This is a genomic window from Enterobacter cloacae complex sp. P42RS, from assembly GCF_014930595.1.
Classification (GTDB): Bacteria; Pseudomonadota; Gammaproteobacteria; order Enterobacterales; family Enterobacteriaceae; genus Enterobacter; species Enterobacter bugandensis.
The window spans coordinates 1-56,598 of the sequence record NZ_JADBRK010000009.1; the positions used below are offsets into that span (position 1 = coordinate 1).

A 56,598-nucleotide genomic window follows, 5' to 3' on the forward strand; every position below is an offset into this window, starting at 1 on the left:
TTCTTATGCCTCAGTTGTAAGTGTCTACCATGTCCCCGAACAAGTGTTCACTATGTCCCCGGACCGTACACCCACAGGGAGAGGGGGAAGTCACTGTCTGTATCAGAATCTTGTGTTTACGCTCATGTACCAGGTGCGACCCGGTTCATTATACGTATACGCACCCGCACCGTACATATACGCGCCGGTTGTCGCGTTCCCCGTGGTCTGGGCATTACCCGCGCGCCACTGGCGCTTGTCGAAGACGTTGTCCACGCCGCCGGTCAGGCTGACGTTTTTCGTCACGTCCCAGGTGGCGCTCAGGCCAACGATGCTGTACGGGCTGACTTCGTCTTTTTCAGACCCGGTCACCGGCTGGCCTTTGTAGTTGTACTTCTTCGGCTGCTGCTTGCCGTACCAGGTGAAGGTCGACTGCAATGACACATCCTGGTGCACCTGCCAGCTCAGGGTTGAGTTCAGCGTGTACTCAGGAATGATCGACAGACGGTCGCCGGTCTCCTTGTTCTTGCTTTGCAGCATATAAGTGATGTTGTTGGTCCAGTTGATGGTGTCGCTGACCGGCACGTTCAGGGAGCCTTCCAGTCCTTCCACCACCGCCTTCGGCACGTTTTCCCACTGGTAGATATCGGTGGTGACTTTGCCGGTGGAGGTCTGGCCAATCGGCGCGTAGCCCGCTTCAATCTTGTTGCGGTAGTCGTTGCGGAACCAGGTCACGCCCGCCAGCCAGCCGTCGCGTTTCCACTCGAGGCCAATCTCTTTGTTGATGCTGGTTTCCGCTTTCAGATCGTCGTTACCCATCATGTAGCAGCCCACGCCGTCGGAACTGGCGTAGCAGCCCTGGCCTTTACTGTACAACAGGTAGTTCGGGTTAGTCTGGTACAGGCTTGGCGCTTTGTAGGCACGCGCGATGCCCATCTTCAGGGTGAAGTCACCCCCCAGACCCTGCGACAGGTTCAGGGACGGGCTCCAGTTATTGCCCACGATGGTGTGGTGATCGAAGCGCAGGGCAGGGGTCAGCATGGTGCTGTCGGTCAGCTCCATGTTGTTCTCAGCAAACAGGGAGAAGATCTCCGCTGACGTGTACGGGCTACGGTCTTCGCTCATGCCCGGGATGGTGCCACCCTGTTGGGTTTGCGAGAAGGAGGTCGAATCCTTCATCCGCTGCTGGTTCCACTCGGTGCCGAGCGTCAGGTTCTGGTTCACAATGAAATCAATCGGCAGGTTGATTTCGCTGTGCAGCATCACGTCGGCCAGATCGGTGTCGGTGAATTTATTGCTGTTGAACAGGCCTTCCGTACCGCCCGCCAGCCCTTCGCCCAGGCGGGAGTTGCGGGTGTGTTCGTACTGCGCCCAGTTGCTGGTGGTAATGCCGTTGTCCCAGCCGCCGTTCCAGGTCACGGCGAAGTTCTGGCGATAAATACGGTTCGTCTCTTTGCCGTAGTTCTTCTTCACCAGCGCGTTGTCGTTGTTGGTGTTTTGCGTGTCACCCGCATAGAGGTTGTTCTGGCGGCTGTAGCCCGCTTCAAACTCCAGCGACTGCATCGGCGCGAAGTCCCAGCGCACCACGCCGTTGATGTCTTTGTTCTCTACACCCTCGCGGCCCGCGGGCAGGGTGTTGGCGTAGGCTCCGGTACGCTCAGACTGGTGGCCCTGGTTGATGTCCCACGCGTCGGCCTGAGTCTTATCCAGGTTACCAAACATGCGGAAGCTGAAGTCGCCGCCCAGCGGGCCGCTCAGGCTGAAGTTGGTGCGTTTGGTGGAACCTTCATCCTTGTGTTCAGGCGCATTCAGGTAGGTGTTCCAGGAACCGTGCCACTGGTCGTCGAATTTTTTGGTGATGATGTTCACCACGCCGCCCGCCGCGCCGTTACCGTAGCGTGCGGCGGCCGGGCCTCGAATGACCTCGATGCGCTCGATCATCTCCGGCGGTACCCAGCCGGTATCGCCGCGGGTATCACGCTCGCCGCGCCAGCCCAGGCGGATGGAGTTGCGGCTGGTGACGGGTTTGCCGTCGATCAGGATCAGGGTGTTTTCCGGGCCCATGCCGCGAATGTCGATCTGACGGTTGTTCCCGCGCTGGCCGCTGGTGGAATTCCCGGTCAGGTTAACGCCCGGCATGGTGCGGATGATTTCCGCCACGTCCCGCGCGGGCGGGTTTTTGCGGATCTCATCGGCGGTGATGGTCGACACGCCTGGCGCCTGCAAATTCTGCTCGGCGGCGGTGATCACCATGGTGTCTTCGTGCTGCGCAGAGGCGGCGTTGTCGTCTGCCATGGCGGGCAGCGCGACGCCATAAATCCCTAAATTGACCAGCAAGGCCAGAGAGTGAATCTTCTTATTCATTGTACGTCCCGCTTTTATGGTTATTTATGAATGCGCTTCCCACAGCGCGGGCAATACGCTATTGCAAATGCAAATAGTTATCAATAATATTATCAATAAAATTTGCTCTGAAACAAAAAATTTTGCTAAACATGGGGTTATAAGGGTGACGGCGTTAACAACCGGAAGTGAAGCGTGGTGGCAGTCGAAAAACGGGCCGGAATGGCAACGTCATGAGGAAAACTATCGCGTCACATTCTGGTGGCGGGACCCGGCAGGAACCCAGCAGACCTCAACGGTTAAACGCGTCTGGCTCTACGTTACCGGCGTGACCGACCACCATCAGAATGCCCGCCCGCAATCGCTTGAACGTATCCCCGATACCGACGTCTGGCAGTGGCAGGGGGAGTTCACCCCCGAATGGCGCGGCAGCTACTGTTTTATCCCCTCCGATAACGAAAACGATTTTGCCGATGCAGTATTTGAAAGCGAGCAGCCGGACCGCATGGCGCTGCGCGAAGGCTGGCGCAAGTTGCTGCCGCACGCAATTTCAGACCCGCTGAATCCGCAGAGCTGGCGCGGCGGGCGCGGGCACGCCGTCTCGGCGCTGGAGATGCCGGAGGCGCCCGTACAGCCGGGCTGGAACCATCCTGATACGCCTTACAAAAAGCCCGTCTGCATTACGTGGGACAGCGCGCGCCTGAAGAACCGTCGCCGCGTGTGGATTTTTACCACCGGGGATGAAAGCCCCGAGCGCCCGCTGGCGGTGCTGCTTGACGGGCAGTTTTGGGCCGAAAGCATGCCGGTCTGGCCTGCGCTGGCGTCGCTCACCGCCGAGCGCAACCTGCCACCTGCGGTCTACGTCTTAATCGATGTTATTAATATGGAGCACCGTAACCGCGAGCTGCCGTGCAATCCCGACTTCTGGCTGGCGGTGCAGGAAGAACTTCTCCCCCTTGTCCAACAACGCGCGCCGTTTAGCGACCGCGCCGACCGTACGGTGGTCGCAGGGCAAAGCTTTGGCGGTCTCTCTTCCCTTTATGCCGCACTGCACTGGCCGCAGCGTTTTGGCTGCGTGCTCAGCCAGTCCGGCTCCTACTGGTGGCCGCACCGCGGCGGGCAGCAGGACGGGCTGTTAATCGAACAACTTAAAACCGGCGAAATATCCCCTCGTGGGCTACGCATCCTTCTTGAAGCCGGGCGCAACGAGCCGCTTATCTTGCGCGCAAACCAGGCGATCCTCGCCGAACTACACACTCAGCAACCGGTTATCTGGCGTCAGGTTGACGGCGGACACGATGCGCTTTGCTGGCGCGGTGGGCTGACGCAGGGGCTGATGACCCTCTGGCAGCCGCTCATTCAATAACGGAGTCTGTATGGAATTCAGCAATCCTTTCGATAATCCGCAGGGACAGTTCGCCATTTTGCAAAACGACCAGGGGCAGTACAGCCTGTGGCCGCAGCAGTGCGAGTTGCCCGCGGGCTGGCGCGTGGTCTGCGAGCCGCACTCTCAGGAGGCGTGCCAGCAGTGGCTGGCGCAACGCTGGCAGACGCTTGAGCCGTCCTCTTTTACGGGGGAGCACGCATGAACCGTCTTCCTCTCGTCGCCGCCCAACCGGGTATCTGGATGGCAGAGCAGCTTTCCTCGCTGCCAAACGCCTGGAGCGTGGCCCACTACACCGAGCTGAAAGGGAATATCGACGCGCCGTTGTTGGCTAAAGCCATCGCTGAGGGCATGATGCAGGCCGATACCCTGCGCACGCGTTTCGCTGAAGATAACGGCGAGGTCTGGCAGTGGGTCGATGAGACCCTGATCCTGCCGGAGCCGTCCATCGTTCGCGTTGATTCTCACGACGCCGCCGTGGCGCTGATGGAGGCCGATCTCAGCCAGGATCTGCGCGTGGACAGCGGTCAGCCGCTCGCTTTCCATCAGCTGATTCAGGTCGGTGACAACCGCTGGTACTGGTATCAGCGCTATCACCATCTGGTGGTGGATGGCTTCAGTTTCCCGGCGATTACCCGCCAGATCGCCGAAATTTACGCTGCCTGGAAGAAAGGGGAACCCACCCCAGCCTCACCGTTTACCCCATTCGCTGATGTCATTGACGAGTATCAGCGCTATCGCGACAGCGAGGCGTATCAGCGCGACGGTGCCTTCTGGGAGGAGGAGCGCAAACAGCTTCCTCCTCCGGTCTCGCTCTCTTCCGCGCCGCTGCCGGGACGCGCCGCCACCACCGATATCCTGCGCCTGAAAATTGCAATGGACGCTCGCGCCTTTAGCCAGCTGGCGCAGGCAGCCGGGCAGGCGCAGCGCACCGATCTGGCCCTTGCGCTGGTAGCGCTGTGGCTGGGCCGCCTGACCGGACGGCTGGACTACGCCGCCGGGTTTATCTTTATGCGCCGCATGGGATCCGCCGCGCTGACCGCGACCGGCCCTGTGCTCAACGTCCTGCCGCTGGCGGTGAACATTCATCCGCATGAGAGCCTGCCGGCGCTGGCGCTGCGCCTGGCGAACCAGCTGAAAAAGATGCGCCGCCACCAGCGCTACGACGCCGAGCAGATCGTGCGCGACAGCGGACGTGCCGCAGGCGACGAAGCCCTGTTTGGCCCGGTGCTGAACGTTAAGGTGTTCGATTATCAGCTGGATATCGACGGCGTGGAGGCTATCACCCACACGCTGGCAACCGGCCCGGTGAACGATCTGGAGCTGGCGCTGTTCCCGGACGAGCAGGGCGGACTAAGTATTGAAATCCTCGCTAACAGGCAGCGTTACGACGAGGCGACGCTGAAGCGTCATGCAGAGCGCCTGGACGCGATGCTGGTGCAGTTTGCCGCCAACCCGGACCTGCGCTGTGGCGACGTGGAAACCGTATCAGAGCAGGAATACGCAAAGCTCGCGCGCATCAATGATACCGGGCTGGCGCTGCCGTCCACCACGCTGGCGGATCTGGTGGCAGAGCAGGCAAGCAAAACGCCGGACGCCCCCGCGCTGGCGGACGCGCATATTGAACTGAACTACCGGCAGATGCGCGAGCAGGTGGTCGCGCTGGCACATCAGTTACGCGCGCGCGGCGTGAAGCCGGGCGACAGCGTGGCGGTGGCGCTCCCGCGCTCGGTGTTCCTGACGCTGGCGCTGCACGGCATCGTCGAGGCGGGCGCCGCCTGGCTGCCGCTGGATACCGGCTACCCGGACGACCGACTGCGGATGATGCTGGAGGACGCGAAGCCCTCTCTGCTCATTACCACCGACGAGCAGCTTCCGCGCTTTAGTGACCTGCCGATCGCCACCTTTAGTTACAACACACTATTACCGGCCACCGATGCTGAACCTCTGCGCCTGGCGAAGCCGGAGCAGACCGCGTACATCATTTTTACCTCCGGTTCGACGGGCCGCCCGAAAGGGGTCATGGTCGGCCATACCGCCATCGTTAACCGCCTGAAGTGGATGCAGGATCATTATCCGCTGGCGGCGCATGACGTGGTGGCGCAGAAAACGCCGTGCAGCTTTGACGTGTCGGTGTGGGAGTTCTGGTGGCCGTTTATCGCCGGGGCGAAGCTGGTGATGGCCGAGCCGGACGCGCACCGCGATCCGCAGGCGATGCAGAGCTTCTTCGCAGAATATGGCGTAACCACCACCCACTTCGTGCCGTCGATGCTGGCGGCGTTCGTCGCCTCGCTGACGCCGGAAAACGTCGACTGTTGCAGGACGCTGAAGCAGGTTTTCTGTAGCGGCGAGGCGTTGCCGACTGCGCTGTGCCGCGAGTGGGAACAGCTCACCCGTGCGCCGCTGCACAACCTCTACGGCCCGACCGAAGCCGCGGTGGACGTCAGCTGGTATCCGGCGTACGGCCCCGAGCTGGCGGCGGTGGAAGGCAACAGCGTGCCGATCGGCTTCCCGGTGTGGAATACGGGGCTGCGCATTCTGGATGCGATGATGCGCCCGGTGCCGTTCGGCGTGGCGGGGGACCTTTATCTCACCGGCATTCAGCTGGCGCAGGGGTATCTGGGACGCCCCGACCTTACCGCCAGCCGCTTTATTGCCGACCCGTTCGCCCCAGGCGAGCGGATGTATCGCACCGGGGACGTTGCCCGCTGGCTGGACAACGGCGCGGTGGAATATCTGGGCCGCAGCGACGACCAGCTTAAAATTCGCGGCCAGCGTATCGAGCTGGGCGAAATCGACCGGGCGATGCTCGCGCTGCCGGATGTGGCCCAGGCGGTGGCGCATGCCTGCGTGTTCAACCAGGCGGCGGCAACGGGCGGCGATGCCCGCCAGCTGGTGGGCTACGTGGTTTCCGAATCCGGCTTACCGCTGGATCGCGACGCGCTGCTGGACTCGCTCAGGGCACAGCTGCCGCCGCATATGGTGCCGGTAGTGCTGCTGCAAATCAGCGCGCTGCCGCTGAGCGCCAACGGCAAGCTGGATCGTAAGGCGCTGCCGCTGCCGGAGCTGACCCGCAAAACCTCCGGTCGCGCACCCGAGACGCAAACCGAAGCCGCCGTGGCGCAGGCGTTTTCTGCGCTGCTGGGCTGCGATGTCAACGATATCGAAGCCGATTTCTTTGCCATGGGCGGCCACTCGCTGCTGGCAATGCGTCTGGCGGCGCAGCTCAGCCGCGCGTACAACCGCAAGGTCACGCCGGGGCAGATTATGGTCGCCTCGACGGTGGGCAAGCTAACCGCCCTGCTGGACTCGCAGATGAGCGACGAGCAGGCGCAGCGTCTGGGGTATGAAACTGTTCTCCCGCTGCGTGAAAGCAACGGCCCGACGCTGTTCTGCTTCCATCCGGCGTCCGGCTTTGCCTGGCAGTTTAGCGTGCTGGCGCGCTACCTCAGCCCGCGCTGGGCAATAACCGGTATTCAGTCTCCCCGACCTGAGGGGCCGATGCAGCAGTGTGCGGATCTGGATAGCGTCATTGAGCACCATCTGAATACGTTGCGCGTACAACAGCCGCAGGGCCCGTATTATCTGTTCGGCTATTCCCTCGGCGGCACGCTGGCGCAGGGGATTGCGGCCCGCCTGCGCGAGCAGGGCGAAGCGGTGGCGTTCCTTGGCCTGCTGGATACCTGGCCGCCGGAAACCCAGAACTGGGCGGAGAAAGAGGCAAACGGCCTTGACCCGGAAGTGCTGGCGGAGATCGAGCGCGAGCGTCAGGCGTTTATCGCCGCCCAGCAGGGACAGGGCTCCAGCGAATTGTTTAACACCATTGAAGGCAACTACGCGGACGCGGTGCGGTTGCTCACCACGGCACATAGCGCGCGGTTTGACGGTAAAGCGACGCTGTTTGTCGCCGAACGCACGCGAACGATGGATCCGCATACGGCCTGGGCGCCGTGGGTGGGCGAGCTGGAGGTCTACAGCCAGGACTGCGCCCACGTGGATATCATTTCACCGCAGGCGTTTGAAAAGATTGGGCCGGTACTGAAGGAAATTTTAGGATAGTGCAAATGCCCGGTGGCGCTGTGCTTACCGGGCCTACGGGAGCTGAATGTAGGCCGGGTAAGGCGTAGCCGCCACCCGGCAATTACCGCCGACCTAACGGCACCACCAGCGGCGTACCCGCCACCGGATCGTCAATAATCATGCAGCGCATGCCGTAGATCCGCGCGATCAGCTCTGGCGTCACAATCTCCTTCGGCGCGCCCTGCGCCACAATCTCGCCGTCGCGCAAGGCAATCAGATGCGTGGCGTAGCGGCAAGCCTGATTTAAATCATGCAGCACCGCCGCCAGGGTGTACCCTTGCGTGCGGTTCAGCTCGCTCAGCAGCTCCAGCAGGTCAATCTGATGGCTGATATCCAGCCAGGTCGTCGGCTCGTCCAGCAGCATGATGGAGGTTTCCTGCGCCAGCACCATCGCGATCCACGCGCGCTGACGCTGCCCGCCGGAAAGGGTATCCACGCTTTGTTGGGCGAGATCGGTAATGCCCGTCGCCTGCATCGCGCGGCTGACCGCCTCGTCATCTTCCTTGCGCCAGCGGGTGAACAGCGGCTGGTGTGGATAGCGCCCACGCGAGACCAGCTCCTGCACGGTAATATCCCCCGGCGTGGTGGCGTTTTGCGCCAGCAGCCCGATGCGCCTGGCCACCTCTTTGCTGGCGAAACGCTGGATCTGCTCGCCGTCGAGAAATACGCTGCCCTCTGTCGGCGTCATCAGGCGGCTCAGGGTGCGCAGCAATGTCGATTTGCCGCAGCCGTTCGGACCGATAATCGCGGTGAAGTGGCCGTCCGGAATAGCGACGGTTAAATCACGGGCAATGATTTTTTTGCCATAGCCGAGGGTCAAGTTTTCGCCGCGCAAGCGGGTGGTTGAATCTGTCATTTCTTGCGTGACTCCTGAACGAGCAAGACGATGAGGTAAATCCCGCCGAGGCTGACGGTCACCACGCCCACCGGAAGTTGATAAGGCATAAACAGCTGCTGGGCGCAGAGATCGGCGGCCAGCAGCAGCATCGCACCGCACAGGGCAGCCTGGGTCAAGCCCCAGCGCGCGGTGCCGCTAAGACGCCGCACGATATGCGGCGCGACAAGGGCAATAAACGAGATCGGCCCGGCAATCGCGGTGGACGCAGCGGTCAGCAGTACCGCCACCAGCATCAGCATCAGGCGCGAACGCTCAACGCTTACGCCCAGCGCGCAGGCACTGTCGTCGCCCATCTCCAGCAGCCGCATCCGGCGTACCAGCAGCAGGGCGCCGATAAACATCAGCAAAATCAGCGGCGCGGCGGGCCATGTTTTGCCCCACGTCAGGCCGTTAAGTGAGCCGGCGTACCACAGCCCGGCGGAGAGCGCGGTTTCCAGAGACGCCTGCAACAAAAGCCAGGTGTTAAACGCCATCAGCATCGCGCGGATGCCGATCCCGATAATGATCAGCCGGAAGGTGTCAATGCCGTTGCGCCAGGCCAGGGCCCAGATAAGCAGCGAGGTCAGAATGCCGCCCGCCATCGCCGTAAAGGTAATGGCCGTCAGATGCTGCCCGAACAGCACCATCGCCACCAGCACGCCGCTCCACGCGCCGGTATTCAGGCCCATCACGTCCGGGCTGCCGAGGGGGTTACGCATCAGCGACTGGAAAATCGCGCCGCTGACGCCGAGCGCCGCGCCTACCAGGATCGCCATCGCCACGCGCGGCAGCCGCCATTCGGTGACCACCATGGTGATGTTACGCGGCGCGCTGCCGGTGAGGGCGTGAAAGACCTGCGCGAAATCAAGCGTTACGGCACCGCTTTGCAGGCTCCAGACCGCCAGCAGAGTAATGGTGATAGCCAGCAGGAAGACGCTGGTGAGTAAACGACGGGAAGGAGCCATCATGCGCCACCTCCGCGTCTGCGACGTACCAGGAAGATCAGCACCGGCGCGCCGATAAACGCGCTCACCACCGAGACGCGCAGCTCGCCGGGCACCAGCAGGCGGCCCAGCACGTCGGCAAACAGCAGCAGGGCAGGGGTGGCCAGCAGCGTGACCGGCAGCGACCAGCGGTGGTCCGACCCCACCAGCCAGCGCGCCATATGCGGCATCATCAGGCCGATAAAGGCAATCGGACCGACCACGGCGGTTGCGCTGCCGCTCAGCACAGTGATAGCGAGCAGGCCAGTCAGCTGCGTGCGCGCCACGCGGTTGCCGAGGGCGGTCGCGGTGTCGCTGCCGAGGCTCAGGCTGTTCAGCGACCGGCTTAAACACAGCGCCACGACGGCGGCGATAATGACCGGGATTGCCACCACGTTTAAGGTTTCAAGGGTGCGGATATCCAGCGAGCCGGCCTGCCAGAAGCGCAGCTGGTCATACACGTCCGGGTTGAGCAGGGCGATGCCGCTGGACATGCCTTCCAGCACCGCCGCGAGCGCTACGCCCGCAAGCGTCAGGCGAACCGGGCTCAGCTGCCCGCCGCCCTGGCTGCCGGTAAACGCGACCACCAGCGAGGCGGCCAGCGCGCCGCAGAAAGCCATCGCCAACTGTTCAGAGGGTGACGTCAACCCGAACAGCGCCGCGCCGAGCACGATGGCAAAGCTGGCCCCGGAGTTGACGCCAAGAATGCCGGGGTCCGCCAGCGGGTTACGGGTAAGGGTTTGCATCAGGGCACCCGCAAGGCCGAGCGCGCCACCGGCCAGCAGTCCGGCAAGAGTGCGGGGAAGGCGGGCGTCGAGCACGATGGTGCAGTCCGCGCTCTGACAGGTTCCGGAGAGCGCATCAACGATAACGTAGGCGGGTAGCGGCTTCGCGCCGACCAGCAGGCTGAGTGCAATCGCAAGGATTAGCAGTAGCAATAATACGGGCACGGCAATGGCGCGCACCGCAGAAGAGGAAAACGACATAGCAACATCCATGATTTGATAATGATAGTGATTATCGTTATCTATCTTATTTGGCTATGTTAGCATGTGCGCCCATGGAATGGGTAGAAATAGACTCAAGGCTTTGTCATGAATCAAAAATCCTGGCTGCTTAACCTCAGCCTGTTGAAAACGCACCCGGCGTATCGCGCCGTTTTTATCGCTCGCTTTATCTCCATTTTGTCCCTCGGCCTGCTCGGCGTCGCCGTGCCGGTACAGATCCAGTCTATGACGCACTCCAGCTGGCTGGTGGGGCTATCCGTCACCTTAACCGGCGGGGCGATGTTTATCGGCCTGATGGTCGGCGGCGTGCTGGCGGATCGCTACGAGCGTAAGAAGCTGATCCTGCTGGCGCGCGGCACCTGCGGGGTGGGCTTTATCGGGCTGTGTCTGAACGCCATGCTGCCGGAGCCGTCGCTGATGGCGATTTATGCCCTTGGCCTGTGGGACGGTTTTTTCGCCTCGCTCGGCGTGACGGCGCTGCTGGCGGCGACGCCCGCGCTGGTGGGCCGCGAGAACCTGATGCAGGCGGGGGCGATCACCATGCTCACCGTGCGCCTCGGCTCGGTGATTTCGCCGATGGTCGGCGGCCTGCTGCTGGCCACCGGCAACGTGGCGTGGAACTACGGCCTTGCCGCGGCGGGCACCTTTATCACCACCCTGACGTTACTGCGTCTGCCGCTCCTGCCCCCGCCGCCGCAGCCGCGCGAGCACCCGCTGAAGTCCCTGATGGCCGCGATTCGTTTTCTGTTCAGCAACCCGCTGATTGGCGGCATTGCGCTGCTCGGCGGCCTGCTGACGATGGCGAGCGCCGTGCGCGTGCTTTACCCGGCGCTGGCGGGCGAGTGGCAGATGAGCGCCTCAGAGATTGGCGTGCTGTACGCCGCCATTCCGCTCGGTGCGGCCTGCGGGGCGCTGACCAGCGGTAACCTGGCCCAAAGCGCGCGTCCGGGCTTGATTATGCTGGTGGCGACGCTGGCCTCGTTTATCGCCATCGGCTTCTTCAGCCTGATGCCGGTCTGGGCGCTGGGAGTGATGTGTCTGGTGATTTTCGGCTGGCTGAGTGCGGTCAGCTCACTTTTACAGTACACCCTGATCCAGACCCAGACGCCGGAAGGGATGCTGGGGCGTATCAACGGCCTGTGGACCGCGCAGAACGTGACGGGCGATGCGATTGGCGCGGCGATCCTCGGCGGGCTGGGGGCGATAATGACCCCGGTGGCGTCGGCGAGCAGCAGCGGGTTTGTGTTAGCGATGGTTGGCGCGATCTTACTGGTGGCGCTGGTGGAATTGCGGCGGTTCAGGCAGGAGGTCGTGTTGAACGACGGTGCGGCCTGATGCCCTCACCCCGGCCCTCTCCCACGGGGAGAGGGAGGGAAAATGCCTACTTAAACAACGCATTCAATCTGTCTAACACCAGCATTGCGCTGTAATAATCCAGGCGGAACGTCTCCGTTCCCAGCGCCCAGACGCGCTTGTTTTTCACCGACGGTAAATGCGCCAGCAGCGGGTTGGCGTAAATCGCATTCACGTCTTTCTCGTCACCGGCAAACACGAACAGCCCTTCGCCGTTCAGCCCCGTCGCCAGATTTTCTCCACCCAGCTGAATAATGTCGTGACGCTTGCCCTGGCTTTTTGAGGTGTGCAGCCCATCAGGTAACGCCGCCAGCGTAAAGCCCAACTGGTGTAACAGCTTGCCCTGCGCCGATTCTGTCGTCCACAGGTTCGCCGTGTGCGCGGCGGCGGTGTAGACGATGGCATTCACCGGCTGCGGCGGCAGTTTCATCTGCTGTTTCACCTGCGCGAGCTGTTTATCGAACGCGGCGATGCGTTCAGCGGCCTGTTTCTCGTGCCCGGTCATCGTGCCCAGCTGGGTCAGCAGTTCCTGCCAGCTTTTGTCGTCGTAATTGATGATAAGCGTCGGGGCGATGGCGGAGAGCTGATCGTACAGCGCCAGCGCGGAATCCCCGCCGGTGGCGCTGATCAAAATCAGATCCGGCATCTGGGCGGCCACCGCTTCGGCGCTTGGCTCGCCGATGTACAGCCGTGCAACCTTACGCTGTTTTGCAATATCCCCCCACTGACGCAGGAAACCCTGCGCGTCCGCCACGCGGTTGTTCGGCGTGGTTGCGCCGCTGGCAATGACCGGCGCGTCAATCGCCAGCAGAGATCCGGTTAAGGTCACGCTGGTGGAGACAATGCGCGTCGGTTTGCTCTCAAGCGTATGCACGCCGCGGCTGTCGTTGACCTGGCGCGGCCAGTCGGCGGCGGTGGCTGAGGTTAGTCCTAAAACAAAAAGTCCTGTCAGAAGAAGGGCATTGCGGCAAACGGCAGCGATTTTCACAGAGCGGCATCCTGTTTTTATTGAAGATAATGCTTCTCATTTTCATGGTTGCCGGGAAGGGATGCAAGCGTTTGTCGCAGAAGTTAATGGCCCGACGGTTGACAGCGGGGCGCTGTGGGATTAGGTTAGCCGACGAAAATATAAATGATAATCATTATTGCTTCTTTTATCATTTTAAGGAGGATGATATGGACACGTCCCTGGCTGAGGAAGTTCAGCACACCGCGACCACGCTGCAATCAGACAGCTTTTTCTTTATGTCGCCTTACCGCAGTTTTACCACCTCAGGCTGTTTTGCCCGATTCTCTGAACCTGCCGTCGGCGGCGACGATCCGGCGGGGCAGTTCCAGCAGAAATTAGCCCAGGCTTTCCGGGATGCGAAAGCCAGCGGCATCGCCCATCCCGTCATGGTAGGGGCCATCCCGTTCGATACCCGCAAGCCGTCTTCGCTGTTTATTCCGCAACGCTGGGAGACGTTTTCCCGTCCCGCGCGTCAGCAGTCCGCACGCTATTTCTCCGGCGCGCAGGCGCTGAAGGTGGAACAGCGCACCGAGATCCCCGCTCAGCCCGTTTTTGAAGAGATGGTCGCGCGCGCCGCGTCGCTCACCGCCACGCCGCAGGTGAATAAGGTAGTGCTGTCGCGCCTGATTGATATCGCCACCGACAAAAAAATGGACAGCGGCGCGCTGCTGGAGCGTCTGATCGCTCAGAACCCGGCGAGCTTTAACTTCCACGTGCCGCTGGAAGACGGCGGCGTGCTGCTCGGTGCCAGCCCGGAACTGCTGCTGCGCAAAGAGGGCAGGCACTTTAGCTCGCTGCCGCTGGCAGGCTCCGCGCGCCGCCAGCCGGACGACGTGCTGGATCGCGAGGCGGGCAATAAACTGCTGGCCTCCGAAAAGGACCGCCACGAACACGACCTGGTGACCCAGGCGATGAAGGCCATTCTGGCGCCGCGCAGCCATCATCTGAGCATGCCGTCTTCCCCGCAGCTCATCACCACGCCGACGCTGTGGCATCTGGCGACGCCGGTTGAAGGTGACGCGCGCGAGAACGAAAACGCCCTGACGCTGGCCTGCCTGCTGCATCCGACCCCGGCCCTGAGCGGCTTCCCGCATCAGGCGGCTAAAGAACTGATTGCCGAGCTGGAGCCGTTCGACCGTGAGCTGTTCGGCGGCATCGTCGGCTGGTGCGACAGCGAAGGCAACGGCGAGTGGGTGGTGACCATCCGCTGCGCGCGTCTTCACGAAAATACCGTTCGCCTGTTTGCCGGCGCGGGCATTGTGCCTGCCTCCTCGCCGGTGGGCGAGTGGCGCGAGACGGGCGTGAAGCTCTCCACCATGCTCAACGTGTTTGGTTTGCACTAAGGAATACACATGACCATCCCTTTTACCCGCTGGCCTGAGGAATTTGCCCGCCGCTACCGCGAAAAAGGCTACTGGCAGGATCTGCCGCTGACCCACATCCTGACGGACCATGCGGACAGCGATGCCGTGGCGATTATTAACGGCGATCGTCGCATCACCTACCGCGCGTTTAATCAGGCGGTGAACAACCTGGCGTTCGCCCTTCAGGCACAGGGGCTGCATCGCGGCGAGACGGCGCTGGTGCAGCTTGGCAACGTGGCCGAGTTCTACATCACCTTCTTCGCGCTGCTGCAAATCGGCGTCGCGCCGGTCAACGCGCTCTTTAGCCATCAGCGCAGCGAGCTGAACGCCTACGCCGCCCAGATCAAACCCGCCGTGCTGATCGCCGATCGCCAACATGCCCTGTTCGCGGGGGATGATTTTCTCAATACCTTTGTGGATGAACACCGCTCGGTTCGCGCCGTGCTGCTGCGCGGCGATAAGGGTGAACATGCGCTGGAAGCGGCGATTGCGCGCCCGGCGGACAACTTCATCCCCAACCCGACGCCCGCAGACGAGGTGGCGTTCTTCCAGCTCTCCGGCGGCAGCACCGGCACGCCGAAGCTGATCCCGCGTACGCACAACGACTACGACTACAGCATCCGCCGCAGCAATGAAATCTGCGGCATCACTGCGCACACCCGCTATCTGAACGCGCTTCCCGCGGCGCATAACTACGCCATGAGCTCACCGGGATCGTTAGGCGTGTTCACGGCGGGCGGCTGCGTGGTGCTGGCGAACGATCCGAGCGCCACGCTCTGCTTCCCGCTGATTGAGCAGCATCAGATCAACGTGACGTCGCTGGTCCCTCCGGCGGTGAGCCTCTGGCTGCAGGCGATTGCCGACGGCGCGGGGAACGCGCAGCTGAAATCCCTCAAGCTGCTCCAGGTGGGCGGCGCACGCCTCTCCGCCACGCTCGCGGCGCGCATTCCGGCGGAAATCGGCTGCCAGCTGCAACAGGTATTCGGTATGGCGGAAGGGCTGGTGAACTACACCGCCCTCGACGATATGCCGGAACGCATCATCAACACTCAGGGCCGTCCGATGTGCCCTGATGACGAGGTGTGGGTGGCGGACGAGGACGGCAATCCGCTCCCGCGCGGGGAAGTCGGACGCCTGATGACGCGCGGCCCGTACACCTTCCGCGGCTATTTCAACAGCCCGGAGCACAACGCCAGCGCCTTTGATGCCAACGGTTTCTACTGCTCCGGCGATCTGATCGCCATCGATGAGCAGGGCTACATCACCGTGCAGGGGCGCGAGAAAGATCAGATCAACCGCGGTGGCGAAAAGATTGCCGCCGAAGAGATCGAAAACCTGCTGCTGCGCCACGAAGCGGTGATCCACGCCGCGCTGGTGAGCATGGAGGACAGCCTGCTGGGCGAAAAAAGCTGTGCGTATCTGGTGGTGAAACAGCCCCTGCGTGCGGTTGAGGTGCGTCGCTTCCTGCGCGAGCAGGGCGTTGCCGAATTTAAGCTGCCGGACCGCGTGGAGAGCGTAGATGCGCTTCCGCTCACGCCGGTCGGCAAAGTTGATAAGAAACAGTTGCGCCTGTGGCTTGCTGAACGCGCCCGGGGCTGAGGAACAGAGTATGGCCATTCCAAAATTAACCGCTTACGCGCTGCCAACCGCCACAGAGCTGCCGACCAACAAGGTCAACTGGGCGTTTGAGCCAGAGCGCGCCGCGCTGCTGATCCACGATATGCAGGAGTATTTCCTGAACTTCTGGGGCGAAAATAGCGACATGATGCAGCAGGTGGTGGCGAACATCGCTAAACTTCGCGCGTACTGCAAAGAACACAATATCCCGGTGTACTACACCGCGCAGCCGAAAGAGCAGAGCGATGAAGACCGTGCCCTGCTGAACGACATGTGGGGGCCGGGCCTGACCCGCTCGCCGGAGCAGCAGCGCATCGTGGCTGAACTGACGCCGGACGAAGCGGACACCGTGTTGGTGAAGTGGCGCTACAGCGCGTTTCACCGCTCGCCGCTGGAGCAGATGCTGAAAGAGACCGGCCGCAACCAGCTGCTGATTACCGGCGTTTATGCCCATATCGGCTGCATGACCACCGCTACCGACGCCTTTATGCGCGACATCAAGCCGTTCTTTATCGCCGACGCGCTGGCGGACTTCACCCGCGACGAGCACCTGATGTCGCTGAAATACGTGGCAGGACGTTCTGGCCGCGTGGTGATGACCGACGAGCTGCTGCCGTCCGTTCCGGCAACGAAAGCCGCGCTGCGCGCGCTGATCCTGCCGCTGCTGGACGAGTCCGACGAGCCGATGGATGACGAAAACCTGATCGACTACGGTCTGGACTCGGTGCGCATGATGGCGCTGGCCGCCCGCTGGCGGAAGGTGCACGGCGACATCGACTTCGTGATGCTGGCGAAAAATCCGACCCTTGACGCCTGGTGGGCGCTGCTCTCCCGTGAGGTGAAGTGATGGCGGAGCTCGATTTTACCGGTAAAACGGTTTGGGTAACGGGCGCGGGTAAAGGTATTGGCTATGCGACCGCGCTGGCCTTTGTGGAGGCGGGCGCGCGGGTGACCGGGTTCGATCTGGCCTTCCCGCAGGACGATTATCCGTTTGCCACCGAAACGCTGGACGTGGCGGACGCGGCGCAGGTGGGCGACGTCTGCGGGCGTTTACTCGGCACCCTTGAGCGCCTCGACGTGCTGGTTAACGCGGCGGGCATTCTGCGCATGGGCGCGACGGACGAGCTTTCGCAGGAGGACTGGCAGCAAACCTTTACGGTTAACGTCGGCGGCGCGTTTAACATGTTTCAGCAGACGATGGGCCAGTTCCGCCGTCAGCAGGGCGGGGCGATAGTGACCGTAGCTTCCGACGCGGCGCATACCCCGCGCATCGGGATGAGCGCCTACGGCGCGTCGAAGGCGGCGCTGAAAAGCCTGGCGCTGACCGTCGGGCTGGAGCTGGCGGGCAGCGGCGTGCGCTGTAACCTGGTGTCGCCGGGCTCAACGGACACCGACATGCAGCGCACCCTGTGGAAAAGCGACGATGCGGAGCAGCAGCGCATTCGCGGCTTTGGCGAGCAGTTCAAGCTCGGCATTCCGCTCGGCAAAATTGCCCGTCCGCGGGAAATTGCCGCCACCGTGCTATTCCTTGCGTCCGATGCCGCCAGCCATATTACCCTGCAGGATATCGTGGTGGACGGCGGCTCCACGCTGGGGGCGTAATGATCTGGAAACGTCATTTATCGCTTGAAGAACTGAACGCCACCAGCGTGAACACCCTGGTGGCGCACCTGGGCATTGTCTATACCCGCCTCGGAGACGACACGCTGGAAGCGGAGATGCCGGTGGATGCCCGTACCCATCAGCCGTTTGGCCTGCTGCACGGCGGCGCCTCGGCGGCGCTGGCGGAAACGCTGGGCTCAATGGCCGGTTTTCTGATGACCCGCGACGGGCAGAGCGTGGTCGGCACTGAGCTGAACGCCACGCACCACCGCGCGGTCTCTCACGGTAAGGTGCGCGGCGTGTGTCAGCCGCTGCATCTGGGGCGTTCGAGCCAGAGCTGGGAGATCGTGGTATTCGACGAGCAGGGGCGGCGGTGCTGTACCTGTCGGTTGAGCACGATGGTGCTGGGGTAGGCCATTCAGCTGAAAGTGATCGGCTTAACACTGTGGTGTAAATCTCTGGTTTGACCACGCATTATTGCGTTTCAAAGTTGTTAAATTTTATCCGTTGTTCTAGAAACAAAATGTAACATCTCACTGTTTCACAACAACGGACAACAACTATGAACAACTCAGGGAAATACCTTACGTGGGCGGTGCTCTCCGTTGTGGGAGCCTTTGCCCTGGGCTATATCGCCCTCAACCGGGGGGAGCAGATCAATGCGCTCTGGATCGTCGTCGCCTCCGTCTGCATTTATCTCATTGCGTACCGTTTTTATGGCCGCTATATCGCAAAGACGGTACTGGGCGTAGACGGCACACGCATGACGCCTGCCGTGCGCCACAACGACGGGCTGGACTACGTGCCGACTGATAAAAAAGTGCTGTTCGGTCACCATTTCGCGGCGATTGCCGGTGCAGGCCCGCTGGTGGGGCCGGTGCTGGCGGCGCAGATGGGCTACCTGCCGGGGATGATCTGGATCCTCGCGGGGGTGGTGCTGGCGGGGGCGGTGCAGGACTTTATGGTGCTGTTCGTCTCCACCCGCCGCGACGGACGTTCGCTGGGTGAACTGGTGAAAGAGGAGATGGGGGCAACCGCCGGGGTGATTGCGCTGGTGGCGACCTTTATGATCATGGTGATCATCCTCGCGGTGCTGGCGATGATCGTGGTGAAAGCGCTGACCCACAGCCCGTGGGGAACCTACACGGTCGCCTTTACCATTCCGCTGGCGTTGTTTATGGGGATTTACATTCGCTACCTGCGCCCGGGACGCATCGGTGAAGTGTCGGTGATTGGCCTGGTGTTTCTGGTGTTCGCGATTATCTCCGGCGGCTGGGTGGCGGAAAGCCCGACCTGGGCACCATTCTTCGACTTTACCGGCGTGCAGCTGACCTGGATGCTGGTGGGCTACGGCTTTGTGGCGGCGGTGCTGCCGGTGTGGCTCCTGCTGGCCCCGCGCGATTATCTCTCAACCTTCCTGAAAATCGGCACCATAGTCGGGCTGGCCATCGGCATTCTGATTATGCGCCCGACCCTGACCATGCCTGCGCTGACCAAATTCATCGATGGTACCGGCCCGGTCTGGACTGGTAACCTGTTCCCGTTCCTGTTTATCACCATCGCCTGCGGTGCGGTGTCGGGCTTCCACGCGCTGATCGCCTCCGGGACGACGCCGAAGATGCTGGCGAATGAAAATCAGGCCTGCCTGATTGGCTACGGCGGCATGCTGATGGAGTCCTTCGTGGCGATTATGGCGCTGGTCTCCGCCTGCATTATTGATCCGGGCGTTTACTTTGCGATGAACAGCCCGATGGCGGTACTGGCCCCGGCTGGCACCGTTGACGTGGTAGCGTCCGCCGCGCAGGTGGTGAGCGGCTGGGGTTTTGCCATTACCCCGGAAACGCTGACGCATATCGCTAATGAGGTGGGCGAGCAGTCAATTATCTCCCGCGCGGGCGGGGCGCCGACGCTGGCGGTGGGCATGGCCTACATTCTCCACGGCGCGCTGGGCGGGCTGATGGACGTGTCGTTCTGGTATCACTTCGCCATCCTGTTCGAGGCGCTGTTTATTTTGACGGCGGTGGATGCGGGAACCCGTGCGGCGCGCTTTATGCTGCAGGATCTGCTGGGGGTGATCTCCCCGAACCTGAAGCGGACCGATTCGCTCCCGGCTAACCTGCTGGCGACGGCGCTATGCGTGCTGGCGTGGGGCTACTTCCTGCATCAGGGCGTGGTCGATCCGCTGGGCGGGATCAACACCTTGTGGCCGCTGTTCGGTATCGCCAACCAGATGCTGGCGGGCATGGCGCTGATGCTCTGCGCGGTGGTGCTCTTCAAGATGAAGCGCCAGCGTTACGCGTGGGTGGCGCTGGTGCCAACCGCCTGGCTGCTAATCTGTACCCTGACGGCGGGCTGGCAAAAAGCCTTCAGCCCGGACAATAAGGTGGGCTTCCTGGCGATCGCCAACAAGTTCCAGGCGATGATCGACAGCGGCAAGATCCCGGCGCAGTACACCGAATCGCAGTTGTCTCAGTTGGTGTTCAACAACCGTCTGGATGCCGGACTGACCATCTTCTTTATGGTGGTGGTTGTGGTGCTGGCGTTGTATTCTCTGAAAACCGCGCTGGCGGCGCTGAAGGTCGACACGCCGACGGCGAAAGAGACGCCGTACGAGCCGATGCCTGAAAACCTGGACGAGATTGTGACCCAGGCGAAAGGGGCGCATTAACCTGTGTGCCGGGTGGCGCTAGCGCTTACCCGGCCTACATTTCCAGTGAGACCAGAATGATGTTCGACACCCTCTCCAAAGCAGGTAAGTACCTGGGCCAGGCCGCCAAAATGATGATTGGCGTGCCGGATTACGATAACTACGTCGAGCATATGCGCGTCAACCACCCGGACCAGACGCCGATGACCTACGAAGAGTTTTTCCGCGACCGCCAGGACGCCCGTTACGGCGGCAAGGGCGGGGCGAAGTGCTGTTAACCCTCTTTCGGTAAATAGAGGCTGATTTGCTCCTGCTTGCAGCCATAAATTGCCGCCAGCTTTTCGCGGGTGCGCTTTTGCGGACGGGAGTCCAGCGCTTCCAGCTGTGATACGGCGGACTGGCTCATGCCGAGTTTTTCCGCCACCTCCTGCTGGGATAGCCCGCGCAGGATACGCCACGCGGCCTGCAGGCTGACATTCTCGCTATGCATGATGTCGCACACTTCACCAGGTAATCCTACGTCATCATAACAATCGTGTTCGACTTCAATATCCTCTAGATCATCATCGGTTTCGTCGTCAATTTCTGCCATCTGTAAGCACATACGAAAGTATTCATCATAGGGAATAACGACGTACTGCGCTTTTCCCTCATCGTCCTTAATTAGCTGAACAGCCATAGGGGGCTTTCTCCTCGTGAAGGTAGGTCGTTGATGTTCTGCGCTTGACGGCCAAAACATAACAATGGTTATCGGGATCGTCCCGAAGTGTAATCAGAATGCGGTAATCGCCAACGCGTAGCCGAAAATGATTTTCTGTTGCCGATATTTTTTTGATATCGGGCCGGGGAGCTGAGCGATCGTCCAGCTCAGCAAGTTTTGCTTTGATTCTTCGCTGATATCGGCCATCGATTTTGGAAAACTCTTTCTTTGCATTCTTTGACCAGACAATCTTCATCCGTACCTCCACTGTACGCCCACACAAATTATAAGGAAATAATAAGACTATTAGATAAATTCCGAATTTCTTATGGGGTACTGTAGAGCGGACATAAAACGGAAGTAAGCGGTAAAAAGCGAAACATCGAGGCGGCTCGACAAGGCCTCTGCCGGGCGACAGAGGCTTTCAGGAAATTTGCGATCAGGCGTTCAACCCGCCGTCGACATCCAGCCCTGTGCCGGAGATCTGCCCGGCGGCCGGGCTGGCAAGGAAGGTGACCGCCGCCGCGATGTCTTCCGGCTGGCCGTAGTGACCGACCGCGATCATCTGGCGCTGGGCTTCCGCCTGTTCGCCGTCTTCCGGGTTCATATCGCTGTTGGTGGGGCCGGGGTGGACAAGGTTAACGGTAATACCGCGCGGGCCCAGATCGCGCGCCAGGCCGCGGGTGAGGGAGTTAAGGGCAGACTTTGTCATCGAGTAAACGGCAATACCCGGCATCGCCACGCGGTTGGCCAGACAGCTGCCGATGTTGATAATGCGCCCGCCGTCGGACATGTGCACCAGCGCTTCCTGAATGGCGATCACCACGCCGCGAATGTTGACGTTGATGAGCGCGTCAATGTCCGCCAGGGTCATGGACTCCAGCGGGCCGCCGCGCGCGATACCCGCGTTGTTGACCAGAATGTCCAGCCCGCCAAGGGAACGTGCTGCATGGGTGACGGCATCCTGAATCGCCTGCGCGCTGGCGCTGTCCGCCTGAATGGCCTCGCCGTACCGCCCCAGCGCCTTAATTTCATCGGCGACCGACTGGGCTTTATCGGCGGATTTTTCATAGGTGATGACCACATCGGCACCGGCGCGCGCCAGCGACAGGGCAATCGCACGACCCAGCCCCCGGCTGGCGCCGGTAACCAGCGCCTTTTTACCTGTTAAATCGATCTGCATGATGACCTCGTTACGAGAGTGGTGAGAACCATCATTAGGTATAGCCCGTCGGCGCAATTAACGGCGGAAGGATTCTACTTTCTCAAACGCGGCGCGCAGAGCCTCAGGCGTTAACGTCACCGGCAGATAGTGAATCGACTCCACCGGGCGCAGCGTGTGGGCGATGACCTTGTCGAGATCGTCGCGGTTATTGATGTCGACGTCCAGCTCGCGAAGCGTGGTTGGCAGGTTAAAGCGCCGGTATGCCGCCACCAGCTGCGCCAGCACGTCGTCCTGGCCGAGGAGGGCGCTCTGCACCAGAATGCCGTAGGCCACCTTGGTGCCGTGCAGGTATTTTTCCGTCTGCGGCAGCACGGTTAAGCCGTTGTGCACCGCATGTGCCGCCGCCACGCGCGTATAGCGTTCGCCCAGGCCGCCGACCATCCCGCCACCGGCGATAATCGCATCCACCACGTCCCGGAACGCCTGGGTCTGTTCGCCGCGCTGCTGGTCGGCCAGCGCTTCCTCACTGTGTTCCAGCAGCACGTCGCGGATCGCCAGCGCGCCGTTAATGCCCAGCCGCACGGTCAGCGGCAGGGTTTCCGGCTCAGGTGCCAGCACCACCGCTTCGTACCACTTCGCCAGCGTATCGCCGATGCCCGCCAGCAGATACTCCGCCGGGGCGTTAAGAATGATTTGTGGCTCCACCAGCACCAGGAAGTTGGCGTCATCGAAGATCTCAAAATGCAGCGCCTGACCGGCGTCGTTGTACCAGACGGAGAGCGGGGTCCACGCCGCGCAGGTGGCGGCGATGGTGGGAATGCCCACGAACGGAACGCCTAAGCGGCGCGCCACGGCCTTGACGGTATCCATCACCGCGCCGCCGCCGACGCCAATCACCACGCTGGCATCGCTGCCGGATTCGTTCACCAGACGGGTGACGTCGCGCTCGCTGCAGTGGCCCTTAAACAGCAGATGCTTCGCCCCCGGCGCGTTAAAACTCTGCGGCAGATAAGGGCGCGCGCCTTCTATTGCGCGCTCGCCGTAGATCCACACCGCGCGGGAAAGCTGTTCCGGGGTAAAGAACTCATTCAGATGCGCAAGGCTTCCGGAATGGGAGAAGTAGTTCGCTGGGCCGGGCACGACGCGGATTTCGGTGTTGCTCATGGTGTTGTCCTTTTTTTCGCAAGCGCTAACCCGATGTTATGTCTGGACATCCGGATGGCTAATAATATTTCGCTTTATCTTATGCCTTTTCCGTCGTTGTCAGTCAACCGGAGCTGTGAAAAATTCGATAAATCAGAAGAGTTATGAAGGATTTACGCGGATGGTTTCCAGTCGCCTTGAGATGCGCGGTATCAGCCTGGCCTTTTCCGGCTTTCAGGCGCTGACGCGCGTGGACTTCACGCTGAACGGCGGGTCGGTGCATGCGCTGACTGGCGCCAACGGTGCGGGGAAATCAACGCTGATGGCGGTGCTGTGTGGGACGCACGACCACTATGAAGGTGAAATCTCCATTAACAACCAGCCGGTAAACATTCGCGAGCCGCTGGACGCCAAACGGCTGGGCATCCACCTTGTGCAGCAGGAGGTGGACGTGGCGCTGATCCCGGGGTTAAGCATTGCGGAGAACATCATGCTCGACCAGCTGGCGCAGCCGGGGCACCGCTACCGCTGGCGCACCGTTCGTCAGCAGGCGCGGCAGGCGCTGGCGCAGCTCGACGTTACGCTGGACGTTCGCCGCTCCATCGACGGCTGTTCGCTGGCCGAAAAGCAGCAGATTTTGCTGGCACGCGCTTTGTCCCACCACTGCCGCTTTTTGATTCTTGACGAGCCCACCGCGCCGCTGGACGCGCACGAGAGCGAGCGTCTGTTTGCGGTGGTAAGACGTCTGCAACAGCAGGGCATCGGCGTGGTGTTTATCTCCCACCGTATTCACGAGCTGAAGGCCATCTGCGACACCCTGACGGTGCTGCGCGACGGCAAGCTGATTGAGTCCGGCCCGATGGCCGATCTTAGCGGCGAAGCGATCGTCGAGAAGATGCTCGGCCACGTGCTGAGCGATATCTATCCGCCCGCGCGGCCGCCGCACGGCGAAGAGACGCTGCTGCGGGTGGAAGGGCTGCACGACGACGCGCTGCTGAAAGATATCTCCCTGCACCTGCGCAAAGGCGAAATCCTCGGGATTGCCGGGCTGGCGGGCGCGGGGAAAACCGAACTCTGCAAGGCGCTGTTTGGCGCCAGCAAAAGCCGCGTGGCGCGCGGTGAGCTGAATCATCAATCCTGGCAGCCGCGCGATCCGGCAGACTCGGTGCTGCGCGGCCTGGCGCTGGTGCCGGAGGAGCGGCGCAAAGAGGGCATTTTTATCGACGAGCCGGTGAGCATGAACCTTGCCGTGTGCGCCGATAACAGCTTCTCGCGCTGGAGCCTGTTCGGCCATCGCCAGGCGTGGCGCTGGGCGGAGGAGGTGATCGCCCGCGTTGGCGTTCGCGCCCGCGGTCCCGGACAGGTTTTGCGACGTCTCTCCGGCGGTAACCAGCAGAAGGTCGCCATCGGTAAATGGCTGCGCAATGACGCCAGCGTGCTGATATTCGACGAACCAACCAAAGGCGTGGACGTGAAGGCGAAAACCGATCTGTTCCAGCTGATCGACGGCCTGGCGCGCGAGGGCAAAGGGGTCATTTACGCCTCGGGCGAGTTTGCCGAGCTGGTGGGACTGTGCGACCGCATCTGCGTCCTGTGGGACGGGCGCATCGTGGCGGAAATCGCCGGGGCCGAGGCCCGTGAAGAGACACTACTTTATTATTCAACCGGAGGAACGGCGTCGTGAGCAAGGCCCTTTCAGTGACCGCGGCGGCGTCTGGCCGTCAGCAACTTTTCGATTTTCTCTATAAATGGGGCATGCTGCTGACCGTCGTCGCGCTGGTGGCCGTCTTTGGCCTGGCGTCGGACAGCTTCCTCGACCCGAACAACATCATCAATATTCTGCGCTCGATTGCCATCGTGACGGTGATTGCCGTTGGCGTGTCGATTTCATTGACCGTCGGCGGGTTCGATCTCTCCGTGGGCTCCACGGCGTCGCTGGCGAACGCGTTGGTCATTTCGCTTTTCGTCTGGCACGGCTTCGGCACCACCGAGTCGATTGTAATCACTCTCGCGCTCTGCACGCTGGTCGGCCTGTTTAACGCTTTCCTGATCGTCATCCTGCGTATTCCGGACATGCTCGCGACGCTCGCCAGCCTGTTTGTCATCCAGGGCGTGGCGATGACCTACAGCTACGGCGGGTCGATTACCGAGAACATGGTGCTGCCGAGCGGCGACATGGCGGAAGGGACCATTCCGGCGGCATTTAGCCTGCTGGGGCAGGTGCCGACCATCGTCATCATCATGCTGGCGGTGACCCTTCTGGCGCAGCTGGGGCTGTCGCTGACCACTCACGGACGCCGGATGTATGCCATTGGCGGCAACCCGGAAGCGGCGCGCCTCTCGGGCATTCGCACCACGCGCTACAAGGTGGCGGCCTACGTGATTGCCTCTCTGCTGGCGGGGCTGGGCGGCATTCTGCTGGCCTCCCGCATCGGGTCGTCGCAGGTCAATGCGGGCGGCGGTTATCTGATGGATGCGGTGGCCGCGGCGTGGATTGGCTTCTCGCTGGCCGGGTCCGGCAAGCCGAACGCGCTGGGCACGCTGTTGGGGGCGGTGATCCTCGGCGTGCTGTCGAACGGGCTGGTGATGCTCTCCGTGCCGTATTACGCCATGGACATAATAAAAGGGCTGGTGCTCGCAGTGGCACTGGCGATTACCTACATACAAAAACGCTGACAACACAACGGGATAAAAAATGAAAAAGATTGCGCTCTCTTTGGTGGCACTGGGGTTACTCACTTCTCTGCCGGGATTCGCGGCCACGCCCGCGCCGGTTCCGGCCGCCATTGCGAACCACGACGGACCGATCCGCATCGCGGTGATCCGTAACCTCGGCTCGGACGACAACACCACGCAGTTTGTTGCCGGGGCCATTCAGGAAGGGAAAAAGCTCGGCTTTAAGGTCAGCACCTTTTTAAGCAACGGGGACGACGCCAAATTCCAGGACTTCGTGAACCAGGCCATCAGCCAGAAGTACGACGGGATTATCCTGTCTCAGGGCCGCGATCCGTACTCCACCGCGCTGGTGAAGAAAGCGGTGGACGCCGGGATCAAAGTTTCGGTGTTTGATACCGCCGTAAACGGCGAGATCCCGGGCGTGACCGTCACCCAGCAGGACGACGCCTCCCTGACGAATCTCTCCTTCGGCCAACTGGCGAAAGATTTCAACGGCAAGGCCAACATCGTCAAGCTGTGGGTGGCGGGCTTCCCGCCGATGGAGCGCCGTCAGGCAGCCTATAAAGAATTGCAAAAGCAGTACCCGGAGATTAAAGAGCTGGAGTCCATCGGCGCGGTCTCTTCTGACGTGCAGGGCGACACCGCCAACAAGGTGGGCGCGATCCTGGCAAAATACCCGAAAGGCAAAATCGATGCCATCTGGGGGACCTGGGACGCCTTCAGCCAGGGGGCGTATAAAGCGCTGAAAGAGAACGGCCGCACCGAGATCAAGCTCTACAGCATCGACATCTCCAACCAGGATCTGCAGCTGATGCGCGAGCCGGGCAGCCCGTGGAAGGTGAGCGTGGCGGTGGATCCGAAGCTAATTGGGGCGACCAACGTGCGTCTGGTCGCCAACAAGATTGCCGGAGAAGCCACGCCTGCCACCTACGACTTCAAAGCCGCTGCGATCCCGCAGGCGCTGCTGACCGCGCAGCCGGGGGCGGTGAACGTAGCGTCGCTGGGCAAAATCATTCCGGGCTGGGGCCAGACGGAAGATTTCATTGCGCCGTGGTTTGCGACGCTGGAAGCGAAAAATAAATGAGTATCCTCCCTACGCCAGAATACAGCCGCAATATGCGGCTGATCGGCCATAGCGATCAGGGCGGTCGCCCGGACGGCGTGCAGCTGATGGTGCACCGCGGTTTCGCCTATATCGGCCATATGGTGTCGCAGGGCTTTTCGATAGTAGACGTGCGCGACCCGAAAAACCCGAAACCCGCGGGCTATTTTCCTGCGCCGCCGGGCACCTGGAACGTGCACCTCCAGGCGCATGACGACCTGCTGCTGGTGATCAACGCCCGGGATCTGTTTGCCGATGCCCGCTTCGCCGACGAGAAGGTCTACTACACCCGTCAGGTAGGAGAGACCGTCAGCGACGTGCAGGACAGGGGCTGGAGCGCCGGGCTTCGCGTTTTTGATATCTCCACGCCGGACGCGCCGCGCGAAATCAGCTTTCTCTCGCTGAGCGGCATCGGCATTCACCGCATCTGGTACGTCGGTGGCCGCTGGGCGTACGTGTCAGCGCTGATCGACGGTTTTACCGACTACATCTTTCTGACGATCGACCTGGCGGACCCGCGCAAGCCCGAGGTGGCGGGGCGCTGGTGGCTGCCGGGCATGAACCAGGCCGAAGGCGAACAGCCGAACTGGCCGGAAGGGAAACGCTACGCGCTCCACCACGCGATTATTGCCGGCGATACGGCGTACGGCAGCTGGCGCGACGGCGGCTTAACGCTGCTGGACGTGAAGGACCGCAGTCAGCCGACGCTGATCAGCCACCGCAACTGGAGCCCGCCGTTTGGCGGCGGGACGCACACCGCGCTGCCGCTGCCGGACCGGGATCTGCTGGTGGTGCTGGACGAAGCGGTGCTCGATAACCAGCAGGACGGCGAGAAGCTGATCTGGCTGTTTGATATCCGCGAGCCGTCGAACCCGGTGAGCATCTCGACCTTCCCGCAGCCGAATGAAACCGACTACGTGGCAAAAGGGGCGCATTTCGGCCCGCACAACCTGTACGAGAACCGTCCCGGAAGCTTCGTCAGCTCGACGCTGATTTTCGCGACGTATCAGAACGCGGGCGTGCGCGCGTATGACATCTCCAATCCGTATCGCCCAGTGGAAACCGGTGCGCTGGTGCCTGCGGCACCGGAGAGGATGATGGACACGCGGCCGAATCGCCCGCAGGTGATCCAGTCCTGTGATGTGTTTGTGGATGCGCAGGGAATTATCTACAGCACGGACTATAACGGCGGGCTGTCGGTGATTGAGTATCTGGGGTAAGTGCGGTTTGATGCCCTCTCCGACAGGGAGAGGGAGAAAATCAACTGTATTGCCGCACCCGCGCCACCAGATCTTCCGCGCTGTCGATGCGCTCGGCAATGACAATCAGCGCTTTACCAAGCGTTATCGCGTGGCGCAGGCATTCGTGGCGCATGGCCTCGTCCTGGATGGTGTCGATATCCGCGACGTGGGAAAGCCCGACGCTGCGGCGAATGAGTTCGGTGCCGCAGAAGCCGATGGAGTCATGCCAGACCTTTTTCAGGAACGCGGAGGCATAGCCCGGCGCGCTGAGCGCGGTGTCGCGCGTTTTCTCGTGTGCCAGTGCCTGGAAGCGTTCCGCAAAGGTGTTCCACAGCTCCTGAATATCAGTCAGGCGCTGCTCGCGCGCGGCGGCGGCATCGCGAATGCCCAGATGCCCCGGCAGGCCGCAGAAGTTGAGCAGCAGGTTGCCGATGGCGGTGCCGACGTCAAAGCCAATCGGCCCGAAATAGCCGAACTCGGCGTCGATGGCCTTCAGGCTGCCGTCGGCCACAAAAATCGAGCCGCTGTGAATATCCCCGTGCAGCAGCGCTTCGGCATGCGAGAAGAAGCGGTGCTTCAGGGAGGCCACGGCAATTTTTAGCGGGGCGTCGTCGCGCAGGGCGGCGACGTCATTTTCCAGCTCGGCAGGGTAGTTATTGCGCTCATGAACCTGGTACGGATCGTTGAAGAACAGATCTTCGGTGATCTCGCACATCTCCGGGTTGATGAATTTCGCCACCTGCGCTTTTTTCGCGTGCGGGTGCAGGTAGAAATCGCTGGTGTGAAACAGCGCGTGCGCGAGGTATTCGCCCAGCTGGCGCGCCGCCTGCGGGTAGTAAATGTTTTTGATCAGCTCGCCGCGCCAGATGCGATGGCTGGAGAGATCTTCCATTACCATCACCGCCAGTTCGGGGTCATAGTGGTGGATTTTTACGGTGTGCTGCGGGCTGTGCTGGTAATGCTCGACCAGGGTTTGCGCCTCGAGGCGGGCGCGATCCAGCGTCAGCGGCCAGGACTCGCCGACGCAGCGCACGTAGGGCAGCGCCTGTTTGACGATGATGCGGCTGACGCCCGCGCTGTCGTAAATTTTAAAAACCAGATTGAGGTTGCCGTCGCCCACTTCCTGCGCCTCTACCAGCGATGACGGATCGTCAAGCCCACCAAACTGCCTGGCATACTCCACGGCGTCCTGAGCGGTAAAGGTACGGTATTGCGACATGGCCTGCTCCTCACGAGTTAACTAATTAAGACATGTAGACGTCTATACATCTGGATTTCATCCTGACACAATGTGCTACAACAACGCAACAGGGAATTAACGACATGCAGACATTACAGACGACCAGCCTGCGGGTGGCGGATAACCAGCTCTTTATTCTCGACCAGCAGGCGCTTCCGCAGGAGAAACGCTGGCTGGATGCCTCAACGGTGGAGGCGCTGGTTGGGCATATCCACGCTCTGCGCGTGCGTGGCGCGCCGTTGATTGGTCTCTCTGCAAGCCTGCTGCTGGCGCTGCTGGCGGAAAACGGCAAAAGCCGCGATGAGCTGGCGGTGGCGCTGGATACGCTTCGCGCATCTCGCCCGACGGCGGTAAATCTGATGAACAACCTCGACCGCATGAAGTTTGCGCTGCGGGAAGAGGATTTCGTTCCGGCGCTGGTGGCGGAGGCGCTGCGCCTGATTGACGAAGACAAACGGCTTTGCGACGCGATTGCAAAAGCGGGCAGCGCGCTGGTGAAGCCCGGCAGCCGTCTGCTGACCCACTGCAACACCGGCGGGCTGGCAACCGCGGGCGTCGGTACGGCGCTGGGCGTGATTGCACGGGCGCATCAGGAAGGCAACGTCAGCAACGTCTGGGTGGATGAGACTCGCCCGCTGCTGCAGGGCGGTAGATTGACCGCGTGGGAGCTTGGCGAGCTGGGCGTGCCGTATCAGCTGATTACCGATTCCATGGCCGCCAGCCTGATGGCGAAAGGGCAGGTGGACGCCGTGTGGGTGGGGGCCGATCGCATCGCCGCTAACGGTGATGTGGCGAACAAGATCGGCACTTATTCGCTGGCGGTGCTGGCGAAATTCCACGGTATTCCATTTTACGTCGCCGCCCCACAAACGACGCTCGACCCGGCCTGCCCGAACGGGGATGCGATCCCCATCGAGCAGCGCGCCGCCAGTGAGGTGACGGGCGTCGCAGGAAGCTTTGGCGCGGTGCAGTGGGCGCCGGAAAACGCGGTGGTCTATAACCCGGCATTCGACGTCACGCCTGCCTCGCTGATTAGCGGCTGGGTGCTGGATACGGGTGTGGTCACGCCGGATGAGGTGGCGGAAGGGAAATTTGGCTGAGTCCGGCTATCCTTTAAGGGGGTTCCCTGAGAGGACAACATCGTGACGCTCGATCCTGAAACAGACTTAAAACTGGAGCGCGTGGTGGACGCACCGCGCGACCTGCTCTGGCTCTGCTGGACCACGCCCGAGCACATCAAAAACTTCTTCATTCCTGCTCCGCACAAGGTGACCGAATGCGACCTCGACCTGCGCGTGGGCGGGCGGTTCAACACCGTGTTTGAGGTGGACGGGCAGCGGATGGATAACCGGGGTGTCTTCCTGGAAATCGACCCGGGGAAAAAGCTGGTGTTTACCGACGGCTATACCGAAGGCTGGAAACCGGCCGAGAAGCCGTTTATGACGGCAATTTTGTTGCTGGAAGACGTCGGGGAGGGGAAAACCCGCTATACGGCGATAGCGCGCCATCCGACGAAGGAAATCCGCGAGCAGCATGAACAGATGGGCTTCCACGAAGGGTGGGGGATAGTGCTGGATCAGCTGGTGGAGTATGTGAAAGGGCTTAACGCTTAGTGCGCGCTGGTGCCCTCACCCCGCCCCTCTCCCACAGGGAGAGGGAGAAAAGATCAGGCCAGGCGTGGATACGCATCCGCGATTGCATCGCCCGTAAACTGGGCAACCCAGCCTTCCGGATTGTCGAAAATACGAATGGCGGTAAAGTTCGGCTCTGAGCCCATATCAAACCAGTGCGGTGTGCCTGCGGGTACGGAGATCAGGTCGTTTTTCTCGCAGAGCACCTGATACACCTCATCGCCAATGTGCAGGCAGAACAAGCCCGCGCCTTCCACGAAAAAGCGTACTTCGTCCTCGCCGTGGGTGTGTTCGTTGAGGAACTTCGCGCGCAGCGCCTCTTTCTGCGGATTGTCGGCGCGCAGGCTGATCACGTCCCAGCTCTGATAGCCTTTCTCTGCCACCAGCTTGTCGATCGCATGTTGATACGCTTCGATCACGGCTTCGGGCGCAGGATCCTGCCCTAAATCACGGTCTGCCGCCCAGCGCTCAAAGCGCACGCCTTTAGCGTTGAGCTGTTGAGCGATCTCGGCGGCGTCGGTGCTGTGCCACTGATGCTTACTGGCGTCTTTATCGGAATAAATGGTCAATGCGCTCATGAAGGGATCTGCTCCGGATTTATCTCGTCAAACTGGTGGACCTGATGGTGATGGCTTGCGCCGTCATCATCACCGCGAATCAGCTGCAGGGTGCGAAAACCTGCCTGTTCAGCCGCGTCCAGCTCCTGATGGATATCGGAGAGGAACAGGATCTGCGACGGGGCGATGCCCGTTTGCGCCGCGATGTTCTGATAAGACTGAACCTCGCGCTTGGCGCCGATGTGGGTATCAAAATAGCCGCTGAACAGATGAGTAATATCACCTTCATCGCTGTAGCCAAATAACAGTTTCTGCGCGGCGACAGAGCCCGAGGAATAAACATAGAGATCAATCCCTTGCGCTTTCCATTTTTCCAGCGCAGGCAGTACGTCCGGGTAGAGGTGACCGGTAAAGTCGCCGTTGTCGTAGCCGTCGTGCCAGATGAGCCCCTGCAGCGCTTTGAGCGCAGTGGACTTGCGGTCTTCATCCATAAAGGCAAACAGGGCGTCGATAAGCTCGCTGACGCTGGCGTGCGGGTTACCGATTTCATCACGCAGGTTGTCCAGAATGGATGTGACCGGCTCGGCGTACTGCTGCGCGGTCACGAAGGCCGCCAGCCGCTCGCGCGCGTAGGGGAACAAAACATCATGGACAAAACGAATATCGCTGGTGGTGCCTTCAATATCCGTCACAATTGCGCGAATCATACTCTCTCCAGTTGTCGTAAACGCATTTCACATTCAAACAGGAATTCCAGTCCTTCCAGATGACGGCGGGCTTCGGCCACGTCGCGTCCCCAGCAGGTTAAGCCATGACCGCGCAGAAGAAAACCATAATTAAGCGGCCGTTCCTGCGCGTAATGGGCGATGCGCGAGGCGAGGGCGTCGATGTCCTGGTCGTTATCAAATACCGGGATGGCGACGGTATCCAGATGGGTAGTCTGCCCGGTAAGAGATTTCTGCATCTCGAAGCCGCTGATATTCAGTTCGGCTTCTTTGACCAGACGCGACAGCACCGTGGCGTTAACGGAATGAACGTGCAGGACAGCGTTAGCCTCCGGGAACAGGCGATAGATAAGGGTGTGTAGCCCGGTCTCCGCCGACGGTTTTCGACCGGACGGCGCGCGGTTGGTGGCGATCTCGACCTGCAGAAAATCCTCCGTCGTCAGGCTGCCTTTGTCTTTACCGGATTCGCTGAGCCAGCACAGATGTTCATCCTGACGCACCGACATGTTACCGCCGGTGGCGGGAGCCCAGCCTTTGGCACCAATCCAGCGGCAGGCGTCGACCAGATGTGTAAGTTGCAGGTTGTCTGTCATTTCCTTTTACCCTCGCGGCCAGGAATATTCATATGGTTTAGACGTCTAAGCGTCTTGATTGCCAAAGACTAACATCGTGTTATAGTGTCAGCAACATAAGTATTACAAGCAGGCACAGCACAATGAGCAATAACGCATTGATTCCGCAGAGTAAACTTCCGAATCTCGGCACCACTATCTTTACGCAGATGAGCGCCCTGGCGCAGCAGCACAATGCCATTAACCTCTCACAGGGGTTCCCCGATTTCGATGGTCCGAAATATTTGCAGGAACGTCTGGCGCACCACGTGGCGCAGGGTGCGAATCAGTATGCGCCGATGACCGGCGTGCAGGCGCTGCGGGAAGCCATTGCCGACAAAACGGCGGCGCTGTATGGCTATCACCCCGATGCGAACAGCGATATCACGGTGACGGCAGGAGCGACCGAAGCGCTGTATGCTGCCATCACCGCGCTGGTTCGCGCGGGGGATGAAGTCATCTGCTTTGACCCAAGCTACGACAGCTATGCGCCTGCGGTTGAACTCTCCGGTGGCGTGGTGAAGCGTGTGGCCCTCCAGCCGCCGCATTTCCGCCCGGACTGGCAGGCGTTCGCCGCGCTGCTGAGTGATAAAACCCGCCTGGTGATCCTGAATACGCCGCACAATCCATCCGCAACGGTGTGGCAGAAAGCCGATTTCGCGGCGCTGTGGCAGGCGATTGCAGAACGTGAGATCTACGTGCTGAGCGATGAAGTGTACGAGCACATCTGTTTTGCAGAAGAAGGACACGCCAGCGTGCTGGCCCATCCACAGCTGCGCGAGCGCGCCGCCGCCGTCTCGTCGTTCGGCAAGACCTATCATATGACCGGCTGGAAAGTGGGCTACTGCGTGGCACCGGCCGCCATCAGCGCCGAGCTGCGTAAAGTGCACCAGTATCTGACCTTTGCGGTGAACACGCCCGCCCAGCTGGCGCTGGCGGATATGCTGCGCGCCGAGCCGGAGCACTACCGCGAGCTGCCGGACTTTTACCGCGCGCGCCGGGATCTGTTTGTGAATGCGCTCAGCGAAAGCCGTCTGGAGATTTTACCGTGCGAAGGAACGTATTTTCTGCTGGCCGACTACAGCGCAATCTCCGATCTGGATGACGTCAGTTTCTGCCAGTGGCTGACCAAAGAGGCAGGCGTGGCCGCCATACCGCTGTCGGTCTTCTGTGCCGATCCCTTCCCGCATAAACTGATCCGTCTCTGTTTTGCGAAGCAAGAATCGACACTGCTGTTGGCGGCCGAACGCCTGAATGCGCTCTGATTATTTCACCGTCCAGGCTTCTGAATAACGACGGTCTGCGAACAGTTCCAGCAGGCCGTTGATTTGCTTGAGGCGCAACACCTCATCGCTGTCCATACCGAGCTCTTTGCCAATTTTTTGCTCGTTCCAGCCAAGCTGCGCCAGTTCACGGACGATTTCTGCCATCGCGTTGATCTGGTGTCGTCCACGCGCCCGGTTGTGGCGAATGGTTGCGGCCATTCGATCGTGTTTATCCTGGCGCTCGCGGCGCAGGCAGGTGACGGGGAGATACCCTTTCAGCTGTCGCTTTAGCGCTGCCCGCGTGCTGCCGATTTCATGACGATGAAAGCCGTCCACGATTTCGTAGTGCTGAGGGGTATTTTCAGTCACAACGATAGGTTGAGTGAATCCATCCAGTTCCAGCGACTTCGTGAGTAGCCGCTTTTCCGGCGGGGCAACGTTATTGGGATTGTAATCATTGGCCGTAAGACGATCCTGTTTAACCCAGAGCACGCAATCGACAGGCTGCTCGCGAAAAGGGCTGTGCTGATGTATGACCTGGCGAAACGCATTGATGGCGTTAATGCGATCCTCTTCAGGAAGGGACTGAAGGTACGTTTCGATCTCTGAGATTATTCTTTGTCGCATAAAATTCCCCACTCCTTGCGTTTTGCCTTCACTCTTTCGCTGTAGCGTTGATAGTGTTTGGGTTTGTTAGGGCTGAAAGAGAGCGCCCGGCACCAGTAATCGTTATTGAGTAAAACCTTACAAATTCGGCGCCAGGAGGGGATATCTTTTGAGCCAATGTCCCCTTCCTGGGTATCGGGAATATCGTCCATGCCCCGCTTTTGATACCAGTGCAAATACACCGCGATTTTGTTGCGGTAATGCTCTGCCGTCGTTTGCGGCATGCTGTCGAGCAGCAGCATGGCATACGCGTACCAGCTCAGGTGGTCGGGTTTCAGGATCTTCCTGTGGCCGTAGAAATGGTTATCGTGCCCGGCGTAAATTCCGCCGCTGCTCGCACCGCTGACGCGTTCACACATAACGGCCCAGCGTTCAGGCTCGACAACGTGATACAACCACAAACCCTGGCGTTGTTCTGGGCCAAAGGGCTCGCAGATGCGCATATAGCGTGGCGGGACCCCAGCCTGAAACATGAGATTGTACAGCGGGTTATAGCATTCTCCCGTTTTGGCGAACCACGTCCAGATATCCGCGGTTTTCCAGTCGTAAAGCGGGTAGATGTACCAAGCGTGCCCGCCCGGGGCGATGGTTGTCCAGGGTTTATCATCGGCGAAACGCTGCTTGCGGGCGTTGGCGATGGTTAAAAAGCGGTTGTAGGATTCATCGGCGCGTATGCCCACCAGCATTGCGGCAGGGCGATGCTGTGCAAACCAGTCAGAAAAAGCACGGACAAAGGCTTCAAACGTCATGCCCGGCTGGTAGAAATCGAAGTAATCAGGGGCGGTTATCGCCTCTTCGGGCGGCTGGCGAACCCACGGTTTGCCCGGCTCCCAGCATTGCCATTCGGGCTGGTATTGCGACAGGGCGTTTTGCGTCGTGAGTGGCAGAGCGACCCACCAGTATTTTGCAATCACATCGCCATACTGCTGGAGCATTCTATTTACATGCTCAATGGTGTAAGTGAACTGCGCTTCCCAGTCTATAAAGAGCAGATGAATTTTTTTGCCCATTTTTCGGGCTTGTTGAGCCGTCAAATGCAGCATGATGGTCGAATCTTTTCCGCCTGAAAATGAAACACAAACCATCGGGAGATTCTCAAGCGTCCATGCGATGCGGTCTACCGCGGCCTCAAGGACATTTTGGTTTAGTGGATACTTATACATTGACAAGGTAAACGCCTCCCTGCAAATAACTACCGGATGGGTGTCAATAATCAAGAGAGAGTAATATTAGGTAAAAACAGGGGGAGGTAAATGAAAAAGAGAAATGTTTTTCTTAATTATAAATGTGGGTTATGTATTGCAGTAAAGTAAATGGCTGCGGTAAACGCAGCCATCGTCATTTAATTTTCTGAGACCTTGCCGATAAAAGATGAGAAAATTGAACTGTTCAAGGCTGAACGGTTATAGATCATGAAAACGTCCAGCGGAGGAAGCATAAACGGTGCATCTAATTTCTTGAGTCTCAGAACCTGTTTGTATTTTTCATAAAATATCTCTGGGACGTATCCGACCAAATGCGAGGCACTGATCATGGCCATAATAGTGAATACGGAGTCACAACGAAAACCGATTTTCTTGTCAGCATGCACTTTTTCAACCATCGATTGATAGCTCTTTACGCCGGGTTCGTCGCTCATGAAAACAGTAAACTTCTCTTCGTTAAGTTCCTCCATCGTGACAACATCCTTCATACGCGGATGATCCTGGCTGCATACCATAATCATTGAATAGGAAGCATAAGGCATACAAATCATTGAACGGTTGTTCACCGGCGCCATGGAGAAGATGAGATCTGCTTTACGGTAGGCCAGTAGGTCTTCAGCGGAATCAGCAGTAAGCAGCATATCATGAAGCTCTATCTGGTAATTATGCTCTCTCATCAATAGCTTAAGCGGATCCAGTAGATTTTCAGTGGTCAGGATCTGTGGGCAATAGAGGATAAAATTCTTCTCCAGTGCGGAGCCATGCATGATGTTTATCGTCTGCTCCAGCTGATTAAGATTTTGCTCAAGATGATGGTGGAGATTGATGCCCACCGTGGTTGGCGTGATCCCCTTACCGGAACGAATAAACAGCGGGTCGTTGAGCTGGCTACGCAGTCGCTGGAGCGATTGACTGACCGCCGAGGGGGTAATGTAGAGTGTTTCTGCTGCCTTGCTGATGCTCAAGTGTTGAAAGATACATTCAAAAATGACCAGCAGGTTAAGGTCGAATTTTTTTAGATCGTAGAGGTTTGCCATGTTTCATCCTGAGTACGTTGTGTTTGCGTTATCACATAACTGATAACTATAGGAGTAAGTTAACCATTTATCATCCATGAGAATAACTTACTTAATTAACGATTTATTTTCGCTTAATATATCACGAAGGTAGATTAATGAAATAGCTCTTCAATGAGTATTAAGATACTTTTATCTTTAAAAGTGCGATTCCTTTCGTTGAAATAGTTTTCATTTATATATAGAAAACAATCATCATTCTTATCTATTTCTCCCTGCCTGGGTACCAAAGGAAATAAATGACAGCACTTGTTCGTTAAAACCTATCACAGCCATAGATAGGATTGCCGCTCAGGTGCATTGCTCTTACGCTGGACGGGTGTTGTAATCATTCGGCTGTTATTGCCTTGATATAAGGTTGTAGAGCGCAACGCAACGCCAGCTTCGGCTGGCACTGAATGTACCTGCGGGGAATTCAGGTATCAGGGCCGCCCGTTGAGGCGGCCTTTATACTTTCTGGGGTACCGCAGCAGGTTCACCTTGCTGTCTTGTTGACGTTGTAAGGTTTGGCTGATTGATTTGATAAAGCATACGCATTAGCCCCGATGAGCAAAGTTGGTTACCTTACATCTCAACGAAAACACGGAGGAAGTACAGATGTCTTTGATTAACACTAAAATTAAACCTTTCAAAAACCAGGCGTTCAAAAACGGTGAGTTCATTGAAGTAACCGAGAAAGATACCGAAGGTCGCTGGAGCGTCTTCTTCTTCTATCCGGCTGACTTCACCTTCGTTTGCCCGACCGAACTGGGCGACGTGGCTGACCATTACGACGAACTGCAGAAGCTGGGCGTAGACGTTTACTCTGTCTCTACCGATACCCACTTCACCCACAAAGCGTGGCACAGCAGCTCCGAAACCATCGCAAAAATCAAATACGCGATGATCGGCGACCCGACTGGCGCCCTGACCCGTAACTTCGACAACATGCGTGAAGATGAAGGCCTGGCCGACCGTGCAACCTTCGTGGTTGACCCGCAGGGCATTATCCAGGCTATCGAAGTTACCGCTGAAGGTATCGGCCGTGATGCTTCTGACCTGCTGCGTAAAGTGAAAGCGGCTCAGTACGTGGCTTCTCACCCAGGTGAAGTGTGCCCGGCTAAATGGAAAGAAGGCGAAGCGACCCTGGCTCCATCCCTGGACCTGGTCGGTAAAATCTAAGTTTTCACCATCCGGCAATCAATGGGCGCCCCCGCGCCCATTTCATTCCAGCACCATGATGCAAGTTGCATTCAGGCCGCCCGCAAAGGCAGCTTGCATGATGACGTCTTAAGAGAGGGAAGAACTATGCTCGACACCAATATGAAAACCCAGCTCAAGGCCTACCTTGAGAAACTGACTAAACCCGTTGAGTTGATTGCCACGCTGGACGACAGCGCGAACTCGGCCGAAATCAAAGAGCTGCTGGCAGAGATCGCTGAACTGTCGCCGAAAGTGACCTTCAAAGAAGACAATTCGCTTGCGGTTCGTAAACCCTCTTTCCTGATTACTAACCCGGGCTCGGACAAGGGACCGCGTTTTGCTGGCTCTCCGCTGGGGCATGAATTTACCTCACTGGTGCTGGCGTTGCTGTGGACCGGCGGTCATCCGTCAAAAGAAGCGCAGGCGCTGCTGGAGCAGATCCGCGATATCGACGGTGATTTTGAGTTTGAAACCTATTATTCGCTCTCCTGCCACAACTGCCCGGACGTGGTGCAGGCGCTGAACCTGATGTCGGTTCTGAACCCGCGCATCAAGCATACGGCGATTGACGGCGGTACGTTCCAGAATGAGATCACCGATCGCAACGTGATGGGTGTTCCGGCGGTGTATCTGAACGGTCAGGAGTTCGGCCAGGGCCGCATGACGCTGACGGAAATCGTTGCCAAAGTGGATACCGGCGCGGAAAAACGCGCGGCGGAAGAACTGAACAAACGCGATGCGTACGATGTGCTGATTGTCGGTTCCGGCCCTGCGGGCGCGGCGGCAGCGGTTTACTCTGCACGTAAAGGTATTCGTACCGGTCTTATGGGCGAACGCTTTGGCGGACAGGTGCTGGATACCGTGGACATTGAAAACTACATTTCCGTACCAAAAACCGAAGGTCAGAAGCTGGCCGGTGCGCTGAAGGCTCATGTCAGCGATTACGAGGTAGATGTAATCGACAGCCAGAGCGCCAGCAAGCTGATTCCGGCGGCGGTGGAAGGGGGCTTACACCAGATTGAAACCGCCTCTGGCGCGGTGCTGAAAGCTCGCAGCGTGATCGTTGCCACCGGGGCAAAATGGCGCAACATGAATGTGCCGGGCGAAGATCAATACCGTACCAAAGGCGTGACCTATTGCCCGCACTGTGACGGCCCGCTGTTTAAAGGCAAACGGGTGGCGGTGATCGGCGGCGGTAACTCCGGCGTGGAAGCGGCTATCGACCTGGCGGGGATTGTTGAACACGTGACGCTGCTGGAGTTCGCGCCAGAAATGAAGGCCGACCAGGTGCTGCAGGATAAAGTTCGCAGCCTGAAAAACGTCGACATCGTGCTGAACGCGCAGACCACGGAAGTGAAGGGCGACGGCAGCAAAGTGACCGGTCTGGAGTACCGTGACCGCGTAAGCGGCGACGTTCATAGCGTTCAGCTTTCGGGGATCTTCGTACAAATTGGCCTGCTGCCGAACACCACCTGGCTGGAAGGCGCGATTGAGCGCAACCGCATGGGCGAGATTATCATCGATGCGAAATGTGAAACCAGCGTGAAGGGCGTGTTTGCCGCGGGCGACTGCACCACCGTGCCGTACAAGCAGATCATCATCGCGACTGGCGAAGGTGCAAAAGCGTCCCTGAGCGCGTTTGACTACCTGATCCGCACCAAAACCGCATAATAAAAGAAAGTAAGACATACCTGCAGTAGCCACCTCTTTATGAGGTGGCTTTTTTTTAGATTTTTTTACCCTCAATTATCCTCGTTATTAACCCCTTCATGCGTTAATTACCTGCTTCGATCAAAGAAAATAATAAGCCTGCTGATAATATCTTGTCGTTTTTTATAGCGGTAAATATTTATATTTAATATGAATGACAAAGATACATCCACTTCTTCAATATATGAGACGTTAACCCCCTTTGAAATAAAGGGATTGATGTTTCGTGATTTCTTTAACGCGGCGGACATGACATCGCGATGCGCTTCGTTACATCCTTTATTCCCGGAAAGTGAAACCTGGCAGCAGGATGAGGCGTTAAAGGTTGAGTATGATTTCAACGCCCTGTTTGTCGGCCCTGCAACGCTATTGGCGCCGCCTTATGCCTCGGTGTATCTGGACGAAGAGCCTCTGCTGATGGGCGCTACAACGCTGAGCGTACGCGAATTCCTGCGCAGCATCGGGCTTTTTGTAACCGGGGAAAATAGCGTTCCCGACGATCACGTCAGCTATGAAATGGAGCTGGTGGTGATACTCTCCGCGCATGCCAGACATTCGCCGCAATATCATGACGCACTCGCCCGCTTTGTGCAGGGGCATCTTGAATTATGGCTCCCCGCATTTATCGCAAAAATAAAGGATTGCGCGAAAACAACCGCAATTAAATGTCTCGCGTTGCAGATGACTAATTGGTTTGATGAATTAAAGACGAGAGTAATATTATGAGTATTGATAAAGGGCAGCTAAACCGGCGCTCCTTTTTAAAAGGACTGATTGCGCTGGGTACCGTTGCCGCATTACCCGGCGGACTATTATCATCCCGATGTGCCATGGCACAGCCCCCCATTCCGTTTAACCCAAAAACCTACAAAATTTTCCGTAACGCTTGCCCGCGTAACTGCTACGACACCTGCAGCTTAAAAACCTGGGTCAAAGATGACGTCATCACCTTCGTTGACGGGGCAAGCGAGTCCACGTTTACACACGGTGCCCCGTGTGTGAAAGGGCTGACCTACCCGCGCCGGGTCTACTCCCCGGACCGTATTAAATACCCGATGATCCAGGATGGGCGCGGCAGCGGTAAATGGCGTCGCATCTCCTGGGATGAGGCCATGCAGCGCATTGCCAGCAAGATGCTGGAGATTAAAAAGAAAGACGGGTCTATGCTCGGCCTGGCGCTGTCGAAATACTCCGGCAACCTGGGCGTGATGAGTTATGCCGTGGAGGGGATGATGTCTTCTCTCGGTTACACCACGCGGTTCGCCGGTACGCCATGCTGGCCAGCAGGGATCGATGCCCAACACTACGACATGGGCGACATGTGGTGTAACGACCCGGAAGATTTGGTGAAAGCCAAATACATCATTATCTGGGGCGCAAACCCGGCCTGGTGCTCCATGCATACCATGAAGTACATCTATCAGGCGCGTGAGAAAGGGGCGAAAGTGGTGGTCATTGATCCGCTGTTCTCGCAAACCGCCGCGAAAGCCGATTTGTATCTGCGCGTGCGCCCGGGATCGGACGGCGCATTGGCGCTGGGAATGGCGCGGCACCTGCTGGATACTGGCCGCGTCGACCAGGAGTTTGTGAACAACTTCGCGCACGGCTTCCCGGAATTTGAACAGTATCTGCGCAGCAATATCACCGTGGAGTGGGCATCTGAAATCTGTGGCCTGTCGGCAGAGGTGATTCGCCAGCTGGCGGAAGAGTTCACCGCGGTAAAACCTGCCACCGTCTGGATCGGCTATGGGATGCAGCGCCACGTCAACGGTGGGGCGAACGTGCGCGCCATTGACGCTTTTGTTGCCATGACAGGCAACATCGGTGTGGAAGGCGGCGGTGCCCGCTACGGCCATCTGCAGACCTGGGGCTACAACTATCATGCGATGACGCAGAAGCCACCGGTCGGATCTGTTGGCATGGTGGGGAAAAGCGGCCCGGTAGGGGAGTTCGTCAGCGACAGCGGCGAAAAGAGCCACTATTCCGACCGCGCGCTGAACCTGAACCAGACCGCGCAGAGCATTCTTGATGCCAACGATCCGCCCATTCGTATGCTGTGGGTGGCGTGCAAGAACCCGTTCGCGCAGGACTTTGACCGCAACAAAATGGAAAAAGCCTTCAGCAAGCTGGAGATGGTGGTCTGCGTCGATCAGTTCTTCAACGAGACGGTGCAGCATGCCGATATTGTGCTGCCGGTGACCACCACCTTTGAGCACTGGAACCTGTCGTCGTCTTACTGGCATTACTGGCTTTCGGTGAATGAACCAGCCATTAAACCGATGTACGAGTGCAAGAGCGATTTGGATATTGCCGTGCTGCTCTCGCGTACCATCAACAAAATGGAGCCGGGCTCCTGTACCTTCCCGCAGGACATTGACCAGAAAAAATGGCTCGACCTTGAGTTCAATGAGGACATGGCGAAGCAGTTCGGTATCCGCTCCTGGGACGATCTGCTGGATGGGCCGGTGAAAGCCAAAATGGTCAGCTCGGCGGCCTGGCACGACCGCAAGTTTAAAACGCCATCGGGCAAGTATGAGTTCCTCTCCGAGCTGTGTGAAAAGAACGGCCATAAAGCGCTGCCGGAGTATCTGCCTGCCGCGGAGGGCAAGCTGCCGTTCCATCTGTTTACTCCGCATTTGCAGTACGGCCTTCACTCTCAGTTCGTCAACCTCGACTGGATGCAGGTCTTCTGGCCGGAGCCGTTTGTCTATATCCACCCAGCCGCCGCGCACAAGAAGGGGATTCGCGAGCTGGCGAAAGTCCGCGTGTTTAACGACGTTGGCGAAGTGGAGCTGCGGGCGAAGATCACCACCAACGTGCCGGAAGATTTCCTGGTGATGTATGAGTCCTGGTTTAACAAGCTTAAGTACAACGTGCAGAACGTCGTGAAAGATACGCCAGCCGATATGGGCAAGATGGCAACCGGCGCGCCTGGCGCGGCGATCCACAGCCAGTTTGTCGACATTGCCCTTATCGCGAATGAAGGAGCAGACGCATGAGACGCGCATTTTTAGTGAACAGTGATAAATGTATTGGCTGCCGCGGATGCGCCATGGCCTGCAAGAGCTTTAACCAGCTTGAGCCGGATCGCTTCTGGCGCTATGTCTATCCGCTGGATAAAGAAATTTATCCGCATGAGGAGCGTGCGTTTTTCTCGCTGGCCTGTAACCACTGTGAAAACCCGGCCTGTCTGGCGGCGTGCCCGGTGGAAGCCTACACCAAACGTGATGACGGCGTGGTGGTCCATAACCCTGAACGCTGTATCGGCTGTAAAAACTGCATCCGTAACTGCCCGTACGGCGCGCCGCGCTTCAATGAAGAGACGCAAAAGGCGGAGAAGTGCAGCATGTGCTATGAACGTCTGGATATCGGTATGGCCCCGGCCTGCGTGAACGCGTGTCCGGTCGGTGCCCTGTCGATTATCGATCTGGATGCCGATCCGCTGCCGAACAATGCCGTGCAGTATCCGCCGGGCTTCCCGAAGATGCCTCAGCTTAATCCGGGTACGCGCTTCATTCTGGCCCGTCAGCCAAAACAGCCGGGGGATAAATAATGGAAAAGTACGAACTGCCGTTGGTGATTTTTACCGTGCTGAGCCAGATGTCCGTCGGGATGACGCTGCTCCTGACCTGGCGCACGCTCCGTGGTGAAGTGCATGGCACCCGCCTTCACTGGCTGATTACCGGGCTGATTCTGGGCGTAGCCTCCATTGCCGCGGTGCTGCATCTGGCGCACCCGGAACACGCATACAACGCGTTGATTAACCTGAAACATGCCTGGCTGAGCCGCGAAATTCTGGGCGCGACCCTGTACGGCGCCATGATTGGGCTGGCCTTCCTGAGTAAGGGAAACAAAGGCGCAGCGCTGCTGGCGTCCCTGTTCGGGATCCTGCTGGTGGTGGTGCAGGGAATGACCTACGCGGCACCGGCGATGCAGGCCATTGCCAACGGCATCACCATGATACTGTTCTTTGCGACGGTCTGGGTGATGGGCTGTGCCGCAACGCCGCTGCTCGGGCTGAAAGGATCAAACGCCGCGCTGCGCCAGGGGATTATCGCCCTGATGGCGCTGCTGATTGCCGCGCCGGTGATGTGGCTCAGCGGCGGTACCATCATGAAAATGACCGCTCACGCCTGGTTAAGCTCGCCGCTCTATCTGGGCAGCCTGCTGTGCTGCGTTGTGGGTGGCGCGTTATCGCTGAAGCGCCAGCCGATGCAGAAAGCGGTGTTTGCGCTCCTGCTGGTGGGCGTGGTGCTCAGCCGCCTGACCTTCTTCGGCGATACCGTCAGCACCATCGTCAATATTGGTCACCTGTACTGATAAACAAAACCCCGCGAAAGCGGGGTTTTTTGTTGGTATTTACCGGACCACCATCACCGGAATATGGGTGTGGCGGATCACGCTGGAGGCGTTCGACCCCAGCAGGTGAGTGGTAATGGAAGGATTACGTGAACCGATCACCACCACGTCAGCATTCAGCTCCGCGGCCAGTTCATTGACGGCATCGCGCACGCTACCGAACCGGACGTGGGTTTTGATGCGGGAAGGGGCGATGCTGAAATGCCCGACCATGGTCTGCAGCCGCGTTTCGGCTTCGTGCTGTAAGTGCTCCTCAAAGCGACGCACGTCGGCGGCAAAGCGGTGCAGGCTCAGGCTGGCAGAGCCCGGTAAAACGTGTAAAAGATGAATAATTCCGTCCTGCTGCGCGAGGAATTCCGCGTGGCGAACAGCTTTGTCGCTCAGTTCCATTTCGAAAACATCAACCGGCATAATGATTGTCTTATACATAACCGTTTCTCCTTGTTTATAAACGCTAGATACATTCAACCACAAAATATGAATGGTTTCTGTAAGCGCTTCGGCACTTTTCCTCTCTCGCCAGGATAAATCTCAAAAGGCGCGTATTTCCCGGCAGACTTTCAGGGGTAGCTACCCTTTATAAACTTACCTGAAACCTTTCGGAGGTCGCATGAAAGCACTCACGTACCACGGTCCGCACCATGTTCGCGTTGAGAATGTCCCCGATCCCATCATTGAACAGCCCGACGATATCATCCTGCGCGTCACGGCCACGGCGATTTGCGGCTCCGACCTGCATCTCTATCGTGGAAAGATCCCAAAGGTGCAGCACGGCGACATTTTTGGACATGAATTTATGGGCGAGATCGTCGAGTGCGGTCGAGAGGTGAAGGACCTGCAAAAAGGCGATCGCGTGGTGATCCCCTTTGTCATCGCCTGCGGTGACTGCTTCTTTTGCCGTCTGCAGCAGTACGCTGCCTGTGAGAAGTCCAATGCCGGGCAGGGCGCTGCGCTGAACAAAAAGCAAATTCCCGCGCCGGCAGCGCTGTTTGGCTATAGCCATCTCTACGGCGGCGTGCCGGGAGGACAGGCGGAATATGTACGCGTGCCGAAAGGCAACGTCGGACCGTTTAAGGTGCCGCAGCTGCTCTCCGATGATAAGGCCCTGTTTCTGTCTGATATTTTACCCACCGCCTGGCAGGCGGCAAAAAATGCGCAGATTGAAAAAGGCTCCAGCGTCGCCGTTTTCGGTGCCGGTCCGGTGGGGTTGTTGACGATTGCCTGCGCACGGCTGTTAGGGGCTGAGCAGATTTTTGTTATCGACCATCACCCCTATCGGCTGCGGTTTGCCGAGGCGCGCTACGGTGCTATCCCCATCAATTTTGATGATGATAACGACGCGGCGGAAAAGATAATCGAGCAAACCGCCGGGCAGCGGGGAGTCGATGCCGTCATTGATGCCGTCGGGTTCGAAGCCAAGGGCAGCACCACAGAGACGATCCTCAGCAACCTTAAAATTGAGGGCAGCAGCGGCAAAGCGCTGCGTCAGTGTATCGCTGCCGTCCGGCGCGGCGGGGTGGTCAGCGTACCCGGTGTGTATGCCGGGTTTATTCATGGCTTCCTGTTTGGGGATGCCTTCGATAAAGGGCTGACGTTTAAGATGGGCCAGACGCACGTCCACGCCTGGCTGGGCGAACTGTTACCGCTGATCGAAAAAGGGCTGCTGACGCCGGAAGAGATTGTGACGCATTATCTCCCCCTGGCGGATGCGGAACGTGCCTATAAGATTTTCGAAAAACGGGAGGAGGAGTGCCGGAAGGTGATTCTGGTGCCCGGCGCGGAAACGCCTGAGGCCGCTGAGCAAAAAGTGAAGGGCCTGGTAAATGCGTTCCCGGGCGGCGTGGTGTGAGATAACTCGCCGGTGGCGCTCAAGGTACTGTCCTGCGATGTAACGCAATCGGGTGAAGATGTTCGGAAAGAGGATGCAGGCGCATCCTCTGTGCAACGCGGGTCGCGTTTGTTCAGAATGACATTAACGCAGGTAATCGCCCGCGGCTTCTGGCTGGTAGAGCAGCTCCAGCACTTCCAGATGGGTGGAGGCACCGCCCGGCAAGTCCCAGTGGATGGTATCTCCCGTGCGCAGCCCCAGCAGTGCGGCCCCCACCGGCGCAAGAACCGAAAGTTGCGCGCTGCTGTCGGTCATCTGAGCCGGGTAAACCAGCGTGCGGGTCAGCTCTTCACCGGTGGTCAGGTTGCGGAATTTCACCTGGCTGTTCATGGTGACCACGTTATGCGGCATCGTCTCAGGCGTGCACATCTGCGCCCGGTCGAGTTCCTCATTCAGGGCATCGGCCACCGGAAGTGAGGCGAATTCTGCTTTTTCCAGCAGCCTGTCGATACGTTCTGCGTCGAGCTCGTTGATGATGATTGTAGGTCTGGACATTTTTTACTCCATGTCGTTAATGCTGCGTCTAACGCAGAAACCATTCCAAAAGAAAACCCTCGCCGTCTGGCAGCGAGGGTTTAACTCTCCCGATGATACTGGCTGAACGCGCAAGTTTGAAGTGATGAAGGTCACATTCATGTGCCATATGAATTTTCACTGAAATTTATTCAATCTTCATTCCTGGCGGATTGCGTTACGCTGTATGTTCTGAACCCGGGCGTTGCGCGAAACATCATTCGCAGCAGCCCTTACCAACGAGAGAGCGCTATGTACTTCTACCAACCGTCTCAGGGGCAGGCCTGCCGCATGACCCGCTGAACGCCATTGTCGGCCCCCGTCCGATTGGCTGGATCTCCTCTTGCGACCAGGCCGGTCAGCTCAACCTTGCGCCGTATAGCTTCTTCAACTGCTTTAACTATCGCCCGCCGATCATTGGCTTTTCCAGCAACGGCTGGAAGGACAGCGTGCGTAATATTGTTGAAACAAAGGAGTTTGTCTGGAATCTGGCAACGCGCGATCTTGCGGAAGCGATGAATCAGACCTCTGCCACGCTGCCTCACGACCAGGACGAATTTACCTTTTCCGGATTAACGCCTGCGGCAAGCAAGCTGGTGAGCGCCCCTCGCGTGGCGGAAAGCCCGGTCAACTTTGAGTGCCGCCTGTCTCAGTGTATTCAGCTTACCGGCGCCGACGGTACGCCGGTGGATACCTGGCTGGTGCTGGGAGAAGTGGTCGGGATCCATATTGCCGAAACGCTGCTGGAAGAGGGGATATACCAGACGGCGAAAGCGCAGCCCATCCTGCGTGCGGGTGGGCCGACGGCTTACTATGGCATCAGTGACGAACACCGGTTTGACATGGTGCGACCGGTGGTGGGCGATCAGTAACCGGCCTTATCAATGACAAATTGTTTTCCGCAGTTGCCTGGATGCGGCTGCGGAGCAAAGGATGTCGCAGAAAGCGGGGCGTTAATGGTGTCTGCTTTGAGTGAAATTTGCATTTCGGTCAGATACGCCGGATTACCGTTGCAGGTCAGCTTGAAGGCTTTGATATTTTCCTTGCCCCAGCTTTTGGCAACGGCGTTGTCAAAATCACTCCGGCTGACGGTTTTACCGTAATTTTCCGCAAGGAAATGACCGACGGCGCTGTTTTTCATTTCCTGATTCATTCTCACCATGGTGCCGAAATAGGCATCGGGATCAAAACCAAAGCAGACGCCATGTTTGGCATATTCGTAACGTTCCAGACAGGAGTTTCCACCCGCGCCCGGCATGACCTCGTTCAGCTTAGCCGCGCCGGAAAGCGACAGCCCGGTTTCGGCTGCTGCGCATTTGCGGCTGGCCTTCACTTCCGGCATGTTCGGGATAGGGCGCGTGGCGCAGCCAAACCGCATCCATCGACGTTCATCCACGCCGCGTGCGGCAATGGATTTCGGCAGGCCGGGCCATAGCCCGTGAACGGTCAGAAAATCGGTTTTATTGTCGCGCTCTTTTTGCAGACGACATTCATCCGGTTCATTGCGGTTACGCTCGACCATGCTTTGACAAAATCCCGTTTGCCAGGATAAAGCCAGCACATAGCGATCGAAATCGCCGTACTGCGTGGCCTTGAGGGGTTCGGCCTGTGCTGAGAAGAGACTGAGTGCAAGCGCTACTGCGCCAGACGGGATAACGATATCCTTCCTGAACATGTGATTTCCTGATTGGTTGTGCGCAATTCATTTTTGTGGGTTATTAAAGCACAAAAAGCGCCCGCAGGCGCTTTTAGGTAATCAGGAATTTCACTTAGGCGGCGCCGGGAACCAGCACTTCGGTAGCAATAATGACGATGATCAGCCCAACCAGCACCGGCACTGACGTGCGTTTCACCACTTCAAACGGCGAGATTTTGGCCATCCCGGCAACCGCCACCACCACGCCTGAGACAGGCGAGATGGTACGACCCAGGTTTGAGGCCTGGAGCATGGGAATGGAAAGATAAGCCGGGTTGATACCGGACGAGTGAGCCAGCTTAGGGATCATCTCAACGAAGGCGTAAAATGGCGCATTCCCGGAACCGGTGGTCATTGCCGCCAGCATGGTCAGTACCACCAGGACCAGCATCAGGATAATACTGGCCGAGCCAAACGAGGTGGCGATGGAGATCAGGCTCTGGATAAAGCCGATCGTGCTCAGACCCTGGGCAAAGACACCTGCTGCAACCAACAGCATCACCACGCCAGCAAACGCATCTGCCATACCGCGATACGCGACCTCAAGGCCGGAGAAGACTTTTTGGGTGTTGAAACCGCGCACGAACTCCAGCACAGCGGCTAACAGCATACAGATAACCAGGATAGTAATAATGTGCAGCTGCGGGCCCCATTTCCCGTCAAAAATGAGCACGCCGATAATCGGCGTGAACGGCAAAATGGCATAGAACGCCGGCGCGGTGGTGGTGATTTCGCTTACATCCATCATTTCATGGCTGATGTTCTCTTTCTTATCGAGATAGCGCTGCCAGAAGAAATGCGCGATACCCATTCCCACAATGGCGACAATCGAGATCGGCAGCGTGGTTTTAAAGGCGAAGTCGATAAGCGGCATTTCGGCTGCTTTCGCCGCCAGCACAACGTCACCTGACGTCGGGGAGAGAATAATGGCCGCCGGGGAGGCGCAAATTGCCGCCGCTGCCCCACGGCTGATGCCCACGTTCACCATCACCGGGAACAGCGTGGCCATTAACAGTACGCCAAGCCCGGTTGCCGATGAAACGGCCAGCGACATCAGGCAGGCGAGGAAATAGGCGGCAACCATCAACAGATACGGCGAGTTAATGTACTGCAGGGGTTTCGAGGCAAGCTTCACAACCATGTCGTTCGCGCCGATATGGGTCATATAGGCTGCAAAACCGCACAGCATCATGATCATCATACCCAGATCGCCACCGCGGCTCATGAGCAGGATTTTAATATATTCAACAATATCCGTAGCGGTGTAGCCCGTGCTGGCTGCGCTGGCAGGTAAAACCTGATGACCCATTACTGCACTGATTATCAGCAGCGTTAGACCACCGACAAATAAAACGCCCGTGGCTGAGTATCCTTTAATGATGTAGCGAGCTACACCCACAATGACGACGACCCCAATTAGGAGTTCGATAAACGTAAGCATGATTTCCCCTGTGTCTTTCTGCCCTGAGATATAAAAATTAATATAAAAAAAGAAGGATGAAAATGTGCCGAATTAATGGCCCGCCCTTGCTGATTAAAATCAATAAACAGACGACTAACGAACAGCATAACAGCGTTTTTGCCATGGCTAAGGCATTTATGTCATAAGGATCTTGACCGGCAAAGACAGCGTAACATGTCTATGTAATGATAACAAAATGTTAAACTTTTGTGTGGTCTGGCCTGTTAGTACTGGAGACGGTTAACAGACATTAGGCGTACATGATGTGGGTTTATTCGGGTTAAGCAGAACGCCGCTTTAAGAATATTCCCGAAAAGCGTCCTGATATTTAAGAGTAGCGGTGATGCCGTTAAGGCTTGGTTCAATTATTCTATGTTAAACTTTGCCTCGAATATCAAGAATGGTAATTGCATTGTGATTGTACGTAATACTTTTTTCTCTATTTTATTGTTTATTATTGGCCAGTTAACGTTTTCTTCTGTTGCACAGGCAGAGAACAACGCGACGGATAAAGGTTGGTTCTCTACTTTTACGGATAATGTTTCGCAGACCTGGTCAGCGCCTGAACATTATGATCTCTATGTCCCGGCAATAACGTGGCATGCGCGCTTTGCTTACGACAAAGAGAAAACGGATAAATACAACGAGCGTCCCTGGGGAGCGGGTTTTGGTCAGTCGCGCTGGGATGAAAAAGGAAACTGGCATGGCATCTATCTGATGGCCTTCAAAGACTCCTTTAACAAGTGGGAACCGATTGGCGGGTACGGCTGGGAAAAGACCTGGCGCCCGCTGGCGGATGAGAACTTCCACGTTGGTCTGGGCTATACCGCCGGGGTGACCGCGCGCGACAACTGGAAGTACATTCCGATCCCCGTATTGCTGCCTCTGGCCTCTGTTGGATACGGCCCTGCAACGTTCCAGATGACCTACATTCCGGGAACGTATAACAACGGTAACGTTTACTTCGCCTGGATGCGTTTTCAGTTTTAACTGACAAAACATTACCTGGTGGTGAAAAAACGTGCAGCCGTTGATTCGTAAGCGATAAAAATCTGTCAGTGAAAATTAACGCGACTTTAGTCACTTTTTGTCAAAGATCCGCTGGACAAAAGGTCCCACAATTGTTGTACTGGTAACCGACACAGCATTTGTGTCGTTTTTTAATGTAAAGGTAATTTTGATGTCTAAGATTAAAGGTAACGTTAAGTGGTTTAATGAGTCCAAAGGATTCGGTTTCATTACTCCTGAAGATGGCAGCAAAGACGTGTTCGTACACTTCTCTGCAATCCAGTCTAATGGTTTCAAAACTCTGGCTGAAGGTCAGCGTGTAGAGTTCGAAATCACTAACGGTGCCAAAGGCCCTTCTGCTGCTAACGTAATCGCTCTGTAATTCAGACGCGTCAGCAAGAATTTCAAAACCCGCTCATTGAGCGGGTTTTTTTCGTTATGAATCAGCCAAGCAGGTAAATTTTCAGGAAGCTGGCCACGATCAGTACGCTCAACAACACCATGCCTGCGCTCATCAGACTCTGTTTCATTTGTCACCCTCGTTCAGTATTGCCTTCAGAGTGACAGAGAAAAATTAAGCCAACATTAACGCTCCGGCAGTTAATGCGTGCTTACAGAGGAAAAAAGCCAAAATGCGATCCCCGTCATCGCGAAAGATCCGATCATGTTGATCGCGATATTCACCAGCGCCCAGCCGATACGTCCTTCCTGAAAGAGAAAAACCGTTTCCGCGGAAAAGGTTGAAAAGGTGGTCAAACCGCCGCAGAAGCCGGTGGTAATCAAGACTTTCCACATGGGATCGATGTGCGTCATCCGGTTAAACCAGGCCAGCCCCATACCAATAATAAAAGCACCAATCAGGTTGGCGGCCAGCGTTCCTAATGGAATCGCCTGGTGCAGGGGATTAAACCGCATACTCAGTAACCACCTCGCAACGCTCCCCGTGCCTCCACCAATAAAAACAGCTAAAAGGAGTTGTAACACGCTAAATACCTGCTATTTGATGTGTAAGAGTAGCGAGTTTAACGCTGTTTATAATGAGGGGACAAATATGTATGTTGCGGTAGGGCAGTTTGCGGTCACGCCTGACTGGCGGGTTAACGCAGTGCAGTGCGTTAACCTGATGATACAGGCCCGACAGAAAGGCGCGTCGCTGCTGGTGCTTCCTGAGGCGTTGCTGGCAAGGGATGATAACGACCCGGATTTGTCCGTGAAGTCTGCACAGGCCCTTGACGGCGAATTTTTACAACAGCTGCTCGCCCAGAGCGTAGGCAGTACGATGACCACCGTCTTAACCGTGCACGTTCCCTCAACGCCGGGTCGCGCAATGAATACGCTGGTGGCTATCCGTGACGGTGCCATTGTTGCGCGCTACGCCAAGCTTCATCTCTATGATGCGTTCAGCATCCAGGAGTCGCGACGCGTTGATCCGGGAGATGTCGTCCCACCGCTCATTGATATCGACGGGTTTAAGGTGGGGTTGATGACCTGCTATGACCTGCGTTTCCCGGAGCTGGCGGTGCATCTGGCGCTGCAGGGGGCGGAGGTGCTGGTATTGCCTGCCGCATGGGTTAAGGGGCCGCTAAAAGAGCAACACTGGGCTACGCTGCTTGCTGCACGCGCGCTGGACACGACCTGTTATGTTGTTGCCGCCGGGGAGTGCGGCAATAAAAACATCGGGCAGAGCAGGGTGGTTGATCCCCTGGGAGTGACGATTGCCGCCGCAGCGGAAGCGCCGGTTCTGCTGATGGCGGAGATAATTTTAGAAAGAGTTGCGCTTGCGCGTCAGCAATTACCTGTTCTTCGCAACCGTCGCTTTGCGCCACCGCAATTATTGTGATGTTTTTTTCAACAATGCTTGATTCACCTTGTTACAGATTGCTATTGTGTGCACGCGCCAAATGACCGTTAATACGATCGGGTTTTGGCGCTGAATGCAGCCTGTTTTAAGTAAAGAAGGTATCTATGGGTGAGATTAGTATTACCAAACTGCTGGTGGTTGCCGCACTGGTCGTCCTGCTGTTTGGTACCAAGAAGTTACGCACGCTGGGTGGTGACCTGGGGGCTGCCATCAAAGGCTTCAAGAAAGCGATGAACGACGATGACGCAGCCGCGAAGAAAAGCGCTGACGACATCCCGGCAGAGAAGCTTTCCCACAAAGAGTAACGGCAATGCCTGAGGGCTTGCGAAAAAAAACCGGCTCATGAGGCCGGTTTTTTTGCATTACTGTAAATGAATATTACGGTGTTATTTGACTTCTTCGCCTTTCGCCTGCATATCCGCATGGTAAGAAGAACGAACAAACGGACCACAAGCCGCGTGGGTAAAGCCCATCGCCAGCGCTTCGGCTTTCATCTCGTCAAATTCATCCGGGCTCACGTAGCGCTGTACCGGCAGGTGGTGACGGCTTGGCTGCAGATACTGGCCGAGCGTCAACATGGTCACACCGTGGCGGCGCAGATCGCGCATGACGTCGATGATTTCGTCATTGGTTTCACCCAGACCAACCATCAGACCTGACTTGGTCGGGATATGCGGATGTGCTTCTTTAAAGCGCTCCAGCAGCTTCAGAGACCAGTTATAGTCGGCTCCCGGACGCACCTGACGGTAAAGACGCGGAACGTTCTCCAGGTTGTGGTTAAACACATCTGGCGGCGTCGCGGTCAGGATATCCAGCGCGCGGTCCATACGGCCGCGGAAGTCAGGAACCAGCGTTTCGATTTTGATGTTCGGGCTTTTTTCGCGAATGGCAGTAATGCAGTCAGCGAAGTGCTGAGCCCCGCCATCACGCAGATCGTCGCGGTCAACGGAGGTGATAACCACATAACGCAGCGCCATGTCGGCGATGGTTTGCGCCAGTTTTTGCGGCTCGTTGGCATCGGGGGCCACCGGGCGGCCATGCGCCACGTCGCAGAATGGGCAGCGGCGGGTACAGATGGCACCCAGAATCATAAACGTCGCGGTGCCGTGATTGAAACATTCAGCAAGGTTCGGGCAAGAGGCTTCTTCACAAACAGAGTGAAGGCCATTCTTACGCATCGCCGCTTTGATCCCCTGGATACGCGAAGAGTCTGCCGGAAGTTTGATTTTCATCCATTCCGGTTTTCTTAACAGCGCCTCGCGCTCTGTAGCCACGTTTTTAACCGGGATAAGGGCCATTTTATCGGCATCGCGGTATTTAACACCGCGTTCCATCACAATGGGTTTACTCATAGCGTGCGTGTTCCAGTTGCGAATATCGAAGGAAAGCGTTTCAATTCAAGGGAATGTTGTATTTATCAACTATTTTTGAACGAACGACAGGCAGTATATCATTTATAGGGGCGTTAAAGCAGCCTGCCAGGTCGCCAATTTGTAAAATAGTTGTTGTTTTGTGCCTTTTGCCCTGCGAGCGGCAGGGACGTGTACGGGTACGCTCTGTCAGAAGGCCTGACGGATAATGCGGATGACGTTTTCCAGTACCGGATCGCGCAAGCTGAGCTTGTTGTAATGCAGTGAAATCTCGATAGATTCTGCATTGAGCTGGCTTAGCGGAATACTCTCCAGCGGCCAGCATTTCCGCAGCAGGTTATACAGGCGTGAAGGCATGATGCACAGCATATCGCTGCTGCCAATCAGGGATGCGGTGGTGAACATATTGTAACTGCTGAAACTGATCTGACGTTCCGGGAAAATTTCGTCAATACGCTGACGCAGAGCGTGATTAGATTGCCCTTCGGTCATGAAAGACGAGTGGTCGTAGTTGCGCAGGTTTTCAATGGATAACGGCTCGCTGAGGACGGGGTGCTGCTTGCGGCAAACCAGCACCAGGTTATCGGCGTAAAGCACATTTTGCCCCAGCGCTCGGGCGCTAAAGCTGCCGCTTTCGATGACCAGGTCCGTCTGGAACTGAGCAAGCTGAACGTCAGGTTCGTTAAGAGGCACATTGCGAAGCAGAAGCTGAGGCGCATGCTCTTTCACTGCCTGAAAGATCACGGGCATCACCAGCACGCCGACAGAAGGGGAGCAGCCGATGGTGATGGTTCTCTGTTTGTCATAGCTTCCGGTTAAATCCAGCGCACCCAGAATCGACTCCAGCCCCTGGCTGATGTATTCGTGGAGATGTGTCGCATAGGCCGTTGGCGTGACGCCCTGGCCCTTACGGATAAATAAGGGGTCGGGAAATATAGCCCGTAGCTTTTGAATTGACTGACTTATTGCCGATGGCGTGAGATTAAGAATTTTCGCAGCATTAACGATACCCTTATGGACATATACTGCCTCAAAAATAGTCAGTAAATTGAGATCAATATTACGTAAAGTCCGAAAAATTTGCGGCTTATCTTCGCCACCAGGGTCATTCAGGCGTTTGGCTGGTAAATTATTATACTCCACGCTTTCACTCCGTATACATTCACAACATGAATGATAGTTCAATTTATTTATTATGCTTGTAGAGATTCGTAAAGTGTTGCTTTTGTTCCACTTGTTTATCAAAAACAAACAGTTGTGTGATTATCACTCAAGTTACTTAGCCTGTGTATGCCGTGCTGTCCGGAGGCTAAATAATATGTAAGGGCAATATTCGGGCGCTTCGAAAATATAGAATCTGCGGATTATTGTAAAGCGTAAAAGCGGTAAATAAACAGTGGCCCGTCAAATTATCGAGCCATTCTGGATGATATATTAAGCAGGGATATATTCGTGCGGGGGATTGTTAAGTAGTGCTAACACATTCTTCAGAAGCACGGGACGTATATTTTCTGGCGTAGCGGTATCGACCCACTGGCGCATTTGCGTCATTTCCATGCCGGCGTAGCCGCAGGGGTTTATGCGCTGGAAAGGCGTAAGATCCATATTAATATTCAATGCCAGACCGTGGAAGGAACAACCTTTACGAATACGTAGCCCCAGAGAGCAGATCTTCATTTCGCCAACGTAGACGCCCGGCGCATCGGCACGCGGATGCGCGTCAATCCCATACTCCGCCAGCGTGTTGACGACGGTCTGTTCCAGTAACGTCACCAGTTCACGTACGCCAAGCTTTCTGCGCTTCAGATTAAGCAGGACGTACATGACCTGCTGACCCGGACCGTGGTAAGTCACCTGTCCGCCACGATCGCTCTGGATCACCGGGATATCGCCCGTCATTAATAAGTGTTCCGCTTTTCCCGCCTGGCCCTGCGTAAATACCGGCAGATGTTCGACCAGCCAAATCTCATCAGGGGTTGTGTCATCGCGTGAATCGGTGAACTCGTGCATAGCCTGAGAGACAGGCTCATAAGGTTGCAGCCCGAGATGACGGACCAGAATTTTATCCTGATACAAAACGCGTCTCCGAAGACGAGAAACAAAAGATGAGGGGGAGTATATCACAGCGGGGAAGAGGGGTTACCCGGTAAACCGGGTAACCGCAAAGGGACTACAGCACCATACGAACGATTTCGATATTGCCGAGCTCTTCGTACAGCGTCTCAACCTGCTCGATATGTGTGGCAGTGATGGTAATAGAAACCGAGTGGTAGTTGCCCTTGCTGCTTGGTTTTACTGACG

General features: G+C 57.9%; 54 protein-coding genes and 1 pseudogene (1 of these 55 only partly in view). 30 read left to right on the forward strand and 25 right to left on the reverse strand.

The window, feature by feature from the left end:
- Positions 1–102: 102 nt before the first annotated feature.
- Entirely contained in the window at positions 103–2,343 is a 2,241-nt protein-coding gene (locus tag IM314_RS12775; protein WP_193359028.1) for a TonB-dependent siderophore receptor, read from the reverse strand.
- A 145-nt stretch (positions 2,344–2,488) separates the two neighbouring features.
- Here IM314_RS12775 and fes point away from each other — a divergent pair, with 145 nt between their 5' ends.
- The 3 genes from fes to entF are packed head-to-tail and all read left to right on the forward strand — an operon-like array spanning position 2,489 to position 7,765.
- Entirely contained in the window at positions 2,489–3,688 is a 1,200-nt protein-coding gene (fes, locus tag IM314_RS12780; RefSeq protein ID WP_193359029.1) for an enterochelin esterase, read from the forward strand.
- Between the two features lie 10 nt (positions 3,689–3,698).
- The gene (locus IM314_RS12785) at positions 3,699–3,911 is read left to right on the forward strand and encodes an MbtH family NRPS accessory protein (RefSeq protein WP_193359030.1); all 213 of its coding nucleotides are present in this window, start codon (positions 3,699–3,701) and stop codon (positions 3,909–3,911) included.
- Entirely contained in the window at positions 3,908–7,765 is a 3,858-nt protein-coding gene (gene entF / locus IM314_RS12790; RefSeq protein ID WP_193359031.1) for an enterobactin non-ribosomal peptide synthetase EntF, read from the forward strand. The genes IM314_RS12785 and entF overlap by 4 nt, the downstream gene beginning before the upstream one ends.
- 82 nt (positions 7,766–7,847) lie before the next feature.
- Here the strand turns inward: entF and fepC are convergent, their stop codons facing one another.
- From fepC to fepD, 3 genes are read right to left on the reverse strand one after another with little or no spacing between them, the layout of a single operon-like run.
- Complete coding sequence (fepC, locus tag IM314_RS12795; protein WP_193359032.1) at positions 7,848–8,642, reverse strand: iron-enterobactin ABC transporter ATP-binding protein; 795 nt, start codon at positions 8,640–8,642, stop codon at positions 7,848–7,850.
- Positions 8,639–9,628 (reverse strand): iron-enterobactin ABC transporter permease, encoded by a 990-nt coding sequence (gene fepG / locus IM314_RS12800; protein ID WP_193359068.1) that lies wholly within the window; start codon positions 9,626–9,628, stop codon positions 8,639–8,641. The genes fepC and fepG overlap by 4 nt, the downstream gene beginning before the upstream one ends.
- Positions 9,628–10,632 carry a Fe(3+)-siderophore ABC transporter permease gene (gene fepD / locus IM314_RS12805; RefSeq protein ID WP_059357481.1) on the reverse strand — a complete coding sequence of 335 codons (1,005 nt, stop codon included), beginning with the start codon at positions 10,630–10,632 and terminating at the stop codon, positions 9,628–9,630. The genes fepG and fepD overlap by 1 nt, the downstream gene beginning before the upstream one ends.
- A 108-nt stretch (positions 10,633–10,740) precedes the next feature.
- On the opposite strand from fepD, the gene entS reads away from it, so the two are divergent.
- On the forward strand, positions 10,741–11,988 hold the full coding sequence (entS, locus tag IM314_RS12810) for an enterobactin transporter EntS (RefSeq protein ID WP_047363687.1): 1,248 nt from the start codon (positions 10,741–10,743) through the stop codon (positions 11,986–11,988).
- A 46-nt stretch (positions 11,989–12,034) separates the two neighbouring features.
- On the opposite strand, the gene fepB is transcribed toward entS, so the two are convergent.
- A complete protein-coding gene (gene fepB, locus IM314_RS12815) occupies positions 12,035–12,994 on the reverse strand; it encodes a Fe2+-enterobactin ABC transporter substrate-binding protein (protein WP_048956900.1) in 960 nt (319 codons plus the stop codon).
- A 188-nt stretch (positions 12,995–13,182) separates the two neighbouring features.
- Between fepB and entC the strand changes: the two genes are divergently transcribed.
- From entC to IM314_RS12850, 7 genes are all read left to right on the forward strand, one after another.
- Positions 13,183–14,358 carry an isochorismate synthase EntC gene (entC, locus tag IM314_RS12820; RefSeq protein WP_060573673.1) on the forward strand — a complete coding sequence of 392 codons (1,176 nt, stop codon included), beginning with the start codon at positions 13,183–13,185 and terminating at the stop codon, positions 14,356–14,358.
- 9 nt (positions 14,359–14,367) lie between these two features.
- Positions 14,368–15,978, forward strand: coding sequence for a (2,3-dihydroxybenzoyl)adenylate synthase EntE (gene entE / locus IM314_RS12825; RefSeq protein WP_193359033.1), 1,611 nt, complete (start codon positions 14,368–14,370; stop codon positions 15,976–15,978).
- A gap of 10 nt (positions 15,979–15,988) precedes the next feature.
- Complete coding sequence (locus tag IM314_RS12830; protein WP_193359034.1) at positions 15,989–16,843, forward strand: isochorismatase; 855 nt, start codon at positions 15,989–15,991, stop codon at positions 16,841–16,843.
- Positions 16,843–17,598 (forward strand): 2,3-dihydro-2,3-dihydroxybenzoate dehydrogenase EntA, encoded by a 756-nt coding sequence (entA, locus tag IM314_RS12835; RefSeq protein ID WP_193359035.1) that lies wholly within the window; start codon positions 16,843–16,845, stop codon positions 17,596–17,598. Before IM314_RS12830 ends, entA begins: the two co-directional genes overlap by 1 nt.
- On the forward strand, positions 17,598–18,011 hold the full coding sequence (gene entH / locus IM314_RS12840) for a proofreading thioesterase EntH (RefSeq protein WP_028012300.1): 414 nt from the start codon (positions 17,598–17,600) through the stop codon (positions 18,009–18,011). The genes entA and entH overlap by 1 nt, the downstream gene beginning before the upstream one ends.
- 149 nt (positions 18,012–18,160) lie before the next feature.
- The gene (gene cstA / locus IM314_RS12845; RefSeq protein WP_017694336.1) at positions 18,161–20,266 is read left to right on the forward strand and encodes a pyruvate/proton symporter CstA; all 2,106 of its coding nucleotides are present in this window, start codon (positions 18,161–18,163) and stop codon (positions 20,264–20,266) included.
- A gap of 59 nt (positions 20,267–20,325) precedes the next feature.
- The gene (locus IM314_RS12850; protein WP_006809671.1) at positions 20,326–20,523 is read left to right on the forward strand and encodes a YbdD/YjiX family protein; all 198 of its coding nucleotides are present in this window, start codon (positions 20,326–20,328) and stop codon (positions 20,521–20,523) included.
- On the opposite strand, the gene IM314_RS12855 is transcribed toward IM314_RS12850, so the two are convergent.
- The 4 genes from IM314_RS12855 to IM314_RS12870 all read right to left on the reverse strand — a co-directional run bounded on the left by IM314_RS12855 (position 20,520) and on the right by IM314_RS12870 (position 23,274).
- Positions 20,520–20,924 (reverse strand): helix-turn-helix domain-containing protein, encoded by a 405-nt coding sequence (locus tag IM314_RS12855; RefSeq protein WP_193359036.1) that lies wholly within the window; start codon positions 20,922–20,924, stop codon positions 20,520–20,522. The genes IM314_RS12850 and IM314_RS12855 overlap by 4 nt on opposite strands.
- Positions 20,905–21,201: a type II toxin-antitoxin system RelE/ParE family toxin gene (locus tag IM314_RS12860; protein ID WP_023303272.1), complete on the reverse strand. Its 297-nt coding sequence runs from the start codon at positions 21,199–21,201 to the stop codon at positions 20,905–20,907. Before IM314_RS12860 ends, IM314_RS12855 begins: the two co-directional genes overlap by 20 nt.
- Before the next feature lie 183 nt (positions 21,202–21,384).
- Positions 21,385–22,128: an SDR family NAD(P)-dependent oxidoreductase gene (locus IM314_RS12865; protein ID WP_193359037.1), complete on the reverse strand. Its 744-nt coding sequence runs from the start codon at positions 22,126–22,128 to the stop codon at positions 21,385–21,387.
- 57 nt (positions 22,129–22,185) lie between these two features.
- Entirely contained in the window at positions 22,186–23,274 is a 1,089-nt protein-coding gene (locus IM314_RS12870) for an oxidoreductase (RefSeq protein WP_193359038.1), read from the reverse strand.
- A gap of 160 nt (positions 23,275–23,434) precedes the next feature.
- Here IM314_RS12870 and IM314_RS12875 point away from each other — a divergent pair, with 160 nt between their 5' ends.
- From IM314_RS12875 to IM314_RS12890, 4 genes are read left to right on the forward strand one after another with little or no spacing between them, the layout of a single operon-like run.
- Positions 23,435–24,937: a sugar ABC transporter ATP-binding protein gene (locus tag IM314_RS12875; protein ID WP_193359039.1), complete on the forward strand. Its 1,503-nt coding sequence runs from the start codon at positions 23,435–23,437 to the stop codon at positions 24,935–24,937.
- Complete coding sequence (locus tag IM314_RS12880; RefSeq protein WP_193359040.1) at positions 24,934–25,929, forward strand: ABC transporter permease; 996 nt, start codon at positions 24,934–24,936, stop codon at positions 25,927–25,929. The genes IM314_RS12875 and IM314_RS12880 overlap by 4 nt, the downstream gene beginning before the upstream one ends.
- Before the next feature lie 19 nt (positions 25,930–25,948).
- The gene (locus IM314_RS12885; RefSeq protein WP_193359041.1) at positions 25,949–27,013 is read left to right on the forward strand and encodes a sugar ABC transporter substrate-binding protein; all 1,065 of its coding nucleotides are present in this window, start codon (positions 25,949–25,951) and stop codon (positions 27,011–27,013) included.
- Entirely contained in the window at positions 27,010–28,251 is a 1,242-nt protein-coding gene (locus IM314_RS12890; protein ID WP_193359042.1) for an LVIVD repeat-containing protein, read from the forward strand. The genes IM314_RS12885 and IM314_RS12890 overlap by 4 nt, the downstream gene beginning before the upstream one ends.
- Before the next feature lie 40 nt (positions 28,252–28,291).
- Here the strand turns inward: IM314_RS12890 and mtnK are convergent, their stop codons facing one another.
- Positions 28,292–29,491, reverse strand: a complete 1,200-nt coding sequence (gene mtnK / locus IM314_RS12895) for an S-methyl-5-thioribose kinase (RefSeq protein WP_193359043.1) — start codon at positions 29,489–29,491, stop codon at positions 28,292–28,294.
- A gap of 104 nt (positions 29,492–29,595) precedes the next feature.
- Here mtnK and mtnA point away from each other — a divergent pair, with 104 nt between their 5' ends.
- Complete coding sequence (mtnA, locus tag IM314_RS12900; protein ID WP_193359044.1) at positions 29,596–30,612, forward strand: S-methyl-5-thioribose-1-phosphate isomerase; 1,017 nt, start codon at positions 29,596–29,598, stop codon at positions 30,610–30,612.
- A gap of 42 nt (positions 30,613–30,654) precedes the next feature.
- Entirely contained in the window at positions 30,655–31,125 is a 471-nt protein-coding gene (locus IM314_RS12905) for an SRPBCC family protein (protein ID WP_041910935.1), read from the forward strand.
- 53 nt (positions 31,126–31,178) lie between these two features.
- On the opposite strand, the gene IM314_RS12910 is transcribed toward IM314_RS12905, so the two are convergent.
- The 3 genes from IM314_RS12910 to IM314_RS12920 are packed head-to-tail and all read right to left on the reverse strand — an operon-like array spanning position 31,179 to position 33,018.
- Positions 31,179–31,721 carry an acireductone dioxygenase gene (locus tag IM314_RS12910; RefSeq protein ID WP_193359045.1) on the reverse strand — a complete coding sequence of 181 codons (543 nt, stop codon included), beginning with the start codon at positions 31,719–31,721 and terminating at the stop codon, positions 31,179–31,181.
- Entirely contained in the window at positions 31,718–32,407 is a 690-nt protein-coding gene (mtnC, locus tag IM314_RS12915; protein WP_193359046.1) for an acireductone synthase, read from the reverse strand. Before mtnC ends, IM314_RS12910 begins: the two co-directional genes overlap by 4 nt.
- Positions 32,404–33,018: a methylthioribulose 1-phosphate dehydratase gene (locus IM314_RS12920; RefSeq protein WP_193359047.1), complete on the reverse strand. Its 615-nt coding sequence runs from the start codon at positions 33,016–33,018 to the stop codon at positions 32,404–32,406. The genes mtnC and IM314_RS12920 overlap by 4 nt, the downstream gene beginning before the upstream one ends.
- 122 nt (positions 33,019–33,140) lie before the next feature.
- Between IM314_RS12920 and IM314_RS12925 the strand changes: the two genes are divergently transcribed.
- Positions 33,141–34,301 carry a pyridoxal phosphate-dependent aminotransferase gene (locus IM314_RS12925; RefSeq protein WP_193359048.1) on the forward strand — a complete coding sequence of 387 codons (1,161 nt, stop codon included), beginning with the start codon at positions 33,141–33,143 and terminating at the stop codon, positions 34,299–34,301.
- On the opposite strand, the gene IM314_RS12930 is transcribed toward IM314_RS12925, so the two are convergent.
- From IM314_RS12930 to IM314_RS12940, 3 genes are all read right to left on the reverse strand, one after another.
- Positions 34,302–34,928: a ParB/RepB/Spo0J family partition protein gene (locus tag IM314_RS12930; RefSeq protein WP_041910931.1), complete on the reverse strand. Its 627-nt coding sequence runs from the start codon at positions 34,926–34,928 to the stop codon at positions 34,302–34,304. It lies immediately after the preceding gene.
- On the reverse strand, positions 34,913–36,136 hold the full coding sequence (locus IM314_RS12935; RefSeq protein ID WP_048956873.1) for a phosphoadenosine phosphosulfate reductase: 1,224 nt from the start codon (positions 36,134–36,136) through the stop codon (positions 34,913–34,915). Before IM314_RS12935 ends, IM314_RS12930 begins: the two co-directional genes overlap by 16 nt.
- Positions 36,137–36,309: 173 nt before the next feature.
- The gene (locus IM314_RS12940; protein ID WP_193359049.1) at positions 36,310–37,209 is read right to left on the reverse strand and encodes a LysR family transcriptional regulator; all 900 of its coding nucleotides are present in this window, start codon (positions 37,207–37,209) and stop codon (positions 36,310–36,312) included.
- 636 nt (positions 37,210–37,845) lie between these two features.
- On the opposite strand from IM314_RS12940, the gene ahpC reads away from it, so the two are divergent.
- From ahpC to IM314_RS12970, 6 genes are all read left to right on the forward strand, one after another.
- Positions 37,846–38,409, forward strand: coding sequence for an alkyl hydroperoxide reductase subunit C (ahpC, locus tag IM314_RS12945; protein WP_008501015.1), 564 nt, complete (start codon positions 37,846–37,848; stop codon positions 38,407–38,409).
- 126 nt (positions 38,410–38,535) lie between these two features.
- A complete protein-coding gene (ahpF, locus tag IM314_RS12950; protein ID WP_193359050.1) occupies positions 38,536–40,101 on the forward strand; it encodes an alkyl hydroperoxide reductase subunit F in 1,566 nt (521 codons plus the stop codon).
- Between the two features lie 258 nt (positions 40,102–40,359).
- Positions 40,360–40,866, forward strand: a complete 507-nt coding sequence (locus IM314_RS12955; protein WP_193359051.1) for a molecular chaperone — start codon at positions 40,360–40,362, stop codon at positions 40,864–40,866.
- Positions 40,863–43,139, forward strand: a complete 2,277-nt coding sequence (locus IM314_RS12960) for a molybdopterin-dependent oxidoreductase (RefSeq protein ID WP_047363737.1) — start codon at positions 40,863–40,865, stop codon at positions 43,137–43,139. Before IM314_RS12955 ends, IM314_RS12960 begins: the two co-directional genes overlap by 4 nt.
- On the forward strand, positions 43,136–43,693 hold the full coding sequence (locus tag IM314_RS12965; RefSeq protein WP_028012321.1) for a 4Fe-4S dicluster domain-containing protein: 558 nt from the start codon (positions 43,136–43,138) through the stop codon (positions 43,691–43,693). The genes IM314_RS12960 and IM314_RS12965 overlap by 4 nt, the downstream gene beginning before the upstream one ends.
- Entirely contained in the window at positions 43,693–44,460 is a 768-nt protein-coding gene (locus IM314_RS12970; RefSeq protein ID WP_193359052.1) for a DmsC/YnfH family molybdoenzyme membrane anchor subunit, read from the forward strand. The genes IM314_RS12965 and IM314_RS12970 overlap by 1 nt, the downstream gene beginning before the upstream one ends.
- 39 nt (positions 44,461–44,499) lie before the next feature.
- On the opposite strand, the gene uspG is transcribed toward IM314_RS12970, so the two are convergent.
- Positions 44,500–44,928: a universal stress protein UspG gene (gene uspG / locus IM314_RS12975; protein ID WP_048956867.1), complete on the reverse strand. Its 429-nt coding sequence runs from the start codon at positions 44,926–44,928 to the stop codon at positions 44,500–44,502.
- A gap of 181 nt (positions 44,929–45,109) precedes the next feature.
- Between uspG and IM314_RS12980 the strand changes: the two genes are divergently transcribed.
- Positions 45,110–46,348: a zinc-dependent alcohol dehydrogenase gene (locus IM314_RS12980; RefSeq protein WP_047363736.1), complete on the forward strand. Its 1,239-nt coding sequence runs from the start codon at positions 45,110–45,112 to the stop codon at positions 46,346–46,348.
- 123 nt (positions 46,349–46,471) lie between these two features.
- Here the strand turns inward: IM314_RS12980 and rnk are convergent, their stop codons facing one another.
- Positions 46,472–46,882 carry a nucleoside diphosphate kinase regulator gene (gene rnk / locus IM314_RS12985; protein WP_028012325.1) on the reverse strand — a complete coding sequence of 137 codons (411 nt, stop codon included), beginning with the start codon at positions 46,880–46,882 and terminating at the stop codon, positions 46,472–46,474.
- 270 nt (positions 46,883–47,152) lie between these two features.
- Here rnk and IM314_RS12990 point away from each other — a divergent pair.
- Positions 47,153–47,772: pseudogene (locus IM314_RS12990) on the forward strand (flavin reductase family protein).
- Here IM314_RS12990 and rna read toward each other — a convergent pair.
- Both rna and dcuC read right to left on the reverse strand, forming a co-directional pair.
- A complete protein-coding gene (rna, locus tag IM314_RS12995; protein WP_060573635.1) occupies positions 47,766–48,575 on the reverse strand; it encodes a ribonuclease I in 810 nt (269 codons plus the stop codon). The pseudogene IM314_RS12990 and the gene rna overlap by 7 nt on opposite strands.
- Before the next feature lie 94 nt (positions 48,576–48,669).
- A complete protein-coding gene (dcuC, locus tag IM314_RS13000) occupies positions 48,670–50,037 on the reverse strand; it encodes an anaerobic C4-dicarboxylate transporter DcuC (protein WP_193359053.1) in 1,368 nt (455 codons plus the stop codon).
- A 393-nt stretch (positions 50,038–50,430) separates the two neighbouring features.
- Here dcuC and pagP point away from each other — a divergent pair, with 393 nt between their 5' ends.
- Both pagP and cspE read left to right on the forward strand, forming a co-directional pair.
- Complete coding sequence (gene pagP / locus IM314_RS13005; protein WP_047363730.1) at positions 50,431–51,048, forward strand: lipid IV(A) palmitoyltransferase PagP; 618 nt, start codon at positions 50,431–50,433, stop codon at positions 51,046–51,048.
- A 190-nt stretch (positions 51,049–51,238) separates the two neighbouring features.
- A complete protein-coding gene (cspE, locus tag IM314_RS13010) occupies positions 51,239–51,448 on the forward strand; it encodes a transcription antiterminator/RNA stability regulator CspE (protein WP_002439184.1) in 210 nt (69 codons plus the stop codon).
- A 218-nt stretch (positions 51,449–51,666) separates the two neighbouring features.
- Here cspE and crcB read toward each other — a convergent pair whose 3' ends face one another.
- On the reverse strand, positions 51,667–52,050 hold the full coding sequence (crcB, locus tag IM314_RS13015; RefSeq protein ID WP_041910922.1) for a fluoride efflux transporter CrcB: 384 nt from the start codon (positions 52,048–52,050) through the stop codon (positions 51,667–51,669).
- Positions 52,051–52,117: 67 nt separating this feature from the next.
- Here crcB and IM314_RS13020 point away from each other — a divergent pair, with 67 nt between their 5' ends.
- Positions 52,118–52,906 (forward strand): deaminated glutathione amidase, encoded by a 789-nt coding sequence (locus tag IM314_RS13020; protein ID WP_041910921.1) that lies wholly within the window; start codon positions 52,118–52,120, stop codon positions 52,904–52,906.
- Positions 52,907–53,031: 125 nt separating this feature from the next.
- Entirely contained in the window at positions 53,032–53,232 is a 201-nt protein-coding gene (gene tatE / locus IM314_RS13025) for a twin-arginine translocase subunit TatE (RefSeq protein ID WP_028012332.1), read from the forward strand.
- Positions 53,233–53,313: 81 nt separating this feature from the next.
- Here the strand turns inward: tatE and lipA are convergent, their stop codons facing one another.
- From lipA to ybeD, 4 genes are all read right to left on the reverse strand, one after another.
- Complete coding sequence (lipA, locus tag IM314_RS13030) at positions 53,314–54,279, reverse strand: lipoyl synthase (protein WP_028012333.1); 966 nt, start codon at positions 54,277–54,279, stop codon at positions 53,314–53,316.
- Between the two features lie 207 nt (positions 54,280–54,486).
- Complete coding sequence (locus tag IM314_RS13035; RefSeq protein WP_193359054.1) at positions 54,487–55,440, reverse strand: YbeF family transcriptional regulator; 954 nt, start codon at positions 55,438–55,440, stop codon at positions 54,487–54,489.
- 291 nt (positions 55,441–55,731) lie between these two features.
- Positions 55,732–56,373 (reverse strand): lipoyl(octanoyl) transferase LipB, encoded by a 642-nt coding sequence (gene lipB / locus IM314_RS13040; protein WP_028012335.1) that lies wholly within the window; start codon positions 56,371–56,373, stop codon positions 55,732–55,734.
- A gap of 94 nt (positions 56,374–56,467) precedes the next feature.
- A protein-coding gene (gene ybeD, locus IM314_RS13045) for a DUF493 family protein YbeD (protein WP_003858718.1) crosses the window boundary here: on the reverse strand, positions 56,468–56,598 show its 3' end. 133 nt of this gene lie beyond the right edge of the window; only the last 131 of its 264 coding nucleotides appear in the window; its start codon lies off the right edge, out of view; it ends in the stop codon at positions 56,468–56,470.

Bases quoted from the DNA above. Each gene is read 5' to 3' on its own strand.
- IM314_RS12875 (WP_193359039.1), top strand. From the start codon at position 23,435: ATGGTTTCCAGTCGCCTTGAGATGCGCGGTATCAGCCTGGCCTTTTCC.
- IM314_RS13020 (WP_041910921.1), top strand. From the start codon at position 52,118: ATGTATGTTGCGGTAGGGCAGTTTGCGGTCACGCCTGACTGGCGGGTT.
- IM314_RS12885 (WP_193359041.1), top strand. From the start codon at position 25,949: ATGAAAAAGATTGCGCTCTCTTTGGTGGCACTGGGGTTACTCACTTCT.
- mtnA (WP_193359044.1), top strand. From the start codon at position 29,596: ATGCAGACATTACAGACGACCAGCCTGCGGGTGGCGGATAACCAGCTC.
- IM314_RS12965 (WP_028012321.1), top strand. From the start codon at position 43,136: ATGAGACGCGCATTTTTAGTGAACAGTGATAAATGTATTGGCTGCCGC.
- tatE (WP_028012332.1), top strand. From the start codon at position 53,032: ATGGGTGAGATTAGTATTACCAAACTGCTGGTGGTTGCCGCACTGGTC.
- pagP (WP_047363730.1), top strand. From the start codon at position 50,431: ATGTTAAACTTTGCCTCGAATATCAAGAATGGTAATTGCATTGTGATT.
- ahpF (WP_193359050.1), top strand. From the start codon at position 38,536: ATGCTCGACACCAATATGAAAACCCAGCTCAAGGCCTACCTTGAGAAA.
- mtnC (WP_193359046.1), bottom strand. From the start codon at position 32,407: ATGATTCGCGCAATTGTGACGGATATTGAAGGCACCACCAGCGATATT.
- IM314_RS12865 (WP_193359037.1), bottom strand. From the start codon at position 22,128: ATGCAGATCGATTTAACAGGTAAAAAGGCGCTGGTTACCGGCGCCAGC.
- cstA (WP_017694336.1), top strand. From the start codon at position 18,161: ATGAACAACTCAGGGAAATACCTTACGTGGGCGGTGCTCTCCGTTGTG.
- fepC (WP_193359032.1), bottom strand. From the start codon at position 8,642: ATGACAGATTCAACCACCCGCTTGCGCGGCGAAAACTTGACCCTCGGC.
- ahpC (WP_008501015.1), top strand. From the start codon at position 37,846: ATGTCTTTGATTAACACTAAAATTAAACCTTTCAAAAACCAGGCGTTC.
- fepD (WP_059357481.1), bottom strand. From the start codon at position 10,632: ATGTCGTTTTCCTCTTCTGCGGTGCGCGCCATTGCCGTGCCCGTATTA.
- IM314_RS12830 (WP_193359034.1), top strand. From the start codon at position 15,989: ATGGCCATTCCAAAATTAACCGCTTACGCGCTGCCAACCGCCACAGAG.
- entE (WP_193359033.1), top strand. From the start codon at position 14,368: ATGACCATCCCTTTTACCCGCTGGCCTGAGGAATTTGCCCGCCGCTAC.
- entF (WP_193359031.1), top strand. From the start codon at position 3,908: ATGAACCGTCTTCCTCTCGTCGCCGCCCAACCGGGTATCTGGATGGCA.
- cspE (WP_002439184.1), top strand. From the start codon at position 51,239: ATGTCTAAGATTAAAGGTAACGTTAAGTGGTTTAATGAGTCCAAAGGA.
- IM314_RS12930 (WP_041910931.1), bottom strand. From the start codon at position 34,928: ATGCGACAAAGAATAATCTCAGAGATCGAAACGTACCTTCAGTCCCTT.
- rna (WP_060573635.1), bottom strand. From the start codon at position 48,575: ATGTTCAGGAAGGATATCGTTATCCCGTCTGGCGCAGTAGCGCTTGCA.
- IM314_RS12940 (WP_193359049.1), bottom strand. From the start codon at position 37,209: ATGGCAAACCTCTACGATCTAAAAAAATTCGACCTTAACCTGCTGGTC.
- IM314_RS12920 (WP_193359047.1), bottom strand. From the start codon at position 33,018: ATGACAGACAACCTGCAACTTACACATCTGGTCGACGCCTGCCGCTGG.
- lipA (WP_028012333.1), bottom strand. From the start codon at position 54,279: ATGAGTAAACCCATTGTGATGGAACGCGGTGTTAAATACCGCGATGCC.
- IM314_RS12870 (WP_193359038.1), bottom strand. From the start codon at position 23,274: ATGAGCAACACCGAAATCCGCGTCGTGCCCGGCCCAGCGAACTACTTC.
- IM314_RS12860 (WP_023303272.1), bottom strand. From the start codon at position 21,201: ATGAAGATTGTCTGGTCAAAGAATGCAAAGAAAGAGTTTTCCAAAATC.
- IM314_RS12960 (WP_047363737.1), top strand. From the start codon at position 40,863: ATGAGTATTGATAAAGGGCAGCTAAACCGGCGCTCCTTTTTAAAAGGA.
- IM314_RS12890 (WP_193359042.1), top strand. From the start codon at position 27,010: ATGAGTATCCTCCCTACGCCAGAATACAGCCGCAATATGCGGCTGATC.
- IM314_RS12850 (WP_006809671.1), top strand. From the start codon at position 20,326: ATGTTCGACACCCTCTCCAAAGCAGGTAAGTACCTGGGCCAGGCCGCC.
- dcuC (WP_193359053.1), bottom strand. From the start codon at position 50,037: ATGCTTACGTTTATCGAACTCCTAATTGGGGTCGTCGTCATTGTGGGT.
- IM314_RS12955 (WP_193359051.1), top strand. From the start codon at position 40,360: ATGTTTCGTGATTTCTTTAACGCGGCGGACATGACATCGCGATGCGCT.
- mtnK (WP_193359043.1), bottom strand. From the start codon at position 29,491: ATGTCGCAATACCGTACCTTTACCGCTCAGGACGCCGTGGAGTATGCC.
- entA (WP_193359035.1), top strand. From the start codon at position 16,843: ATGGCGGAGCTCGATTTTACCGGTAAAACGGTTTGGGTAACGGGCGCG.
- entS (WP_047363687.1), top strand. From the start codon at position 10,741: ATGAATCAAAAATCCTGGCTGCTTAACCTCAGCCTGTTGAAAACGCAC.
- uspG (WP_048956867.1), bottom strand. From the start codon at position 44,928: ATGTATAAGACAATCATTATGCCGGTTGATGTTTTCGAAATGGAACTG.
- entC (WP_060573673.1), top strand. From the start codon at position 13,183: ATGGACACGTCCCTGGCTGAGGAAGTTCAGCACACCGCGACCACGCTG.
- IM314_RS12925 (WP_193359048.1), top strand. From the start codon at position 33,141: ATGAGCAATAACGCATTGATTCCGCAGAGTAAACTTCCGAATCTCGGC.
- rnk (WP_028012325.1), bottom strand. From the start codon at position 46,882: ATGTCCAGACCTACAATCATCATCAACGAGCTCGACGCAGAACGTATC.
- entH (WP_028012300.1), top strand. From the start codon at position 17,598: ATGATCTGGAAACGTCATTTATCGCTTGAAGAACTGAACGCCACCAGC.
- IM314_RS12855 (WP_193359036.1), bottom strand. From the start codon at position 20,924: ATGGCTGTTCAGCTAATTAAGGACGATGAGGGAAAAGCGCAGTACGTC.
- IM314_RS12970 (WP_193359052.1), top strand. From the start codon at position 43,693: ATGGAAAAGTACGAACTGCCGTTGGTGATTTTTACCGTGCTGAGCCAG.
- fepG (WP_193359068.1), bottom strand. From the start codon at position 9,628: ATGGCTCCTTCCCGTCGTTTACTCACCAGCGTCTTCCTGCTGGCTATC.
- IM314_RS12775 (WP_193359028.1), bottom strand. From the start codon at position 2,343: ATGAATAAGAAGATTCACTCTCTGGCCTTGCTGGTCAATTTAGGGATT.
- IM314_RS12910 (WP_193359045.1), bottom strand. From the start codon at position 31,721: ATGAGCGCATTGACCATTTATTCCGATAAAGACGCCAGTAAGCATCAG.
- IM314_RS12785 (WP_193359030.1), top strand. From the start codon at position 3,699: ATGGAATTCAGCAATCCTTTCGATAATCCGCAGGGACAGTTCGCCATT.
- IM314_RS12980 (WP_047363736.1), top strand. From the start codon at position 45,110: ATGAAAGCACTCACGTACCACGGTCCGCACCATGTTCGCGTTGAGAAT.